This window comes from Inquilinus limosus (assembly GCF_051487185.1).
Lineage (GTDB): Bacteria > Pseudomonadota > Alphaproteobacteria > DSM-16000 > Inquilinaceae > Inquilinus > Inquilinus limosus_F.
Window position 1 is genome coordinate 1 of sequence record NZ_JAHVDK010000037.1, and the last position, 55,368, is coordinate 55,368.

At 70.6% G+C, this 55,368-nt stretch carries 53 protein-coding genes (1 of these 53 only partly in view); 28 read left to right on the forward strand and 25 right to left on the reverse strand.

Annotated features, from left to right (window positions below; genetic code table 11):
* Positions 1-419: hypothetical protein (locus KXR53_RS31365; RefSeq protein ID WP_437379547.1), on the reverse strand; the 419-nt coding region annotated here is incomplete at its 3' end.
* A 116-nt stretch (positions 420-535) separates the two neighbouring features.
* On the opposite strand from KXR53_RS31365, the gene KXR53_RS31370 reads away from it, so the two are divergent.
* Both KXR53_RS31370 and KXR53_RS31375 read left to right on the forward strand, forming a co-directional pair.
* A complete protein-coding gene (locus KXR53_RS31370; RefSeq protein WP_437379548.1) occupies positions 536-997 on the forward strand; it encodes an SRPBCC family protein in 462 nt (153 codons plus the stop codon).
* Positions 998-1,021: 24 nt separating this feature from the next.
* On the forward strand, positions 1,022-1,480 hold the full coding sequence (locus KXR53_RS31375) for an SRPBCC family protein (protein WP_437379549.1): 459 nt from the start codon (positions 1,022-1,024) through the stop codon (positions 1,478-1,480).
* Between the two features lie 59 nt (positions 1,481-1,539).
* Here the strand turns inward: KXR53_RS31375 and KXR53_RS31380 are convergent, their stop codons facing one another.
* The 4 genes from KXR53_RS31380 to KXR53_RS31395 all read right to left on the reverse strand — a co-directional run bounded on the left by KXR53_RS31380 (position 1,540) and on the right by KXR53_RS31395 (position 5,033).
* Positions 1,540-2,400 (reverse strand): LuxR C-terminal-related transcriptional regulator, encoded by an 861-nt coding sequence (locus KXR53_RS31380; RefSeq protein ID WP_437379550.1) that lies wholly within the window; start codon positions 2,398-2,400, stop codon positions 1,540-1,542.
* 458 nt (positions 2,401-2,858) lie between these two features.
* Positions 2,859-3,686, reverse strand: coding sequence for a metallophosphoesterase family protein (locus KXR53_RS31385; RefSeq protein ID WP_437379551.1), 828 nt, complete (start codon positions 3,684-3,686; stop codon positions 2,859-2,861).
* A complete protein-coding gene (locus tag KXR53_RS31390; protein WP_437379552.1) occupies positions 3,683-4,618 on the reverse strand; it encodes a diacylglycerol/lipid kinase family protein in 936 nt (311 codons plus the stop codon). The genes KXR53_RS31385 and KXR53_RS31390 overlap by 4 nt, the downstream gene beginning before the upstream one ends.
* A 10-nt stretch (positions 4,619-4,628) precedes the next feature.
* Positions 4,629-5,033 carry a hypothetical protein gene (locus KXR53_RS31395; protein ID WP_437379553.1) on the reverse strand — a complete coding sequence of 135 codons (405 nt, stop codon included), beginning with the start codon at positions 5,031-5,033 and terminating at the stop codon, positions 4,629-4,631.
* A 242-nt stretch (positions 5,034-5,275) separates the two neighbouring features.
* Between KXR53_RS31395 and KXR53_RS31400 the strand changes: the two genes are divergently transcribed.
* Positions 5,276-5,728: a (2Fe-2S)-binding protein gene (locus KXR53_RS31400; protein WP_437379554.1), complete on the forward strand. Its 453-nt coding sequence runs from the start codon at positions 5,276-5,278 to the stop codon at positions 5,726-5,728.
* 14 nt (positions 5,729-5,742) lie between these two features.
* A complete protein-coding gene (locus tag KXR53_RS31405) occupies positions 5,743-7,911 on the forward strand; it encodes a molybdopterin cofactor-binding domain-containing protein (protein ID WP_437379555.1) in 2,169 nt (722 codons plus the stop codon).
* A 54-nt stretch (positions 7,912-7,965) separates the two neighbouring features.
* On the opposite strand, the gene KXR53_RS31410 is transcribed toward KXR53_RS31405, so the two are convergent.
* From KXR53_RS31410 to KXR53_RS31425, 4 genes are all read right to left on the reverse strand, one after another.
* The gene (locus KXR53_RS31410) at positions 7,966-8,580 is read right to left on the reverse strand and encodes a LysE family translocator (RefSeq protein ID WP_437379556.1); all 615 of its coding nucleotides are present in this window, start codon (positions 8,578-8,580) and stop codon (positions 7,966-7,968) included.
* Between the two features lie 62 nt (positions 8,581-8,642).
* Entirely contained in the window at positions 8,643-9,470 is an 828-nt protein-coding gene (locus KXR53_RS31415; protein ID WP_437379557.1) for an SDR family oxidoreductase, read from the reverse strand.
* 185 nt (positions 9,471-9,655) lie between these two features.
* Positions 9,656-12,418 (reverse strand): DNA polymerase I, encoded by a 2,763-nt coding sequence (polA, locus tag KXR53_RS31420; protein WP_437379558.1) that lies wholly within the window; start codon positions 12,416-12,418, stop codon positions 9,656-9,658.
* A gap of 74 nt (positions 12,419-12,492) precedes the next feature.
* On the reverse strand, positions 12,493-12,858 hold the full coding sequence (locus KXR53_RS31425) for a VOC family protein (RefSeq protein WP_437379559.1): 366 nt from the start codon (positions 12,856-12,858) through the stop codon (positions 12,493-12,495).
* Positions 12,859-12,985: 127 nt separating this feature from the next.
* Between KXR53_RS31425 and KXR53_RS31430 the strand changes: the two genes are divergently transcribed.
* Positions 12,986-13,633, forward strand: coding sequence for a dihydrofolate reductase family protein (locus tag KXR53_RS31430; protein WP_437379560.1), 648 nt, complete (start codon positions 12,986-12,988; stop codon positions 13,631-13,633).
* 7 nt (positions 13,634-13,640) lie between these two features.
* On the opposite strand, the gene hemW is transcribed toward KXR53_RS31430, so the two are convergent.
* A complete protein-coding gene (gene hemW, locus KXR53_RS31435) occupies positions 13,641-14,795 on the reverse strand; it encodes a radical SAM family heme chaperone HemW (protein WP_437379561.1) in 1,155 nt (384 codons plus the stop codon).
* Between the two features lie 82 nt (positions 14,796-14,877).
* Positions 14,878-15,510, reverse strand: coding sequence for an RdgB/HAM1 family non-canonical purine NTP pyrophosphatase (rdgB, locus tag KXR53_RS31440; RefSeq protein WP_437379562.1), 633 nt, complete (start codon positions 15,508-15,510; stop codon positions 14,878-14,880).
* Between the two features lie 73 nt (positions 15,511-15,583).
* On the opposite strand from rdgB, the gene KXR53_RS31445 reads away from it, so the two are divergent.
* Positions 15,584-16,468: an NAD(P)-dependent oxidoreductase gene (locus tag KXR53_RS31445; protein ID WP_437379563.1), complete on the forward strand. Its 885-nt coding sequence runs from the start codon at positions 15,584-15,586 to the stop codon at positions 16,466-16,468.
* 202 nt (positions 16,469-16,670) lie between these two features.
* On the forward strand, positions 16,671-17,201 hold the full coding sequence (locus KXR53_RS31450) for a DUF962 domain-containing protein (protein ID WP_437379564.1): 531 nt from the start codon (positions 16,671-16,673) through the stop codon (positions 17,199-17,201).
* Here KXR53_RS31450 and KXR53_RS31455 read toward each other — a convergent pair.
* Positions 17,189-17,548, reverse strand: a complete 360-nt coding sequence (locus tag KXR53_RS31455; RefSeq protein ID WP_437379565.1) for a GFA family protein — start codon at positions 17,546-17,548, stop codon at positions 17,189-17,191. The two genes, KXR53_RS31450 and KXR53_RS31455, sit on opposite strands and share 13 nt — an antisense overlap.
* 204 nt (positions 17,549-17,752) lie before the next feature.
* On the opposite strand from KXR53_RS31455, the gene KXR53_RS31460 reads away from it, so the two are divergent.
* A complete protein-coding gene (locus tag KXR53_RS31460) occupies positions 17,753-18,736 on the forward strand; it encodes a hypothetical protein (RefSeq protein ID WP_437379566.1) in 984 nt (327 codons plus the stop codon).
* Between the two features lie 11 nt (positions 18,737-18,747).
* Here the strand turns inward: KXR53_RS31460 and KXR53_RS31465 are convergent, their stop codons facing one another.
* Together KXR53_RS31465 and rph are read right to left on the reverse strand one after the other, a co-directional pair.
* On the reverse strand, positions 18,748-19,320 hold the full coding sequence (locus tag KXR53_RS31465) for a hypothetical protein (protein WP_437379567.1): 573 nt from the start codon (positions 19,318-19,320) through the stop codon (positions 18,748-18,750).
* A 250-nt stretch (positions 19,321-19,570) separates the two neighbouring features.
* Positions 19,571-20,290, reverse strand: a complete 720-nt coding sequence (gene rph, locus KXR53_RS31470; protein WP_437379568.1) for a ribonuclease PH — start codon at positions 20,288-20,290, stop codon at positions 19,571-19,573.
* Positions 20,291-20,406: 116 nt separating this feature from the next.
* On the opposite strand from rph, the gene hrcA reads away from it, so the two are divergent.
* The 11 genes from hrcA (at position 20,407) to KXR53_RS31525 (ending at position 30,670) form a co-directional block, all read left to right on the forward strand.
* Positions 20,407-21,504 (forward strand): heat-inducible transcriptional repressor HrcA, encoded by a 1,098-nt coding sequence (gene hrcA / locus KXR53_RS31475; RefSeq protein WP_437379569.1) that lies wholly within the window; start codon positions 20,407-20,409, stop codon positions 21,502-21,504.
* 14 nt (positions 21,505-21,518) lie between these two features.
* Positions 21,519-22,154, forward strand: coding sequence for a nucleotide exchange factor GrpE (gene grpE / locus KXR53_RS31480; RefSeq protein ID WP_437379570.1), 636 nt, complete (start codon positions 21,519-21,521; stop codon positions 22,152-22,154).
* On the forward strand, positions 22,151-22,291 hold the full coding sequence (locus tag KXR53_RS31485) for a hypothetical protein (protein ID WP_437379571.1): 141 nt from the start codon (positions 22,151-22,153) through the stop codon (positions 22,289-22,291). Before grpE ends, KXR53_RS31485 begins: the two co-directional genes overlap by 4 nt.
* Positions 22,292-22,406: 115 nt before the next feature.
* On the forward strand, positions 22,407-23,843 hold the full coding sequence (locus KXR53_RS31490) for an ATP-binding protein (protein ID WP_437379572.1): 1,437 nt from the start codon (positions 22,407-22,409) through the stop codon (positions 23,841-23,843).
* Between the two features lie 107 nt (positions 23,844-23,950).
* Positions 23,951-24,973, forward strand: a complete 1,023-nt coding sequence (locus tag KXR53_RS31495) for a substrate-binding domain-containing protein (RefSeq protein WP_437379573.1) — start codon at positions 23,951-23,953, stop codon at positions 24,971-24,973.
* A gap of 58 nt (positions 24,974-25,031) precedes the next feature.
* Complete coding sequence (pstC, locus tag KXR53_RS31500; RefSeq protein ID WP_437379574.1) at positions 25,032-26,411, forward strand: phosphate ABC transporter permease subunit PstC; 1,380 nt, start codon at positions 25,032-25,034, stop codon at positions 26,409-26,411.
* A 10-nt stretch (positions 26,412-26,421) separates the two neighbouring features.
* Entirely contained in the window at positions 26,422-27,726 is a 1,305-nt protein-coding gene (pstA, locus tag KXR53_RS31505) for a phosphate ABC transporter permease PstA (protein ID WP_437379575.1), read from the forward strand.
* A 74-nt stretch (positions 27,727-27,800) separates the two neighbouring features.
* Positions 27,801-28,547 carry a phosphate ABC transporter ATP-binding protein PstB gene (gene pstB / locus KXR53_RS31510; protein ID WP_437379607.1) on the forward strand — a complete coding sequence of 249 codons (747 nt, stop codon included), beginning with the start codon at positions 27,801-27,803 and terminating at the stop codon, positions 28,545-28,547.
* A 46-nt stretch (positions 28,548-28,593) separates the two neighbouring features.
* Positions 28,594-29,325 (forward strand): phosphate signaling complex protein PhoU, encoded by a 732-nt coding sequence (gene phoU, locus KXR53_RS31515; protein ID WP_437379576.1) that lies wholly within the window; start codon positions 28,594-28,596, stop codon positions 29,323-29,325.
* Positions 29,322-30,029 (forward strand): phosphate regulon transcriptional regulator PhoB, encoded by a 708-nt coding sequence (phoB, locus tag KXR53_RS31520; RefSeq protein ID WP_437379577.1) that lies wholly within the window; start codon positions 29,322-29,324, stop codon positions 30,027-30,029. Before phoU ends, phoB begins: the two co-directional genes overlap by 4 nt.
* 59 nt (positions 30,030-30,088) lie before the next feature.
* Positions 30,089-30,670, forward strand: coding sequence for a class I SAM-dependent methyltransferase (locus KXR53_RS31525; RefSeq protein WP_437379578.1), 582 nt, complete (start codon positions 30,089-30,091; stop codon positions 30,668-30,670).
* An 84-nt stretch (positions 30,671-30,754) separates the two neighbouring features.
* Here the strand turns inward: KXR53_RS31525 and KXR53_RS31530 are convergent, their stop codons facing one another.
* The 6 genes from KXR53_RS31530 to KXR53_RS31555 form a co-directional block, all read right to left on the reverse strand.
* On the reverse strand, positions 30,755-31,972 hold the full coding sequence (locus KXR53_RS31530; protein WP_437379579.1) for a lytic transglycosylase domain-containing protein: 1,218 nt from the start codon (positions 31,970-31,972) through the stop codon (positions 30,755-30,757).
* Positions 31,973-32,115: 143 nt separating this feature from the next.
* Entirely contained in the window at positions 32,116-34,527 is a 2,412-nt protein-coding gene (locus KXR53_RS31535; RefSeq protein WP_437379580.1) for a bifunctional acetate--CoA ligase family protein/GNAT family N-acetyltransferase, read from the reverse strand.
* Between the two features lie 277 nt (positions 34,528-34,804).
* Positions 34,805-34,981 (reverse strand): hypothetical protein, encoded by a 177-nt coding sequence (locus KXR53_RS31540; RefSeq protein WP_437379581.1) that lies wholly within the window; start codon positions 34,979-34,981, stop codon positions 34,805-34,807.
* Positions 34,974-35,486: an O-acetyl-ADP-ribose deacetylase gene (locus KXR53_RS31545; protein WP_437379582.1), complete on the reverse strand. Its 513-nt coding sequence runs from the start codon at positions 35,484-35,486 to the stop codon at positions 34,974-34,976. The genes KXR53_RS31540 and KXR53_RS31545 overlap by 8 nt, the downstream gene beginning before the upstream one ends.
* 18 nt (positions 35,487-35,504) lie before the next feature.
* Positions 35,505-36,053: an inorganic diphosphatase gene (gene ppa / locus KXR53_RS31550; RefSeq protein ID WP_026869217.1), complete on the reverse strand. Its 549-nt coding sequence runs from the start codon at positions 36,051-36,053 to the stop codon at positions 35,505-35,507.
* Positions 36,054-36,190: 137 nt separating this feature from the next.
* Positions 36,191-38,482: an NADP-dependent malic enzyme gene (locus KXR53_RS31555; RefSeq protein WP_437379583.1), complete on the reverse strand. Its 2,292-nt coding sequence runs from the start codon at positions 38,480-38,482 to the stop codon at positions 36,191-36,193.
* 481 nt (positions 38,483-38,963) lie between these two features.
* On the opposite strand from KXR53_RS31555, the gene KXR53_RS31560 reads away from it, so the two are divergent.
* From KXR53_RS31560 to KXR53_RS31585, 6 genes are all read left to right on the forward strand, one after another.
* Entirely contained in the window at positions 38,964-39,125 is a 162-nt protein-coding gene (locus KXR53_RS31560) for a hypothetical protein (protein ID WP_155888511.1), read from the forward strand.
* 143 nt (positions 39,126-39,268) lie between these two features.
* Complete coding sequence (locus tag KXR53_RS31565; RefSeq protein WP_437379584.1) at positions 39,269-39,769, forward strand: GNAT family N-acetyltransferase; 501 nt, start codon at positions 39,269-39,271, stop codon at positions 39,767-39,769.
* 183 nt (positions 39,770-39,952) lie between these two features.
* A complete protein-coding gene (mutS, locus tag KXR53_RS31570; protein WP_437379608.1) occupies positions 39,953-42,577 on the forward strand; it encodes a DNA mismatch repair protein MutS in 2,625 nt (874 codons plus the stop codon).
* Positions 42,578-42,586: 9 nt separating this feature from the next.
* Positions 42,587-45,508 (forward strand): [protein-PII] uridylyltransferase, encoded by a 2,922-nt coding sequence (locus KXR53_RS31575; protein ID WP_437379585.1) that lies wholly within the window; start codon positions 42,587-42,589, stop codon positions 45,506-45,508.
* A gap of 220 nt (positions 45,509-45,728) precedes the next feature.
* Positions 45,729-47,018, forward strand: a complete 1,290-nt coding sequence (locus KXR53_RS31580) for a nucleotide sugar dehydrogenase (protein WP_437379586.1) — start codon at positions 45,729-45,731, stop codon at positions 47,016-47,018.
* Positions 47,019-48,050 carry an NAD-dependent epimerase gene (locus tag KXR53_RS31585; protein WP_437379587.1) on the forward strand — a complete coding sequence of 344 codons (1,032 nt, stop codon included), beginning with the start codon at positions 47,019-47,021 and terminating at the stop codon, positions 48,048-48,050. It abuts the gene before it with no gap.
* Here the strand turns inward: KXR53_RS31585 and KXR53_RS31590 are convergent, their stop codons facing one another.
* Together KXR53_RS31590 and KXR53_RS31595 are read right to left on the reverse strand one after the other, a co-directional pair.
* The gene (locus KXR53_RS31590; protein ID WP_437379588.1) at positions 48,051-49,370 is read right to left on the reverse strand and encodes a hypothetical protein; all 1,320 of its coding nucleotides are present in this window, start codon (positions 49,368-49,370) and stop codon (positions 48,051-48,053) included.
* A gap of 226 nt (positions 49,371-49,596) precedes the next feature.
* Complete coding sequence (locus tag KXR53_RS31595) at positions 49,597-50,508, reverse strand: helix-turn-helix domain-containing protein (RefSeq protein WP_437379589.1); 912 nt, start codon at positions 50,506-50,508, stop codon at positions 49,597-49,599.
* 129 nt (positions 50,509-50,637) lie between these two features.
* Here KXR53_RS31595 and KXR53_RS31600 point away from each other — a divergent pair, with 129 nt between their 5' ends.
* On the forward strand, positions 50,638-51,534 hold the full coding sequence (locus KXR53_RS31600; RefSeq protein WP_437379590.1) for a DMT family transporter: 897 nt from the start codon (positions 50,638-50,640) through the stop codon (positions 51,532-51,534).
* A gap of 3 nt (positions 51,535-51,537) precedes the next feature.
* Here the strand turns inward: KXR53_RS31600 and KXR53_RS31605 are convergent, their stop codons facing one another.
* On the reverse strand, positions 51,538-51,963 hold the full coding sequence (locus tag KXR53_RS31605; protein WP_437379591.1) for a GFA family protein: 426 nt from the start codon (positions 51,961-51,963) through the stop codon (positions 51,538-51,540).
* Positions 51,960-52,124 carry a hypothetical protein gene (locus KXR53_RS31610; RefSeq protein WP_437379592.1) on the reverse strand — a complete coding sequence of 55 codons (165 nt, stop codon included), beginning with the start codon at positions 52,122-52,124 and terminating at the stop codon, positions 51,960-51,962. Before KXR53_RS31610 ends, KXR53_RS31605 begins: the two co-directional genes overlap by 4 nt.
* A 98-nt stretch (positions 52,125-52,222) precedes the next feature.
* Between KXR53_RS31610 and gcvA the strand changes: the two genes are divergently transcribed.
* Together gcvA and KXR53_RS31620 are read left to right on the forward strand one after the other, a co-directional pair.
* Entirely contained in the window at positions 52,223-53,104 is an 882-nt protein-coding gene (gene gcvA, locus KXR53_RS31615; RefSeq protein WP_437379593.1) for a transcriptional regulator GcvA, read from the forward strand.
* 76 nt (positions 53,105-53,180) lie between these two features.
* Complete coding sequence (locus tag KXR53_RS31620; protein WP_437379594.1) at positions 53,181-53,423, forward strand: MafI family immunity protein; 243 nt, start codon at positions 53,181-53,183, stop codon at positions 53,421-53,423.
* Between the two features lie 139 nt (positions 53,424-53,562).
* On the opposite strand, the gene KXR53_RS31625 is transcribed toward KXR53_RS31620, so the two are convergent.
* Positions 53,563-55,368, reverse strand: the 3' portion of a protein-coding gene (locus KXR53_RS31625; protein WP_437379595.1) for a class I tRNA ligase family protein. Its footprint extends 207 nt past the window's final position; 1,806 of the gene's 2,013 nt are visible here — the last part of the coding sequence; its start codon lies off the right edge, out of view; its stop codon occupies positions 53,563-53,565.

Sequence of the window (55,368 nt, forward strand, 5' to 3'; positions counted from 1 at the left end):
GCCAGCGCGGCCAGCGGCGCCGCGGCGAAGCGCGCCGCCTGGCGCAGACGGTCGGCCTCGGCGGGGCCGAACGGCCGGGTGCCGGCCCAGACCAGCACCGCCGGCCCGGCGGTATATTCCCGCACCGGACCCGGCCCCAACCCCGACAGCCAGTCGCGGCCGGCGCGGCCGGGCGGGCCGGCCGCCGCCAGCGGCATGCCGGCGAAGCCCAGCGCCTCGATCACCGCCCCGGTCTCCGCCCGCCACAGCCAGGTGCGGCGCGCGACGATCGGGTGCGGCACGGCGAGCGTCAGGGCCCCGCCCGCCAGCGGCAGGCCGTCGGCCGCGAGGCGGCCGCCGAGCTCGGCCAGGAAGCGGTCCGGTCCAGACGCGGCGTCGGCATCATCCACGAGCCAGGCGAGGGGCGCGGGCAGATCCATGCCGCGATCATGCCGTCGCGGGCCGGGACCTGTCACCCCGCCGCGGCGATGGTGAAGCCTGGTCGTGCCGTGTTATTTTGGCGCCAGGAACCAGAATCGGCGGCAGGGGGAAGCCCATGGACGAACCGACCGTCTTCCGGCGCGAGATCCTGGTCCCGGCGCCGCCCGCCACCATCTTCGCCTTCCTGACCGACCCGCAGCAGATCCTGCGCTGGATGGGCATCGGCGCGACGCTGCAGCCGCAGCCCGGCGGCCTCTACCTGCTCGACGTCGACGGCGTCAACATCGTGCGCGGCGCCTTCCGCGAGGTGGTGCCGGTACACCGCCTGGTCTACAGCTTCGGCTGGGAGGGCAATGCCGACGTCCCGCCGGGTTCCAGCCAAGTCGAGATTGACCTGATCGAGCGGCCGGACGGCACCCTGATGCGGATGACCCATAGCGGCCTGCCGCCATCGGCCCTGTCCTCCCACGAGCGGGGCTGGGCCTTCTATCTCGAGCGTCTGGCGGCAGTGGTCGCCGGCCGCGATCCCGGGCCCGTCCCGTCGCCCGCTCGCCCCCCGCCGGAGGCCAGGGGCTGACCGTCGCAACCGTGGAGGAGACCGATGCAAGAGGCCCTCGTCGTCCGCCGCGAGACCCACATCCCGGCACCGCCCGCCGCGGTGTTCGCCCTTTTGACCGACCCGGAGAAGATCCTGCGCTGGATGGGCACCGAGGCGCAGATGGAGCCGCAGCCGGGCGGGCTCTATCTCGTCAACGTCACCGGCGCGCGCTTCGCCCGCGGCACCTTCCGCGAGGTGGTGCCGGTGCATCGCCTGGCCTACAGCTTCGGCTGGGACGGCAGCGAGGCGGTGCCGCCGGGGTCGAGCCTGGTCGAGATCGACCTGATCGAACAGTCGGATGGTACGCTCTTGCGCCTGACCCATACCGGCCTGCCGAACGCCGAGCAATGCGCTGGCCATGCCGAGGGCTGGGCCCATTATCTCGACCGCCTGGCCGAACTGGCCGGCGGTCGCGACCCGGGCCCGGACCCGTGGCTCGGGCGGGACGGGGGGCAGGATTAAGCCGCCCCTCCGCCGCTGCCGCGTTTTGGAGCCCCGGGCATCCGCGGCTTCCTACCGGCTCAGCGCGATCCCGCGAGGCGAGCCGGACTTCCTGCGGACGCCCAACCAGGCGTTGAGCCGACCCTGGACTGCGCGAGGTTGTGGAGCTTGAAGGCGACCTCGGTGCGGTTCCGGGCCTGCAGCTTCTTCATGATGCTGCGGATGTGCACCTTCACCGTGCTCTCGCAGAGATTCAGCTCATAGGCGATGATCTTGTTGGCCTTGCCTTTGGCGACGGCCTCGGCGACGGCTGCCTGCCGCTCGGTGAGCAGATCCTCCAGGGGCGCGACGCCCTGGGGCCGTTCCGAGGGTGCCTGCTGGAGCTGCATCAGGCTGCTGGCCGGCACGAACAGCCCGCCGGCCCGGGCCAGCGAGATGGCTTCGACCGCGACGGAGAGGCTGACGCTGGTCGGGATGTATCCGCGAGCACCGTGGCCCAGGATCGTGAGCACATGGGACGGATCCTCGATGTCCCCCATCACGATCGTCGGGATGCGGCCGAACTCCCGCGCCAGGAACTGCAGACTCTGCGCCAGATCCGGGTCGCCTGCATCCGTCGCCCCGATGCTCAGCAGGATTGCGACGGTCCCTTCTCGGATCCGCTCGCACTGCAGCCATTCCTCGATGCGAGCAAAGGTATGATTTCGGAACCGGCTTTCCGTCGCCTCGAGCGCCCGTGCCAGGCTGTCCCGGCCAAGGGTGCGGGAATCGATGATCGCGATCAGCGGCGTATCGGCACCCAGCGTGGTCGGCGGTGATGTCGCGGCCGCCGTCGTGGCGTCCGCAGAGTGGCCGTTTTCGTGAGCCGGCTGGGGGAGTGCCGTCTCCTCGCTGGCGAGGGTGCTGGCCAGGGGGGATTGAAATGCCCGGTATGCAATCATGGTATACTCCTGCAAGCCGGCCAGACCGGTGATATCCTGCGGCAATTCTCGGTGAATTGGCTGAGCCGGCGAGAATTAGCGACAAATAGAAGTAGTGGTCTGGCTATGTTTGATTGCTGCGAAAGTGGATGAAGTTCATTTAACTATTATGTTATGCAGTATCTTGGTTGAGCCGCCGGCGGTTACCGAGATGGACAGCCAACAGCTATCAGAATGAAGCATGAGCGGACCGGTGCGAGTCAAGGAAATCGGTTAAAATTTTATGGATAATTTAGATTAATCCCGCCCGCCCCAAACGGGATAGGTCGATCGCCCGAAAGGGGATGTTGACAGGCGGAGCGGTCAGTCTTCGCCTTTGCGTGCCAACCGGCCCTCCCGCGCGTCATTGGCCCTGGCGGTTCGCGCCGGCCTCCCGGCCGACCCCCGGCACCGCGGTGCCTGCGATCGTCTGAGCCCGCTCAGCCCGCCACCGGCAGCGCCTGCCAGCGGCCCTTCACCTTCTCGAAGCTCTGCGCCGGCATCGGCACGAAGCCGGCGCCGTCCCAGCGCCGCGGCTCCAGCGTCAGGCGGTTGCCGTCGATCAGGATGCGGTTGTAGGCATTCGGCTCGTTGCGCCGCCGGCTCGAGGTCGCGGTCGCCGCCTGCGCCACCAGGATCGGCCGCCGCACCCGGCCGTGATGGGTGGTGACCTCACCGTAGAAAGCCCGGTGCAGGTGGCCGGTCAGGATCAGGTCGACCCCGGCGGTGGCGAAGAAACGCAGCGCCGTCTCGGCGCGCGCGATCAGCTTCGTCTCCGGGGCGTCGGGCGGCGGCAGGAAGGGGTGGTGCGCCACCACCACCTTCAGCATGCTGCGGGGCAGGGCGCGCAGCGTATCCCGCACCCGTTCGATCTGCTCGAAGCTGATCGAGCCGTGCGACCAGTTCCAATGCGCCACCAGCCGCCGGGCGGTGTTGACGCCGATCAGCACGATCCCGTCCTCGACCAGGAGCGGGGCGGTGTCGGGAGTGATGTAGCGGCGATAGCGCGAGAACGGCTTGGTGAAGCGCGACAGCAGGTTGTGCCGCGGGATGTCGTGGTTGCCAGGGACGACAATGTAGGGGGCCGGCAGACGATCCAAGAAATCCCGCGCGGCCGCGAATTCGGCGCTGTGGGCGTCCTGGGTCAGGTCGCCGGAGACGGCGATGACCGAGGGGGCAAGCGCCTTCAGCTCGGCCAGCAGGGCCTCGACCAGAGCCGGCTCGGTGCGGCCGAAATGCAGGTCGGAGATGTGGGCGACGCTCTTCACTCTTCAAACGGGCCTGTCGGGTCGGCGCGCGGCACCAGCACGGTCAGCGCCTGCGGCAGGATGCGATAGCGCAGCGGCGTCGCCAAGAGATGGTTCTCGCCGTCATTGGCGACCCATAGCCGCGCGCGGCGTGAGATCACGATCACCCGGCGCGCCCGCAGCGCCGCCGCCGCCGGGTCCTGCTGCCAGGTGCCGGCGACGATGCGGGCGATCAGGCGCCACAGGTCGAGCCGGCGGCCGAGCCGCGCGGCATAGATGCCGAGCGTGCCGCCGTCCAGCGCGGTGCGGCTGTGGATCGCGGCGAAGCCTTCGGCCAGCGGGTTGTTGGTGACGGCGAGGGTGCGGGTGATCAGCCTCAACGGCCGCCCGTCGGCCTGCAGCACCACATGCAGCCGCGGCCCGCGGTCGTAGGCGCGGAAGAAGGCGCGCACCAGCCGCAGCCATTTCATCGGTCCCGGATCGTGCCGCATCCGCTCGCGCTGCAGCACCATGCGCGGCGCGATGCCGGGCAGCGAGCTGTTCAGGAAAATCCGATCGTTGACCAGGCCGACATCGATCCGCCGCGTCGTGCCGGCCAGAAGGGCCGTGACCGCGGCCTCCGGCGCCAGCGGGATGCCGAGATCGCGGGCCAGCAGGTTGGCGGTGCCGAACGGCACGATGCCGAGCGGCCGGGCGGCGCCGGCCCGGTTCTCCGGCAGCAGACGCTCGGCCGCGGCGATGATGGTGCCGTCGCCCCCGCCGACCAGGATCGCCTCGGCGTCGGAGGCGATGGCGGCGTCCAGCGTCCGGCACAGCTCGATGCCCTCGGCCACCGCCACCAGCGGCTCGGCCCCGGCCTCGGACAGGAGCTGTTCGAGCCGGGCCGCGATCGCCGCGGGAGGGCGGCCGAGAAGCGCGCCCGCGGCGCCGTTCAGCACCAGCGCGATGCGCATTCGGCGGTCCTCAGCGGGCAGTGCCGGTGGTGCCGCCTTCGCAGGTGCAGGCAGTGCTCGGGATGGCGCCGCCCGGAATCGGGCAGCTGCCGTACATCGTGACGCAGCGATAGGCCGCGCCGACCGACGGCGCAGGCAGCAGCGGCGTGTTCGGCACCTTGCGGCTCAGGCTCTCCGGCTGGCGGGGCGCAGGGACCGGCTGTGGCCGGAACGGCGCCAGCTGCGGCGGCCTGAGCTGCCCCGGCGGGGTGATCTGCAGCGGCGGGGGGCGGCCCCCAACGGCCGGCGGCGAACCGATGCCGCCCCTGCAGGGGCTGCCGATCTGGGTCGGATCGACGATGCATTGCGCCGTCGCCGCGGGCGCGGCCGCGACGGCGAGGCTGGCGGCCAGCGCCAGGCGGATCAGTGGGCTCATGCTGATGACATGTGCGGCGATCGGCCGTCTTCAATGGCGGCGGGACGCGATGTTTCGCTGCGCTTCCGTCGCATTTCGTCCTAAGCTCTGGACAGAATCGGGAGTCGGCCGTGACGCCGGGCCTATTGCCGGCCGGCGGACCTGCGGCCGGGCTTCGCAATGTTCGCAGATCCTATCGATGAACGCAGCCGATCGGCGCGGTCGGCCGGCGTTCCGTCAGCCCCAGCCACCGAGAGGCAGCCATGGCTTTCTCCCTGAAGATCAACGGCACGGCCCATGAGGTCGATATCGACGGCGACACCCCGCTGCTGTGGGTGCTGCGCGACGTGCTCGGCATGACCGGCACCAAGTTCGGTTGCGGCCTGGCCCTGTGCGGTGCCTGCACCGTGCATGTCGACGGCCAGGCCGTCCGCTCCTGCCAGACCCCGGTCGACAGCGTCGGCGACAGCGCGATCACCACCATCGAGGCGATCGGCGAGACACCGCAGGGCCAGGCGCTGCAGCAGGCCTGGCTGGAGCTCGAGGTGGTGCAGTGCGGCTACTGCCAGTCCGGCCAGATCATGTCGGCGGCGGCGCTGCTGGCGCAGACGCCGAAGCCGACCGATGCCGATATCGACGCCGCCATGTCCGGCAATGTCTGCCGCTGCGGCACCTATCACCGGATCCGCGCCGCGATCCACAAGGCCGCGGCCTGAGGGAGGAACAGACCATGCCTGATGGTTCGCAGACCCTCGACCGCCGCGGCTTCCTCAAGGTCGGCGCCGCCGTCGGCGGCGGCCTGGCCCTCACCGTCGCCCTGCCGCCGGCCCTGCGCCCGGCCTGGGCAGAGACCCAGGTCTCGCACCGCTTCGCCCCGAACGCCTTCATCCGCATCGACCCCCAGGGGCTGGTCACGCTGGTGATGCCGTCGGCGGAGATGGGGCAGGGCATCTACACCGCCGAGGCCATGCTGCTGGCCGAGGAGCTGGAGGTCGGCCTCGACCAGGTCCGGCTCGAGCATTCGCCGCCGGACGATGCGCTCTACGGCAACGCGCTGCTGGGCAGCCAGGCGACCGGCGGCTCGACCTCGATCCGCGCCTTCTGGCCGCCGCTGCGCCAGGCCGGCGCGGTCGCCCGCACCCTGCTGATCGCGGCCGCCGCCCAGCAGTGGAACGTCGATCCGAAGACCCTGAAGGCCGAGCGCGGCGCGGTGACCGACGGCAAGCGCAGCCTGAGCTATGGCGAGCTGGTCGATCTGGCCGCGACCCTGCCGGTGCCGGATCCGAAGACCGTGGCGCTGAAGGACCCGAAGGACTTCACCCTGCTGGGCACCCCGGCCAAGCGGATCGACTCGCCGGACAAGGTGAACGGCAAGGCCGAATTCGGCATCGACGTGAAGCTGCCGGGCATGAAGGTGGCGGCGATCGCGATCTCGCCGGTCACCGGCGGCAAGCCGAAGACCGTGGACGAGGCGGCGGCGATGGCGGTCAAGGGCGTGCGCCAGGTGGTGAAGACCGACGCGGCGGTGGCCGTGGTCGCCGACCATATGGGCGCCGCCAAGAAGGGGCTGGAGGCGGCGGCGGTGCAGTGGGACGACGGCCCGAATGCCAGCGTCAGCAGCGCCGACATCATCCGCCAGCTCGAGGAGGAGTCGAAGAAGCCAGGCGCCGTGGCCCGCAACGAGGGCGACACGGAAAAGGCGCTGGCCGGCGCGGCGCAGCGGCTGGAGGCGATCTACCAGGTGCCGTTCCTGGCCCATGCGACCATGGAGCCGATGAACTGCACGGTCCATGTGCGGAAGGACGGCTGCGAGATCTGGGTCGGCACCCAGGTGCCGACCATGGCCCAGGGCGTCGCCGCCCAGATCACCGGTCTGCCGAAGGAGAAGGTGCAGGTCCACAACCACCTGCTCGGGGGCGGCTTCGGCCGGCGGCTCGAAGTCGACGGCATCGCCCATGCGGTCAAGGTGGCGCAGCAGGTCGATGGCCCGGTGAAGGTGGTGTGGAGCCGGGAGGAGGACATCCAGCACGACATGTACCGGCCGTACTACTACGACCGGTTCGCGGCCGGGCTGGACGCGCAGGGCAAGCCGGTGGCCTGGACCCACCGCATCGCCGGCTCCTCGATCATGGCGCGATACTTCCCGCCCGGATTCCAGAACGGGATCGACCCGGACGCGGTCGATGCCGCGGCCGAGCCGCCCTACGCCTTCCCGGCGATCCGGGTCGAGTACGTCCGGGTCGAGCCGCAGGGCGTGCCGACCTCCTGGTGGCGCGGCGTCGGGCCGACCCACAACGTCTTCGTGGTCGAGAGCTTCATCGACGAGCTGGCGGCGGCGGCCAAGCAGGACCCGGTCGCCTATCGCAAGGCGCTGCTCGGCCACAACCCGCGGGCCCTCGGCGTGCTGACGCTGGCGGCGGAGAAGGCGGGCTGGGGCCAGCCGATGCCGCAGGGGCACGGCCGCGGCGTCATGGTGCAGTTCGCCTTCGGCAGCTATGTCTCGATGGTGGCGGAGGTCGAGGTGGCCGGCGACGGATCGATCAAGGTCCACCGGCTCGTCTGCGCCGTGGATTGCGGCCTGACGGTGAACCCGGACACGATCGAGGCGCAGGTCCAGGGCGGCGCGATCTTCGGCCTGACCGCGGCGCTGCATGGCGCCATCACCTTCGCCAACGGGCGGGTGGAGCAGGGCAATTTCGACACCTACCTGCCGATGCGGATCGACGAGGTGCCGGTGGTCGAGACCCATCTGGTCAAGAGCGCCGAGGCCCCCGGCGGGATCGGCGAGACCGCGACCGCCGCCGTCGCCCCGGCGGTGGCGAACGCGATCTTCGCCGCGACCGGCAAGCGCCTGCGCAGCTTGCCGTTCGATACCGACCAGTTGAAGTCGTCCTCGTGAGCGACGCGCACCGGCATGGCCGTCAGACGGCGGCCGTGCCGGTGCCGCGGTTCCTCACCGGGCCCGGGCGAAGGCGAGCCAGACCCCGCCGCCGATCAGGCAGACGCCGCCGGTGCGCGACACCAGCCGGACGTGCCGGCGCGACAGCATGGTGCCGGCACGGCCGGTCAGCAGGGCGTACATCCCGTCCGACAGCGCCGCGACGACCAGGGCGGTGGCGCCCAGCAGCAGCACCTGGCTGGACTGGTCGCCGCCGGGCTGCACGAATTGCGGGATGAAGGCGCCGAAGAACAGCAGCATCTTCGGGTTGCTCAGCGCCACCAGCAGGCCCTGCAGCACGAAGCCGCCGCGCGGCGGGCGCAGGGCGCCGGACTCGGCCAGCGCGTCCGGGGCGCGCAGCAGCTTCCAGCCGATCCACACCAGATAGGCGGCGCCGGCCAGGCGCAGCCAGTCGAACCAGTGGCCCATCGCCTCCACCACCGCGGCCAGGCCCAGGGTCAGGACACCGAGCATCACGACCAGGCCGATCTGGCCGCCGAGGATGTTGAGAAGGCCGGCGCGGGTGCCGTGGGTCAGGCTGTTGGCGACGATCAGCGTCACCGACGGCCCCGGGATGATCGCGACCAGGATGCAGGCGGCGATATAGGCGATATAGACCTCGACGGTCATGGGCGGCCTCCTCCGAACCGAAGCGCAACACGGTGTCACGCTCCGGGGCCGCGGGGAAGATCCTATCCCCTCGCCTTGGCCGCGGCGGCCATGGCCTGCTCGGCGATCAGGCCCATCGAGGCGGCGGCGCCGCCCAGCGACCAGCCGCCGTCGACCGGCAGCACCGCGCCGGTGATGAAGGCGGCCAGCGGCGAGGACAAGAGGCGGCAGGCGGCGGCGATGTCCTCGGCCGTGCCCATCCGGCCCAGCGGCACGCTGCGCTGGACCAGCGCGCGGGCCTGCGGCGTCGGCGCCAGCCGGGCCATGCCCTCGGTGTCGTCGATCGGCCCGGGGATGATCGAGTTGATGCGGATGCCGTCGCGGCCCCATTCCATCGCCAGCACCCGGGTCAGCATGTCGACGCCGGCCTTGGCGGCGCAGACATGGGCCTGCATCGCCATCGGCGCCGCCGCCTGCGGGGCGGAGATGTTGATCACCGAGGCGCCCGGCTTGCGCAGGAAGGGATGCGCCGCCCGCAGCACGTTGAAGCTGCCCAGCAGGTCGATATCGACCACCGACTTGAAGCCGTTCGCCGACATGCCCAGCGCCGTGGCCGGGAAGTTGCCGGCGGCGCCGGAGACCAGCACGTCGAAATCGCCATAGGCGTCGTGCGCCGCCTGCAGCGCCGCCTCGGTGGCGGCGTAGTCGCGCACATCGGCGGCCCGGCCCATGGCCTCGGCCCCTTCCTCGCGCAGCTGCGCCACCGCCGCCTCGACCTTCTCGGGGCTGCGGCTCATCACCGCGACGCGGGCCCCGGCCCGGGCAAAGCCGAGGGCGATGCCGAAATTGATGCCGCTGGTGCCGCCGGCGACGAACACCGTCCGGCCGGCGAAGTCGATGGTCTCGGCCATGGTCCGGCTCCTCAACCGCGAGGTGAAGATGGATGGGGCGTCATTGGAATAGAGCGCCTTCCCAAAGAAAACCCGTCATGGCGAGCCCCGCAGGGGCGTGGCCATCCAGGGGCCGGTGCCGCTGGATGGCCACGCCGGCTTCGCCGGCTCGCCATGACGATGAGGCGATGACCGTCACCGACCAATTAATGCGCCTCGGCCCAGCTGCGGCCGATGCCGGCCTCGGCGATCAGCGGCACGTCCAGGAAGGCGGCCGACTGCATCACCTGCTGCGCCACCTCGGCGGTGCGCTGGGCCTCCGCCTCCGGCGCCTCGAACAGCAGCTCGTCATGCACCTGCAGCAGCATGCGGGCGCGCAGCCCCTCCGCCGCCAGGGCGCGCGGCAGCCGGCCCATGGCGCGCTTGATGATGTCGGCGGCGGTGCCCTGGATCGGGGCGTTGATCGCCTGGCGCTCGGCGAAGGCGCGGCGGGCCGGGTTCGGGTCCTTGATCCCGGGCACGTGGCATTTGCGGCCGAACAGGGTCTCGACCCAGCCGCGCTCGCGCGCCGCGCGCTTGGTCTCGTCCATCCAGGCCTTCAGCTCCGGCAGCCGGTCGAGATAGGCGCGGATGAAGGCGGTGGCCTCGGCTTGCGGGATGCCCAGCTGCGCCGCCAGGCCGAAGCCGGAGATGCCGTAGATGATGCCGAAATTGATCGCCTTGGCCTTGCGCCGGATCTCCCCCGTCATCTCCAAGAGCGGCACGCCGAACACCTGGCTCGCGGTCATGGCGTGGATGTCGGTGCCGTCCTGGAAGGCCTGCTTCAGCAGGGACACGTTGGCGATCTGCGCCACCAGGCGCAGCTCGATCTGGCTGTAGTCGACCGAGACCAGCTTGTGCCCTTCCTCCGCCACGAAGGCGTAGCGGATCTTGCGCCCTTCCTCGGTGCGGATCGGGATGTTCTGCAGGTTCGGCTCGTTCGAGGACAGCCGCCCGGTGTTGGTCGCGGCCAGGGAGAAGGAGGTGTGGACCCGCCCGGTCCGCGGGTTGATCTGGGTCTGCAGCGCGTCGGTGTAGGTGCCCTTCAGCTTGGCCAGCTGGCGCCATTCCAGGATCTGGGTCGCGATCACATGGCCCTGCGCCGCCAGCATCTCCAGCACGCTCGAATCGGTCGAATAGGCGCCGGTCTTGCTGCTCTTCTTGCCGCCGGGGATGCCCAGCCGCTCGAACAGCACGTCGCCCAGCTGCTTCGGGCTGCCGACATTGAACGGCCCCTTGGCGGAGATGTAGATCTCCGCCTCCAGCGCCGCCATGCGCTCGGCGAACTCCATCGACAGCCGGGCCAGCGCGGCGCGGTCGACCTTGATCCCCGCCATCTCCATGTCGGAGATGACGCCGACCAGCGGCCGCTCGATGGTCTCGTAGACCGTCGTCATCCGCTCCGCCACCAGCCGCGGCTTCAGCAGCGTGTGCAGGCGCAGCGTGATGTCGGCGTCCTCGGCGGCGTAGGCCAGGGCCTTGTCCAGCGGCACCTTGTCGAAGGTGATGGCGTTCTTGCCGGTGCCGCAGACCGAGGAATAGGGAATGGTGCGATGCTGCAGATGCAGCTCCGACAGCTCGTCCATGCCGTGGCCATGCGCCCCGCCGTCGAGGGTGTAGGAAATCAGCATGGTGTCATCCCACGGCGTGATCGGCATGCCGATGTCGGGACGGCTCAGGACGTGGTCGTCGTATTTCAGGTTGTGCCCGACCTTCAGCACCGACGGGTCGGTCAGCACCGGGCCCAGGATGCGGCGGACCTCTTCGATCGGGATCTGCCTCAGCGGCTCGCCCTCGAGGTTCAGCCCGTCGCCGCCAGGGGGCACATGGCCGATCGGGATGTAGCAAGCCTTGCCGGGGGCGACCGCCAGCGAGATGCCGCACAGCATCGCCCCCTCGGCGTCCAGCGAATTGGTCTCGGTGTCGATCGCCAGCACCCCGGCCTCGACCGCCGCATCCGCCCAGCGCTGCAGCGCCGCCGCGTCCTGCACCAGCTCGTAGTCCTGGGCGATCGCCTCCGGCTTGCCCGGGGCGGTCAGGTCCGGCTCGCCGTCGGCCGTGGTGCCCAGCTTCTCGAAGGAGGCCTCGACCCGGGTGATGGTCGAGCGGAACTCCATCTCCTCCAGGAAGCCGATCAGCTTCTGCCGGTTCGGCGGCCGCACCACGATGCCGTCCAGGCCGACCGGCACCGGCGCGTCGCTGCGCAGCTTCACCAGCTCGCGGCTGATCCGCGCCTGCTCGGCGAATTCGATCAGGGCCTCGCGCCGCTTCGGCTGCTTGATCTCGCCGGCCCGGGCCAGCAGGGTGTCGAGGTCGCCGAACTCGGTGATCAGCTGCGCCGCGGTCTTGACGCCGATTCCCGGCACGCCGGGCACGTTGTCGACGCTGTCGCCGGCCAGGGCCTGCACATCGACCACCTTCTCCGGCGCGACGCCGAACTTCTCCATCACCTCGGCCGCATCGATCGGCCGGTTCTTGATCGGATCCAGCATGCTGACGCCGTCGCCGACCAGCTGCATCAGGTCCTTGTCGGAGGAGACGATGACGACGCGGGAGCCTTCCTCCTTCGCCATCCGGCAATAGGTCGCGATGATGTCGTCGGCCTCGAAGCCCTCGACCTCGATGCCCGGCAGGTTGAAGGCCTCGCTGGTGGCGCGGATCAGCGGGAACTGCGGCACCAGCTCCTCCGGCGGCTCGGAGCGGTTGGCCTTGTAGTCCGGATAGATATCGTTGCGGTAGTTGGTGCCCTTGGCGTCGTAGATCACCGCCAGATGGTCGGCGTCGAGATCGGCCAAGAGGCGGATCAGCATGTTGGTGAAGCCGTAGACGGCGTTCACCGGCAGCCCGTCCGACTTGCGCATCATCATCGGCAGCGCGTGGAAGGCGCGGAAGATGTAGCCGGAGCCGTCGATCAGGTAATAGGTCTTCATGGGCTGGCCTCGGGCGGAACAGAGCGCGACCATGCCGCGCCGGAGGGCGGGTGTCCACCCGGTCGGGTGCAGGCTCAGGCCGGCTGGAACAGCTCGACCACGTTGCCGGATGGATCCTCGCACAGGATCTGCCTGCCGCCGGGGCCGGTCACGATGTCGTTGCGGAACCGGACGCCGTTCTGCCGCAGCGAGGCGACCAGGGCCTCGAGGTCGTCGACCTGCAGCACGAATCGGTTCCAACCGCCGGGCTCGGGCACCCGGCCGTCCGGCATCGGCCGGCTGGCCGAGGCGCCGGGACCCGCGGTCCAGAGGATCAGCCCGTCCCGCTCCAGGATCGCCATGGCCGGCCCGAACTGCTGCTGCAGCCGGAAGCCCAGATGCTGTGTGTAGAACGCGACCGCCTGGCCCACGTCGTGGACGATGTAACGGACCGACGCCATGGCGCTGCCTCCCCGGTGGTTTTGACCGAGAGGATAGCCCGGGAGCCGGCCCCGCAGAAACTGATTGCAAAATATAACTAGTTAAAATATGAAATCAGAATCGACCTCATCGGGAAGGAAACGCACCATGTCCAAGCTCGTTGTCCGCGCCTTCTCCATCTCCCTGGACGGTTACGGCGCGGGGCCGGCGCAGAGCTGCGACGACCCGCTCGGCAAGGGCGGCGAGGCGCTGCACGAATGGTTCTTCCCCACCCGCACCTTCCGGGCCATGTCCGGCCAGGAGGGCGGCGAGACCGGGGTCGACGAGGATTTCGCCGCCCGCAGCTTCGAGAATGTCGGGGCGTGGATCCTGGGCCGGAACATGTTCGGGCCGGTGCGCGGCCCCTGGCCGGACCACAGCTGGAAGGGCTGGTGGGGCGACAATCCGCCCTATCACGTGCCGGTCTTCGTCCTGACCCACCATGCCCGGCCCTCGCTGGAGATGGACGGTGGCACGACCTTCCATTTCGTCACCGACGGCATCGAGGCGGCGCTGGAGCGCGCGAGGGACGCCGCGGGCGGCAAGGATGTGCGGGTCGGCGGCGGCGTCGCCACGGTCCGGCAATATCTGCGCCAGCGGCTGATCGACGAGATGCATCTGGTCGTCTCGCCGATCCTGCTGGGCAGCGGCGAGGCCCTGTTCGCCGGGATCGACCTGCCCGCCCTGGGCTATGGCATCGGCGAGCGCGTCGCCACCGCCGCCGCCACGCATTTCACCGTGACGAAGCAGGGCTGAGATCTTCTCACCCCAGCAGCGCCGCCAGCACCGCGTCCAGGCGCTGGCGGCCGCCCGGGGTGGCGACGAGGCGGGTCTCGTCCTCGGCCAGGAAGCCGCCGGCGACCAGGCGGTCCAGCTTGCGGCGGTCTATAGCTTGATCGAAGGGCAGGCCGGATTCGTCGGCGATGCGGGATTTCGCCACGCCCTCGGCCAGGCGCAGCCCCATCATCAGCATCTCGTCGCGCCGGGCCTCGGGCGGCACCGGCTCGCGCCCGTGCTCGGCGTGGCCGGCCGCCTCCACCCGCTCCAGCCACACCTCCGGCGCCCGATGGGTGCGGGTGGCCCATTTGCCGTCGTTCAGCGTCAGCCTTCCATGCGCGCCGGGGCCGATGCCGACATAGTCGCCATAGCGCCAATAGGTCAGGTTGTGCCGCGATTCCTCGCCCGGCCGGGCGTGGTTCGAGATCTCGTAGCCGGGCAGGCCGGCGGCGCCCAGCACCTCGGCCGTGGCCTCGTACAGCGCCGCCTGGGTGTCCTCGTCCGGCAGCACCAGCTCGCCGCGGGCATAGAGGGTGTGGAAACGGGTGCCCTGCTCGATCGTCAGCTGATAGGCGGAGATGTGGCCGACGGCGTGGTCCAGCGCCCGGCGCAGCTCCGCCGTCCAGCCGGCCACGGTCTGGCCCGGCCGGGCGTAGATCAGGTCGAAGGAGAAGCGGTCGAAATGCCGGGCCGCCAGGCCGACGGCGGTCAGCGCCTCCTCGACCGAATGGGTGCGGCCGAGGAAACGCAGCGACGCCTCGTCCAGCGCCTGGACGCCGAGCGACACCCGGTTCACCCCGGCAGCGCGGAAGCCGGCGAAGAGGTGGGATTCGACCGAGGTCGGGTTCGCCTCCAGCGTGACCTCCGCGTCCGGCGCCAGGCCCCAGCGCTCAGCCGCACGGTCGATCACTGCCGCTGCCGTCGCCGGCTGCATCAGGGACGGGGTGCCGCCGCCGAAGAAGATCGAGGTCAAGGTCCGCCCCGGAGTCAGGTCGGCGAAATGGTCCAGCTCCGTCACCAGCGCCCGGCGCCAGCGCTCATGCTCCACCTGCTCCCGGACATGCGAGTTGAAGTCGCAATAGGGGCATTTCGATTTGCAGAACGGCCAATGGACATAGAGGGCGAAGCCGGGGGCGGTCATGGCCGGCACCCCTTTTCACATCCCCCCTCCCCTCGCGGGGAGGGGGGACTCAAATGGGTCGGGGGGTGAGATGCTGCGCTGTTCATCCGCCCTCGAAGCACCGGGCCACCAGCTTGCGGAAGGCGTCGGCGCGGTGGCTCATGGCGTGTTTCTCGGCGGGATCCATCTCGCCGAAGGTGCGGCCGTGGCCGTCCGGCACGAAGATCGGGTCGTAGCCGAAGCCCTTGGTCCCGCGCCCCGGCCAGACCAGCGTGCCGCGGATCTCGCCCTCCACCGTCTCGCAATGGCCGTCCGGCCAGCACAGCGACAGGGCGCAGACGAAGCGGGCGGTGCGGTCCGGATTGTCGCCCAGGCGCAGGCGCACCTGCTCCATGGCATGGCCGAAGTCGCGGCCGGTCCCGTCGGGCGTCTCGGCCCAGCGGGCGGAGTAGATGCCGGGCGCGCCGCCGAGGCCGGAGACGGCGATGCCGCTGTCGTCGGCCAGCGTCGGCAGGCCGGTCGCCGCGGCGACGAAGCGGGCCTTCAGCTCGGCATTGGCGATGAAGCTGTCGCCGGTCTCCTCCGGCTCCGGCACGCCTTGCTCGGCGGCGGAGGTCAGGCGCGGCACGCGGCCCTGCAGCAGGGCCGCGATCTCGGGGATCTTGCCCTTGTTGTGGCTGGCGATGACCAGGCGGTCGCCGGCGAAGCGGCGGGCGGGAAGGTGTCGGCTCGTCATGATGGGCATCAGATACGCGCGCCGGACGCTGGAATCAAAGGCGGCGGTTGGTGCACTGTGTCGCCTCCAACGCATGACGGGTGGGGCAAGGACGATGAAGGTCGCATTCCTGGGCATGGGCGTGATGGGTGCGCCGATGGCGGGGCATCTGGTCAAGGCGGGGCACGAGGTCACCGTCTTCAACCGCACCGCGGAGAAGGCCGAGGCCTGGGCCGAGCGTCACGGCGGCCAATGGGCCCCGACCCCGGCCGAGGCGGCGAAGGACGCCGAGATCGTGTTCATGTGCGTCGGCAACGACGACGATGTCCGCGCCGTGGCCAAGGGGCCGGACGGCGCCTTCGCCGGCATGTCCGGCAGCGCCATCCTGGTCGACCACACCACCGCCTCGGCCGATCTGGCCCGGGAGCTGGAGGCAGAGGCCGACAAGCTCGGCTTCGGCTTCCTCGACGCGCCGGTCTCCGGCGGCCAGGCCGGGGCCGAGAACGGCGTGCTGACGGTGATGTGCGGCGGGCGCGAGCCGGTCTTCGCCATCGCCAAGCCGGTGATCGACGCCTATGCCCGCGCCTGCACCCTGATGGGCCCGGCCGGCGCCGGCCAGCTGACCAAGATGGTCAACCAGATCTGCATCGCCGGGCTGGTCCAGGCCCTGGCCGAGGGGCTGAACTTCGCCCAGAAGGCCGGGCTCGACGGCAACCTGGTGCTCGACGTCATCTCCAAGGGCGCGGCGCAGAGCTGGCAGATGGAGAATCGCGGCCGCACCATGCTGCAGGGCAAGTTCGACTTCGGCTTCGCCATCGACTGGATGCGCAAGGATCTCGGCATCTGCTTCCAGGAGGCGCGGCACAACGGAGCCCGGCTGCCGGTGACGGCGCTGGTCGACCAGTTCTACGCCGCGGTCCAGGCCAAGGCCGGCGGCCGGGTCGACACGTCGAGCCTGCTGCTGGCGCTGCAGGATTGAGCCGGACCTCCGGACTGCTCGACGGCACCGTCCGCATCCCCTCCCTCTCCCCGAGGAGAGGGGCGTTTCACCTCTCCTCGGGGAGAGGTCGAAATCGTGTCAGCGATTTCGGGTGAGGGGGCGGCTCCGGCCCACCCGCCGGCACCCTGCGTCTCGCGCGAATCCCGCCCTGGGCCTATCCTCCCGGCCGGGAGGATCGCGCATGTTCTCCGGTCTCTTCGATCGCCAGATGGCGATGTACACCAGCTTCCACCGCGACGGGCGCAACCGGCTGACCCATTTCTTCGGCATCCCGGCGATCATCCTGGCGGTGCTGATCGCGCTGGCCACGGTGCCGCTCGGCACTGTCGGCGGCTGGCCGGTGACGCTGGCCGAGCCCGTCGCCCTGCTGGTCTGGCTGCTGTGGATCGCGCTCGATCTCGGGCTCGGCCTGGCCATGGCGGTGGTGGTGATCCCCGGGCTGATCGTCGCCCATGCCGTGGTCGACGGCGGCTCGGCCCGGGTCACCTGGGTGGTGGCCGCCACCCTGTTCGTCGGCGGCTGGGCCCTGCAGCTGCTCGGCCATGCCTATGAGGGCAAGAAGCCGGCCTTCCTGTCGAACCTGTTCCAGCTGCTGATCGGCCCGATGTTCCTGATGGCCGAGACCGCCTTCGCCCTCGGCCTGCGCTCCGGGCTGAAGCATCGGGTCGAAGCCACGGCCGCCGCTTATGGCGCGGGGGCTCAGTCCAGATAAGTCCAGGTGTCTGCCCCGTCGAAGCGGCGCACCGGCACGTCGGCGATATCGGCCGGATCCATCAGCCGGGCGTTGACGGCGACCCGCGCGGGATCCCCGGCCGGCAGCCCTTCCCAATGGGTGGTGCAGCCGCAGGTCGGGCAGTGGTGGAGCGCCAGGGTGCGGTCGCCCTGGATATAGGGCACGGTGGTGCCGGCGCCCTGCACGATGGTCAGCTGGTCGCGCGGGTAATAGGCCCACAGCGCGCCGAGGCGGCGGCAGATCGAGCAGTTGCAGGAGGTCAGCCGCTGCGGCCGCTCCGCGACCTGCAGCCGGACCGCGCCGCAATGGCAGATGGCTTCGATCAAGATGGCCTCACGGGGACGGCTCGGATCCCGGAATGATCCGCCCACTGCACCCGGACCGCAACTGCGGACGCCGGAGTCCCGAAGGCGCGGGCATGTCCCGCGAGCGCGGCATCGCACCGGGCCGGTCCGGATTGACCCCACAGGGATTGCTGTCTATGCCCCGCTATTGATGCGGTTCGAACTCGACGATGCGGGGGGGGGGAGATGTTTCGAGGCGCGTTCAAGTATCTCGGCCGCGCGATGGCCATCGGCATGGCCGAGCATTTTGCCAAGAAGGGCTATCTGAAGGACGCTGGCGCCCGTCTCGAGCGCCTTGAAAGCGCGGTTCGGGAGTTGGCGGCAAACACTCGGGCGAGCCGGCCGGAGCAGTGGGAGGCGATGACCTCGGCCCTTTCCGATCTGACCCATGTCCTGCGTCAACATGCGATGGAGACGGTCGCATCGGTCCAGCCGACGGATCGCCTGCTGACTGGCCACGTCACCGGTGTTTTCTCGCAGAACCACGAGGACGCCATCCTGGCGGAGATTTTCGGCCGCATCGGCACCACGGATCGGCGGTTCCTTGAGATCGGCGTCGGAGACGGCAGCGAGAACACCACGCGTCTCCTTCTCGCCCTGGGCTGGAGGGGGGCCTGGATCGAATGCCATCCGCCGTCGGTGGCTGCGATCCGGCAGCGATTCTCCCGGGAGATCGCCTCCGGCGACCTGCTGCTGATTGAAGACGTGATCACCGCGGAGAATGCTGCCGACATCGCCGCCCGGATCGGGACCGGCGAAGAGGACATCGATCTTCTGTCCGTCGATATCGACATGAACACCTCCCATGTATGGCGGGCCCTGCCGATCCCCGCCCGGGTGGCGTGCGTCGAGTACAATGCGAGCTTCCCGCCCGAGGTGGAGTTCGAGGTGGCCTACGATCCGGGATCGACATGGGATGGCTCGAATTATTTCGGAGCGTCCCTGAAGTCGCTGGAGCGGATCGGGCACGCCAAGAACATGGCGCTGGTCGGATGCGATCTCATGGGCGTGAACGCGTTCTTCGTCCGGCGGGACCTGGCCGACCTGCATTTCCCCGGACCGCGTACCGCCGAGGCGCATTTCCAGCCTCCGCGCTATCATCTCTCCGGCCGTCGCGGACATCCGCCTGCATCCGGAGCATTCCGCCGCGCCGATCCCGGTCCGCGCTGACGGCGCGGCGCCTACGGCCCGACCACGCCCGGCAGCTCGGCGCCCATGGCGCAGGAGTCGAGCCCGCCGAGGCCCTCGGCCAGGCCGGTGGCGTCGATGCTCAGCGTCTCGTCCGGCACCGCCTTGCCGCCGCGGATCGCGGTGAAGCGCAGCGTCGCCTCCTCGGCGTCGAGAGCTTCCTGCAGCGCCGGCGTGTCCTCCAACGTGAAACGCCAGGTCGGCAGGCCCGGCGAGGCGACCGGAACCGCGACGGCCCGGTCCCCGAGCCGCAGCTCGGCTGTCCCGTCGGGATCGAACCGGTGGCGCGCAGACGCCAGGCCGGGGGCGGAGACGATGATCTCGATCCGGCCCTGGTCGCCGCGCCGGATCCACTCGGTCTGGCCGGCCTGCCGTCCCAGGCGCAGGAAGCAGACATTGCCGGGCAGCCGGTACAGGACCGGGCCGCCGCTATCGGGCGCGTAGTCGATCAGCTTCTCGGCGTCGGGCAGGGCGGCGAAGGTCCGGAAAGCCCCAGCCGCGCCGTCGCCGATCTGCGGCAGGCCCGGTATCAGGACGGCGGCGAGCAGCGCCAGGAGGCCGAGCATCACCCTCTCCCGCGTGGTGGCGGCGCAGGATTTCACAGCCTCCGCTTCGGCTCAAGGGTCGGGCCGCCGCATTTGTCCGGCTTGCACTGGTCGGAACTTCTATTCCTCATCGTCATGGCGAGCCCCCGAAGAGGCGTGGCCATCCGGCGGCACCGGCCCCTGGATGGCCCCTTCTAAACTCAAGGGGGCGCTGCACGCCTCGCCATGACGATTTTTTTCGAGCGGAATGAGCGCTCGAAAAGGGTCCGGCTCAGCCCTCGCCCAGCGCCGCCTTCTGGATCGCCGCCAGCTCGGCCGTGCCCTGCTCGGCCAGCACCAGCAGCGCCTCGAACTCGGCCCGGGAGAAGGGGGTCTGCTCCGCCGTCGCCTGCACCTCGACCAGACCGCCCTTGCCGGTGATGACGAAGTTGGCGTCGGCCTGGGCGGTCGAATCCTCGGCATAGTCGAGGTCCAGCACCGCCTGGCCCTGGACGAGGCCGCAGGAGATGGCGGCGACGCTGTCGGTCAGCGGCAGCGCCTTCAGCTTGCGGATCTGCACCAGATGGCGCAGCGCCAGCACCAGCGCGACATAGCCGCCGGTGATCGCGGCGGTGCGGGTGCCGCCATCGGCCTGCAGCACGTCGCAATCGACCTTGATCTGGATCTCGCCCAATGCCTTCAGGTCGGTGACGGCGCGCAGCGACCGGCCGATCAGGCGCTGGATCTCCTGGGTCCGGCCGCTCTGCTTGCCGCGGGCGGCCTCGCGGTCGGTGCGCTGGTCGGTGGCGCGCGGCAGCATGCCGTACTCCGCCGTCACCCAGCCCTTGCCGCCGCCCTTCAGCCAGGACGGCACCCGGTCCTCGACCGAGGCGGTGCACAGCACATGGGTGTCGCCGAACTTCGCCAGGCACGAGCCCTCGGCATATTTGTTGACGTCGGTCTCGAGGCGGATGGCGCGCAGGGCGTCGAAGGCGCGTCCGGACGGTCGCATGAGGGGACTTTCTGTTCTCGGCGAAAGGCCCGCACGCTATCCTCGCCGCCCCGGTCCGTAAAGCCCGGGAGACGTTGATTCGGGGCCGATGGTCCCTACATAGCGTGGCGACGGCCATGACAGTTATGAGCGATTTCACGATCCGGCCCGGCGGCCAGGCGTTCCGGGACCTCGACGAGCGGTCGCGGGAGATCTTCCGCCTGATCGTCGACGCCTATGTCCAGTCCGGAGAGCCGGTGGGCAGCCGCACCCTGTCGCGCCGGCTCGGCATGTCGCTGTCGCCGGCCACGATCCGCAACGTCATGGCGGATCTCGAGGAGGCCGGGCTGCTTTACGCGCCGCACACCTCGGCCGGGCGGCTGCCGACCGATGCGGGGCTGCGCCTGTTCGTGCACGGGCTGATGCAGCTCGGCGATGTCGGCGAGAACGAGCGCGCCTCGATCGAGGCGCTGTGCGCCCAGGCCGGGCGCGGCGTCGCCGAGATGCTGGAGGAGGCGACCTTGGCCCTGTCGGGCCTGTCCGCCTGCGCCGGCCTCGTCCTGGCGCCGAAGACCGACCGGCCGCTGAAGCACATCGAATTCGTCAACCTGGCGCCGGGCCGCGCCCTGGTCGTCCTGGTCACCGAGGACGGCATGGTCGAGAACCGCGTGGTCGAGGTGCCGCTCGGCCTGCCGGCCTCGACCTTCATCCATGTCACCAACTATCTCAACGCCCGCATCGTCGGCCGCACCATCGGCGAGGCCCGGGCGGAGGTGCTGGCCGAGATCGAGGCGCAGAAGAGCCAGCTCGACAGCCTCGCCGCCAAGGTGGTCCAGGCCGGCCTCGCCACCTGGAGCGGCGGCGGCGGCACGCTGATCGTCAAGGGCCAGTCGCGCCTCCTCAACGACGTCACGGCGCTGGAGGATCTGGAGCGCATCCGCGCCCTGTTCCAGGCGCTCGAGACCAAGGAGGCGATGCTGAGGATGCTCGACGCGGCCAATGCCGCGGAGGGCGTGCAGATCTTCATCGGCGCGGAGAACCAGCTGTTCAGCCACACCGGCTGCTCGATGATCATCGCCCCCTACAAGGGGGGCGACCAGCGCGTGGTCGGCGCCATCGGCGTGATCGGGCCGACCCGGCTGAACTATGCCCGCATCATCCCGATGGTGGACTACACCGCGAAGATGATAGGCCGTCTGCTCCGGACCCACGAGACCACGAACCAGGTAGCATGATGCACAACAAGACGATGTCCGCCGAGCCCCGCCCCGACGTGACGGAGCCGGAGACCGGGGCCGTCGGGCCCGAGGTCGAGGGTGTCGCCGAATCCGAAGCTGCGGCCGAGACCGAGGCCGCGGCCGAGGGCTGGGCCGCCGCCGAGGCGTCGCCCGAAGCCTCGGCCCTGTCGGAGGCGCGGGAGCGGGTCGCGGCACTCGAGGCCGAGAACGCCAAGCTGAAGGATCAGGCGCTGCGCGCCCTGGCCGACGCCGAGAACATCCGCCGGCGGTCGGAGCGCGAGCGCGAGGACACGGCGAAATATGCCATCTCCGGCTTCGCCAAGTCGCTGCTCGACGCCGCCGACAATCTGCGCCGCGCCATCGACGCCGTGCCGGGCGAGGCGGTGGAGACGGATGCGGCGCTGAAGACCCTGGTCGACGGCGTCGCCGCCACCGAACGCCAGCTGCTGGCCGCCTTCGAGCGCAACGGCCTGACCCGGATCGAGCCGGTCGACGAAATCTTCGACCCGAATTTCCACCAGGCCATGTTCGAGCTGCCGGGCACCGGCAAGCCGGCCGGCACCGTCGTCCAGGTGGTCCAGCCCGGCTATGTGCTGCAGGGCCGGCTGCTGCGCCCGGCCCTGGTCGGCGTGGCCAAGGGCGAATGATGCGGACGGCGCGGCGGCTCGGCCTGCTCGCGGCGCTGCTGGCGGTGGCGGTCGGCGCCGCCGCCTGCGAGCGGTCGGAGAAGCCGGCTCGGGGCCCCTATGTCGGCGTCGGCGCGGGCCTGTCCGCGCCGTCCTGACCCGCCTCGCGCCTCGCCGCAGCGGGCGACATGAAACTGTCACCGAGCACGGGTAGCGTCGCGGTCCTCCCGCGAACCGCGGTATTGTGAGGCTCGCTGCTCGAGGCGCGTGTGCATGGCCGGTCCGATCTATCGACATCTGCTCGGCATTGCGGTGATCGCCGCCCTGGCGCTCGCGCTCGTGCTGCCGGCGGCCCAGGCCGACGGCACCGGCCTCTGGCTGGCCGCAACCGGGGTGCTGGCGCTGGCCGGCATCGCCGGCGTCTTCGCCTGGCGCCTGCTGCGCGATCTCGACTTGCTGCGCCGCCACATCGAGGCCTCGACGGCCGAGGCGCCGGACCGGCCGCCGCGGCCTTCGACCGAGATCGGCCAGATCCTGTTCCTGCATCTGCAGCGGCTGCAGCGCCACGCCCGCGGCCGCGAGCGCACCCTGGCGGTCGAGCTGCAGACCGCATCCGAGATCCTGGAGGCGCAGGAGGACCCGATCCTGGTGCTGGCGGGCGACCGCAGCGTGCTGCGCGCCAACGGCGCCGCCGGGCGGCTGTTCGGCGACCGCCTCCTCGGCCGCGACCTGGCCGAGGCGATCCGCCATCCCGAGGTCATCGCCGCGGTCGACGCCGTTCTCGCCGGCGGCCCGATGCAGACCGTGCCGCTGAACCTGCCGGTGCCGATCGAGCGCGAATTCGAGGTGCGGATCCAGCGCTTCGAGCGCCGTGGCGACTCCGGAGAGCGGGACTCGGGCGACAGGCCCGAGCCGGCGCTGCTGGTCACCTTCTACGACCTCACCGCCTCCAAGCGGGTCGAGCAGATGCGCGCCGACTTCGTCGCCAATGCCAGCCACGAGCTGCGCACGCCGCTGTCCAGCCTGATGGGCTTCATCGAGACGCTGCGCGGGCCGGCGCGGGACGACGCGGCGGCCCACGAGCGCTTCCTCGGTATCATGCAGCAGCAGGCCGAGCGCATGTCGCGGCTGGTCAACGACCTTCTGTCGCTGTCGCGGATCGAGCTGGACGAGCATGTGCCGCCGACCGGCCGGGTCGCGGTCGGCCCGCTGCTGCAGTCGGTGGCCGACGCACTCGAGCTCAAGGCCCAGCGCAAGGCGCAGCGGCTCGAGCTCGACCTGGCGCCTGACCTGCCCCAGGTGGTCGGGGATTCGGACCAGCTCTATCAGGTGTTCCAGAACCTGGTGTCGAATGCGATCAATTACGGCCGGCAGGGGGGCGTCGTCGGCATCTCCGCACGGACATCCGCGGAGGGGCGGGGCGCCGGCCTCGTCGTCAGCGTCAGCGATCAGGGCGAGGGCATCGCCAAGGAGCACCTGCCGCGGCTGACCGAGCGGTTCTACCGGGTCGACCCGGCGCGCAGCCGCGCCGTCGGCGGCACCGGCCTCGGCCTCGCCATCGTCAAGCACATCGTCAGCCGCCATCGCGGCCGGCTGGAGATCGACAGCGAGGTCGGCCGCGGCAGCGTCTTCACCGTCCACCTTCCCGCCGCTCCGGCGGGCCGCGCCTCCGGACGGGGGCTTCATAAAACTGTAACGGAACTGTCTTAAAAGCGTCGGTGGCGGCGACTATAGCCTGCTTCCGAAACGGCTGACGCTGTTCGATCGCAGGCCCCCGCCTTGCGGTTTCTGCCATTCTGCGTGGAAAGGCTTCCCACATGAAAAAGACCCTCGCCCTGGCCGTCCTCGCCCTGGCGGCCACCGCCGGCGCGGCCCAGGCGCGCGACCAGATCCAGGTCGCCGGCTCCTCGACCGTCCTGCCCTTCGCCAATGTCGTGGCCGAGTCCTTCGGCCAGGCCTTCTCCGGCAAGTTCAAGGCGCCGATCGTGGAGTCGGGCGGCACCGGCGGCGGCCTGAAGTCGTTCTGCTCGGGCGTGGGCGAGAACACCATCGACATCGCCAACGCCTCGCGCGCGATCAACAAGACCGAGTTCGAGACCTGCGGCAAGAACGGCGTCAAGGACATCATCCAGGTCAAGATCGGCTATGACGGCATCGTCTTCGCCTCGATCGTCAACGGCCCGAACTTCGCCCTGACCACCAACCAGCTGTGGAAGGCGATCGCCGCCCAGGTGGTGGTCGACGGCAAGGTCGTCGACAACCCGTACAAGACCTGGAAGCAGATCGACCCGAGCCTGCCGGACCAGGCGATCCAGACCTTCATCCCGGCCGAGAACCACGGCACCCGCGAGGTCTTCGTCGAGAAGGTGCTGACCGGCGGCTGCGAGCAGGAAGCGGCTGTCAAGGCGCTGAGCAAGGACGAGCAGAAGGCCGTCTGCACCAAGGTCCGCAAGGACGGGCTGGCGGTCGACATCGCCGGCGACTACACCGAGACCCTGGCGCGGATCCAGAGCACCCAGAACGCGGTTGGCGTGTTCGGCCTGAGCTTCTACGAAGAGAACAAGGACAAGGTGAAGGTCGCGACCATCAACGGCGTCACCCCGACCGCCGAGACCATCGCCTCGGGCGAGTATCCGGTGTCGCGGCCGCTCTACTTCTACGTCAAGAAGGCGCATCTCGGCGCGATCCCGGGCCTGAAGGAATACGTGACCTTCTTCCTCAGCGACCAGATGGTCGGCGATGAGGGCGCCCTGGTCGAGAAGGGCCTGATCCCGATGCCGGAGAAGGAGCTGAAGGACCAGCGCAACGCCGCCAACGCCGGCACCACGCTGAGCATGTGATCGTCCCGGCGGGGCCGCGTGACGCGGCCCCGCCAGTCCTCTCAGGCGCGAGACAGACATGTCCCTGCCCGTGATCTTCGCCGTCATCCTGATCCTGATGGCGGCCGGCTATCAGATCGGGCTTCGCCGCTCGGTGGCGGTGGCCGACGGCCGCCCCGGCGAACTGCATTCCCGGCCGAGCGCCTACGGCGCCTATGTCGCGTTGTGGGCCGGGCTGCCGGCCCTGGCCCTGCTCGCGCTCTGGCTGATCTTCCAGCCCATCATCATCGCCGCGGTGGTCGACGGCACGCTGCCCGACAGCGTGCGCAACCTGCCGCCCGACCAGCTCGGCCTGATCAAGGGCACGATCGAGAACCTGGCGGCCGGCGGCGCCGTCGCCGGCGACGCCGAGCCCTATATGCGCGCCGCGGCGGACGAGATGGTCCGGCTGCAGTCGACCGGGCGGACGTTCATGATCTCTGCCGTCCTGGTCCTCGCCGCGATCGGGCTGTTCTTCGCGGTCAGCCGCGTCTCCAAGGATTTCCGGGCACGCAACCGGGTCGAGGCCGCCACGCTCGGCCTCCTCGTCGTCTGCTCAGCCATCGCCATCGTCACCACGATCGGCATCGTGCTGTCGATGCTATTCGAGGCGCTGCACTTCTTCGCCCTGGTGCCGCCGCAGGACTTCTTCTTCGGCCTGGTCTGGGACCCGGGCTTCGCCGGGGCGGGCAGCGAGGGCGGCGGCGGCCGCTTCGGGCTGATCCCCGTTCTGTGGGGCACCATCTTCATCTCCGCCATCGCCATGGCGGTGGCGGTGCCGATCGGCCTCCTGGCCGCGATCTACCTGTCGGAATACGCAGACCGGCGCATCCGCGCCTGGATCAAGCCGGTGCTGGAGATCCTCGCCGGCATCCCGACGGTGGTCTACGGCTTCTTCGCCCTGACCACGGTCGGCCCGTTCCTGCGCGACGCCGGCGCCGCGATCGGGCTCGATGTCTCGGCCACCAGCGCGCTCAATGCCGGGCTGGTGATGGGGATCATGATCATCCCCTTCGTCTCCTCGCTGTCCGACGACATCATCAACGCGGTGCCGCAGCGCCTGCGCGACGGGTCCTACGGCCTCGGCGCGACGAAGTCGGAGACGATCCGCCAGGTGGTCATGCCCGCGGCCCTGCCGGGCATCGTCGGCGCCGTCCTGCTGGCGGTCAGCCGTGCCATCGGCGAGACCATGATCGTGGTGATGGCCGCGGGCCTGGCCGCCAACCTGACGCTGAACCCCTTCGAATCCGTGACCACGGTCACGGTCAAGATCGTCAAGCAGCTGACCGGCGACCTGGCCTTCAACAGCCCGCAGGCACTGGTCGCCTTCGCGCTGGGGCTTACCCTCTTCGTGGTCACCCTGTGCCTCAACATTGTCGCCCTGCACATCGTGCGCAAATATCGGGAACACTATGAGTGAGGCCGATCTGATGAACGGTGCCCAGCCCCGCGCGGTGACTCACGTCACCAAGCAGGCCGCCTTCACGGCGAAGCTGAAGCGCCGGCACGCGGCGGAGACGCGCTTCCGCCTCTACGGCATCGCCGCGATCGCGGTGGCGATCTGCTTCCTGGTCGTGCTGTTCGTCTCGATCATCGGCCAGGGCTACAGCGCCTTCACGCAGTCGATGATCCGGCTGGAGGTGACCTTCGATCCGGAGGTGATCGATCCGTCCGGCCAGCGCGACCCGACCGCCCTGATGACCGCCGACTACGACCAGCTGGCGCGCGACGCCCTGCGCAAGCAGATCACCGTCACGAGCGCGGCGGAACGCCGGAAGTCCAACGCCCTGCTCAGCCGCGGCGCGCCGATCGCGCTGCGCGACATGGTGCTGGCCGACCCGTCGGTCGTCGGCACCACCCGCACCGTCTGGGTCCCGGCGCATGGCGACGTCGACGCGCTGATCAAGGGCCAGATCTCCCGCGACCTGCCGCAGGAGCAGCGCCGCCTGGACGACCAGCAGACCGCCTGGGTCGACCAGCTCTCCGCCTCCGGCGCGCTGGAGCGCCGCTTCAACTGGGCGCTGTTCACCGCCGGCGCCTCGAGCAACCCGGAACTGGCCGGCATCGGCGTCGCCATCGTCGGCTCGGCCTATATGATGCTGATCGTGCTGCTGCTGGCGCTGCCGATCGGCGTGCTGGCGGCGGTCTATCTCGAGGAATTCGCCAAGAAGAACCGCTGGACCGATCTGATCGAGGTCAACATCAACAACCTGGCCGCGGTCCCGTCGATCGTGTTCGGCCTGCTCGGCCTGGCGGTGTTCATCAACTTCTTCGGCCTGCCGCGGTCGGCGCCGCTGGTCGGCGGCCTGGTGCTGACGCTCTTGACCCTGCCGACCATCATCATCGCCACGCGCGCTTCGATCCGGGCGGTGCCGCCCTCGATCAAGCAGGCGGCGCTCGGCCTCGGCGCCTCGCGCATGCAGGCGATGTTCCACCACACCCTGCCGCTCGCGGCGCCCGGCATCCTGACCGGCACGATCCTCGGCCTGGCCCATGCGCTGGGCGAGACCGCGCCGCTGCTGATGATCGGCATGGTCGCCTTCGTGGTCGGCTACCCGGCCACGCCGGTCGACCCGGCCACGGCCCTGCCGGTGCAGATCTACATGTGGTCCGGCGCGGCGGAGCGCGGCTTCGTCGAGCGGACCTCGGCCGGAATCATCGTCCTGCTCGTCTTCCTGATCATCATGAACAGCTTCGCGGTTTGGCTGCGTCGCAAATTCGAACGCCGGTGGTGAACCCCATGACCGTGATCCAGACAATCGTCCCGCATGCCGCGACCCCGGCGGCCGCGGCCGAAAGGCCCTCGAAGATGGTGGCGCGCGGCGTCAAGGTCTTCTACGGCCAGAAGGAGGCGCTGCACGGCGTCGATGTCGACCTGCTGGAGAACGAGGTGCTGGCCCTGATCGGCCCCTCGGGCTGCGGCAAGTCGACCTTCCTGCGCTGCCTCAACCGCATGAACGACACCATCGAGGGCGCCCGGGTCGAGGGCACCATCAGCCTCGACGGCGAGGACATCTACGACAAGCGGCTGGATGTGGTGCAGCTGCGCGCCCGGGTCGGCATGGTGTTCCAGAAGCCGAACCCGTTCCCGAAGTCGATCTTCGACAACGTCGCCTACGGCCCGCGGATCCACGGCTTCGCCAGCCGCCGCGACGAGCTGGAGGCGATCGTCGAGAAGAGCCTGATCGGCGCCGGGCTGTGGAAGGAGGTCCGCGACCGGCTGAACGAGGCCGGCACCGGCCTGTCCGGCGGCCAGCAGCAGCGCCTGTGCATCGCCCGGGCCATCGCCTGCAGCCCGGAGGTGATCCTGATGGACGAGCCCTGCTCGGCCCTGGACCCGATCGCGACCGCGCATATCGAGGAGCTGATCGACGAGCTGCGGCGCGAATACACGATCGCAATCGTCACCCACAACATGCAGCAGGCGGCCCGCGTCAGCCAGCGCACCGCCTTCTTCCATCTCGGCGACCTGGTCGAGGTCGGGCACACCGAAGAGATCTTCACCAATCCGAGGGACGAGCGGACCCAGGGCTACATCACCGGCCGCTTCGGCTGAGCCCCGCCCCGATCGACCGCCACCCCAGACACCGGAACCACCGCCCATGTCCAGCGAGCACATCGTCAAATCCTTCGACCAGGAACTGGAGACGCTGCGCCGCACCATCGTGCAGATGGGCGGGCTGGCCGAAAGCCAGCTCGAGCTCGCGATCCAGGCCGTGGTCCGGCGCGACGCCGACCTCGCCGACCGGGTGATGCGCAGCGATCAGCAGATGGACGCCTACGAGGCCTCCATCGATAGCGTGGCGATCCGGTCTCTGGCGTTGCGCCAGCCGATGGCGGTCGATCTGCGCGAGGTGGTGTCGGCGCTCCGCATCGCCTCGGATCTGGAGCGGATCGGCGACTACGCCGCCAACATCGCCAAGCGGTCCCTGGCCCTGGTCCAGGTGCCGGTGGTCCGCCCGGTGGCGACGCTGCCGCGCATGGGCCGGATGGTACAGCAGATCATCAAGGACGTGCTCGACGCCTATACCGAGCGCGACCTTGAGAAGGCGCTGTCGGCCTGGCGCCAGGACGAATCGGTCGACGACCTTTACACCAGCCTGTTCCGCGAGACCCTCACCTACATGATGGAGGATCCGCGCAACATCACCCCCTGCACCCATCTCCTGTTCATCGCCAAGAACATCGAGCGGATCGGCGACCACGCGACCAACATCGCCGAGCTGATCCACTTCCTGCTGACAGGCAAGCCGGTGACGGATGTGCGGCCGAAGGGCGACGCCACCTCCTTCACCGTCGTCACCCCCGAGGCAAAGCCGGAGGAGAATCAATGAGGGCCGGCATCCAGCCGCTGGTTCTGGTGGTCGAGGACGAGGTCGATCTCGTCACGCTCTTGACCTACAACCTGGAGCGCGAGGGCTTCCGCGTCCTCGCCGCCTATGACGGCGAGGAAGCCTTGCTCCTGGCCAGCGAGCAGCGCCCGGATCTGGTGCTGCTCGACTGGATGCTGCCGCATCTCTCGGGCATCGAGGTCTGCCGCCAGCTGCGCCGCGGCGCCAAGACCCGGGACATCCCGGTGATCATGCTGACCGCGCGGGGCGAGGAAGGGGACCGCGTCCGCGGCCTCGATTCCGGCGCCGACGACTATGTCGCCAAACCGTTCTCGACGCCGGAGCTGATGGCCCGGATCAAGGCGGTGCTGCGCCGCACCTCGCCCTCCAGCGCCGGCGACATCCTCAGCTACGCCGATCTCAGCATGGATCTCGGCGGCCACCGCGTGCGCCGCGGCAACCGCGACGTGCATCTCGGCCCGACCGAATTCCGCCTGCTGCGGCACTTCATGCAGCATCCCGGCCGGGTGTTCAGCCGCGAGCAGCTGCTCGACATCGTCTGGGGCCACGACGTCTATGTCGAGCCGCGGACGGTCGACGTGCATATCCGCCGCCTGCGCAAGGCGCTGAACGACGACAGCGACGTCGACCTGATCCGCACCGTGCGGTCCGCCGGCTATTCGCTGGACGTCCAGGCGCAGGCCTGACGCCGGGAACCATCTGCCATAGCTGTCGGTTGTCTGGGCAAACGGCACGGAGATGTCGCGTGAACAAGGATTCGTGGCTGTTCCTCCGGGTCTGGGCCCGGTCACCGCTGAAGGTCGCGGCCTGGGCGCCCTCCAGCCCGGCCGTGGCGCGCGCCTTCGCCCGGCATATCGATCCCCGCTGCAGCGATCCGGTTCTGGAGCTCGGCGCCGGCACCGGCAGCCTGACCGAGGGGCTGCTGGCGACGGGGTTGCCGCCGGAAAAGCTGGTCGTCCTCGAGAAGATGCCTGAATTCTGCGCCGTGCTGCGCCAGCGCTTCCCCGGCGTGACGGTGCTGGAGGGCGACGTGGCCGAGATCGGCCGGATGCTGGATGACATCGGGATCAAGCGGCTGTCCGTGGTGGTGTCCAGCCTGCCGATCATCTGGTTCCCGCTCGACCTGCAGCGACGCATCATCGACGCCGCCTTCGCCCGCATGGGCCGGTCCGGGCGGTTCCTGCAGCTCACCAACCAGATCCTGTCGCCGCTGCCGCGGCGCAAGCTGGGGCTGCAGGGCCGGATGGTCGACTTCGTCTGGCGCAACCTGCCGCCGCTCGGCGCCTGGAGCTACCGGCGCCCCGTGGGCGTGCCTGACGCCGCCTGATCGGCACCGCTCGACGCAAAGGAAAAGCCCGCGCCGCCGGTCAGGCAGCGCGGGCTTTTTCGTTGTGAGCGAGAGCGGTGCCGATTACTTGACCGGCGCGCTCGGCACGAACCAGCCGGCCGGCAGACCATTGGCCTGGCGGCGTGGCTCGCTGGCGTCGGCGACCTGCTGGAGGGGCTGGGCCCGTCCGGTCTTGGCCGAGGCGACGCGGGCCGGCAGGGCGTCGGGGATCGGCGCCATCCGGGTCGGCGCCACGGCCGCGCGGGCGGCGGGAACCGGGGCCGGCGTGACGGCGGCGACCTGGGTCTCCGCGGCCTGGGCCCGCGCCGCGGGCGCATCCGGGATCGGGGCCATCCGCACCGGCGCCGGCGCGGCCGGACGGGCGGCCGGGGCGGCGTCGGCGACCTGGGTGCTGCCGTCGGGGATCGGGGCCATCCGCACCGGCGCCGGCACGGCCGGCCGCGCCGCCGGGGCTGCCGCGGCCACCTGGGTGGTTCCGCCGTCCGGGATCGGGCGCATCTGCACCGGGCCGGGCTGCACCACGCGGACCGGCGGCAGCGCCGATGCCGTGCTCGACCCGTCCGGGATCGGCTTCATCGCCGCGACCACGGTGGCGCCGCGGGTCGAGGAGCCATCCGGGATCGGCTTCATCGCGGCGACGACGGTCGTGTTCCGGGTCGAGGAGCCGTCGGGGATCGGCGCCATGCGGATCGCCGCCGGCACCTTCTGCTGGATCTGGTTGGCGGCGTACTGGGTCATCCGGTCGCTGCCGCCGTCCGGCAGGATGCCGGCGATCTGCGGCGCGATGATGTCCATGTAGCGCCGCGTCTCGCGCGGCAGCGGCCGGCCTTCCTCGACATACTGGCGGTACCGCTCCGGCCCGGCATTGTAGGCGCCGAGGAAGCCGGGATAGCCGTACAGATCGTACATCTCGCGGATATAGGCGGCGCCCGCCATGATGTTGTCGCGCGGCTCGTAGGGGTCGCCGCCCAGCCCATGGGACCAGCGCAGCTCCTCATAGGTGTCGGGCATGACCTGCATCAGCCCCATGGCGCCGGCGTGGCTGGTGATCGGCTGGCCGCCCTTCCAATGGGTCTGGCCGCCGCTCTCCACCTGCATCACCGCGCGGATCCATTCCTCCGGGATGTTGAAGCGACGCGAGGCCTCATGGATCTCGGCGCCCCATTCGCCCCGGTAGGCGACCTGGGGTTTCGGCTTCGGCGTCTCGGCGCAGGCGGCGAGCAGGCCCGCGAGCAAGGCCGTGGCCGCAACCGTCCTGGTCCAGCGGTTCGTCCCTGGCATGTTCCCCTCCACCCCAAATACGAAAGGCCAGCGGCGTCCCTGCCGCGGACCCTATAAATTCATGCAGACCCTCAACTTATACGGACAAGTGCTTCATTCAAAGAAGAAAAGCACCAGTCGCCCATCCCCCTGGGCGGCTTCATCTACAAGGAATGCTGACCCATATCGGACAAATCGTCGAGCGAAATCGTCACATGAATGATGCCCGGCTCGTCCGGCACGTCCTCGCGGGCGAATCCGAGCTCCTCGGCCATGCGCAGCATGGTGACGTTCTCCCGCAGCACCTCGCCGAAGATCCGCTTCAGCCCGCGGCTGCGGGCATAGACGATGATCTCGGTCATCAGCCGGTGCCCGAGGCCCTGGCCCTTGAGGTCGGAGCGCACCATGATGCCGTATTCCGCGGCCTCGCCGTCCGGGTCGGCGATGATGCGCACGGCGCCCAGCAGCACGCGCCGGCTGTCCTCCGCGCCTTCGGCGACCAGCGCCATCTCGCGGTCGTAGTCGATCTGGGTCAGCCGGGCGGCGAATTCGTGGCTGAAGCTGCGCATGGCGCTGAAGAAGCGCAGCCGCACATCCTCCGGGCTCGACCGCTGCAGCATCTCGCGGATCGCCGGCTCGTCCTCCGGCCGGATTGGCCGCAGCGTGATCTCCCGCCCGTCGCGCAGCGTCAGGCGCTGCACCAGCCGCTGCGGATAGGGCCGGATGGCGAAGCGCGGCGTGCCGGGCGGCAGCGGCGGCTGCACCCGGATGCGGGCGCCGGGCGCCAGCACGCCCCCGGCGCCGGCGTAGAGCGGATTGATCCGCAGCGCCGTGACCTCCGACAGGTCGGCGGCGAGCTGCGACAGCTTCACCAGCGTCAGGGCGACGGCGTCCAGATCGGCCTTCGGCCGGCCGCTATAGCCCTGCAGCAGCTGCCAGACACGGGCGCGCATCATCAGCTCGTGCGCCAGCACCGCGTTCAGCGGCGGCAGGGCGGCGGCGCCGTCGCGCAGCACCTCGGCCGCGGCGCCGCCCCGGCCGAGCAGAAGGATCGGGCCGAACACCGGATCCTCGTCGATGCCCAGCACCAGCGGATGCGTCTCGGGTGGGGCGGCGTCGCCCTCGGGCACCAGCGGGATGCGATAGGCGTCCAGCACCGACCGGGACTCGGCTTCGGTCAGCTCGGCCCGGCCCTCCGCCAGCACGGCCGCGATCACCGCCCGGGCGGCGTCGGCATCCGGCTGGAAATCCTCCGGCAGGGCCGGCGGCGTCTGCATCAGCATCGTCTGGTTGCGCCGGTGCCGGGCCAGATGCATGAAGGCGCGCGCCGCCTGGCCGGGCGTGGCATAGGCGGGGATGCGGGCCTCGGCGAACAGGCGCCGGGCCTCGCCGGCGGCGCCCAGCCAGCTCGCCAGCACCGGCGGGCGCCTTCCGTCGCGCAGCGCCGCCTCGGCGACGGTGCGGGCCACCGCCCGCGCGGCCTCGACCGGGTCGGCGATCGCGCTCGGGCCGTTCACCACCAGCACCGCATCCTTGCCGGGGTCGGGAAGCAGCGTTTCGAGCGCGTGGGCGAAGCGGTCGCCCGGCGCCGCGTCGCCCAGGTCGACCAGGCCGGCGGCTCCGCCGACATCGGTCAGCGCCTCCGCCGCCAGCAGGCCGAGCCCGGCGCCGTTGGTCAGGATCGCGAGGCGCTCGCCCTCGACCCGCAGGCCGCTGGCCAGGGTCTCGACCGCATCGAACAGCTCGGCCAGGTCGAACACCCGCAGCATGCCGGCGCGGCGGAAGGCGGCGTCGTACACCGCATCCGGGCCGACCAGGCCGTCGGCGCCGCCCGCCCGGCTGTCACCGAGGCCGGGCCGGATCACCACCACCGGCTTGGTGCGGGCGGCGATGCGGGCCGCCGACATGAATTTGCGGGCATGGCTGATCGTCTCGATATGCAGCAGCACGCCGCGGGTGCGGCCGTCGGCGGCCAGCCAGTCCAGCATGTCGCCGAAATCGACGTCGGCCATGCCGCCCAGCGACACGATGTGGCTGAAGCCGATGCCGTGCTGGGTGGCCCAGTCCAGCACCGCGGCGGCGACGGTGCCGGACTGGCTGACGAAGGCCAGGTCGCCGGGCCTGGGCGCGACATGGCCCAGGCTGGCGTTGACACCGTGATGCGGCGCCAGCAGGCCGAAGCCGTCGGGGCCGAGGATGCGCAGCAGATGCGGCCGGGCCGCGTCCAGCATCGCCTGGCGCAGCCGGGCGCTCTCCGTCCCGTCCACCGCCGCCGGCCGGTCGGTGCCGACGATCGCGGCGGCGCGGGTGCCGCGGCGGCCCAGCTCGGCGATCAGGCCGGGCAGGGTCTCGGGCGGCGCCGCGATCACCGCCAGGTCCGGCACCATCGGCAGCGCCGCGACCGAGGGGTAGGCGAGGGCGCTGCCGACCGACCGCGCCGCGGCGGCGACCGGCATCACCGGGCCGTCGAAGCCGCCGGCGAACAGGTTGCGGGCCAGCACCGCGCCGATCGGGCCGTCGGCGATCAGGGCGATCGAGGCCGGGCGGAACAGGGCGTCCAGGTTGCGGACCGACATCGCAGGCTCCCGCCGGAAACCGTCGCCCCAGGGTGGCCGACCGGACCGTCGGGCTCAAGCGGGGATGTTCGTCGTCAGCGGTCGGCCCGCCACCGTACGTGTGCGGCCATTCTTGATCCCGGTACGAAATACTTACTCGTCATGGCGAGCCCCGCCCCACACGCCTATTGGGGGGCGTGGCCATCCAGCGGCACCGGCCCCCTGGATGGCCACGGCGCTGCGCGCCTCGCCATGACGGTTTTACAAAGCGGACAGATCGATATTTCCAACGTAGGTATCAGTCGTGGCACTCGGGAGGCTCGGCGTCCTCTCCGGCCTCCAGCTTCTTCAGCCAAGCGTCGGCTTCGCCGGCCGCGACATGCAGACGATCGGACTGATACGACAGCCATGCGGCCTCCGCATCTCGGCGAAATTGTTCGCGCCGCTTCTCGCGTTCGGCGGTCACGTCATGCATCGCCCAGCACCGCCCGGTAGCGCTCGGCCGTCGCCTCGTCGAAGCAGCAGAAGATCACGCGCCGCACTGCCGGCGTGTCCGGCAGCATCGCCCGGACCGTGGCGACGGCGATGCCGGCGGCGCGGTCGGGCGGGAAGCGGTAGACGCCGGTGCTGATGGCGGGGAAGGCGATGCTGGCGCAGCCGTTCTCCTGCGCCAGTCGCAGCGCGGCGCGGTAGCAACCGGCCAGGAGCTCGTCCTCGCCCTGGTCACCACCCTGCCAGACCGGGCCAACGGCATGGATCACATGTCTGGCCGGCAGCCGATACCCCCGGGTGATGCGGGCCTGGCCTGTGGGGCAACGGCCCAGGGTCCGGCACTCGGCCAGGAGCTCGGGTCCGGCGGCGCGGTGGATGGCGCCATCAACGCCACCGCCGCCCGACAGGGCAGAATTGGCCGCGTTGACGATCGCATCGACCTCGAGCCGGGTGATGTCCCCGACGATGATCTCCAGCGATGCCGTCATGGCGCGGCCTCCATGGTTCTACTCGGCGGCGCTCTTCTTGTCGGTCTTGGCGCGCTCGATGCCGTCGACGATCATCTCGGCCGCCCGCTGCGGGCCTTCCCAGCCGAGGATGCGGACCCACTTGCCCTTTTCCAGATCCTTGTAGTGGGCGAAGAAATGGGCGATCTGGTCGCGCAGGATCTCCTGCAGGTCCTCGTAGCTCTGCACCTTGTTGTAGTAGGGGTGCAGCTTCGATACCGGCACCGCCAGGATCTTCTCGTCCTGGCCGGCCTCGTCCTCCATCAGCAGCACGCCGACCGGGCGGGCGCGCAGCACGGCGCCGGGCATCACCGGCTCGCGGCCGACGACGATGACATCGACCGGGTCGCCGTCGCCCGACAGGGTGTGCGGGATGAAGCCGTAATTGCCCGGGTAGGCCATCGCGGTGTGCAGGAAACGGTCGACGAACATCGCCCCCGACTCCTTGTCGAGCTCGTACTTCACCGGAACCCCGCCCATCGGGTTCTCGATGATCACGTTGACGTCGAAGGGCGGGTTCACCCCGACCGCGATCTTGCTGATATCCATGACGGCCCTTGGTCAGTTCCTGAGGGTTCCGGGCGCGGACCATAATGCGGACCGCGCCTGTCGGCTAGTGCCGAGCCATTCCCTCCCCGCGGGTCGCCCTGTCTTTTTTGTGCGGCGCAGCGAACCGGTCGGGCCGGTCAACGCCGCTGCGCCAGGGCGTCGTAGGCGGCCAGTGCCGCCGCGGTCACGATCTCGTTCACGGTCGCGCCCATCTGCACCACCTGCGCCGGCTTCTCCAGGCCGCAGAGCAGGGGGCCGATCAGCGAGGCGCCCGCCAGCTTCTGCAGCATCTTGGCGCCGATATTGGCCGCGTTCAATGCCGGCATGATCAGCAGATTGGCCGGGCCGGACAGGCGGGCGAAGGGGTACAGCCGCTTCATCAGCGCGTAGTCCAGCGCGACCTCGGCGGTCATCTCGCCGTCATACTCGAAATCCACCTCGCCGGCCTTGGCGCGGGCATCCATGATGGTGACCGCGTCGCGGATGCGCTGGGTGAACTCGCGCATCGGCTGGCCGAAATTGGAGGAGGAGACGAAGGCCAGGCGCGGCTCGTGCCCCAGCTCCCGGGCCTTGGCCGCGGCCTGGAACGCGATGTCGACCAGCAGCTCCGGATCCGGCCGCTCATGCACCGTGGTGTCGGCGATCAGCACGGTGCCGCCGCGCACGGTCAGCATCGACAGGCCGAAGGGCACGTGATCCGGCGCCGGGTCGAGGACCCGGGTGATCTCCTCGAAGCAGGTGGTGAAGTTGCGGGTCAGGCCGGTGACCATGGCGTCGGCGTCGCCATTCGCCACCATGCAGGCGGCGAAGATGTTGCGGCCCTGATTGACCATGCGGGCGACGTCCCGTTGCAGCAGTCCTTGGCGCTGCAGCCGGCCGTAGACGAAATCGATATAACGTTCGTTGTGCTTCGACAGCCGGGCGTTGTGGATCTCGAGCTCGGCCGCGGTCGCCTCCGGCAGGCCGATCCGGGCCATGGTCTCGCGCACCCGCTCCTCGCGGCCGATCAGGATCGGCGTGCCGTATCCCTGGGCGCGGAAGGCAATGGCGGCGCGGATCGTGCGCTCTTCCTCGCCCTCGGCGAAGACAACGCGGGTGCCGTTCTCCGCCACCTTATCGAAGATCAGCTGCAGCTTGTCCGCGGTCGGATCCAGGCGGCGGCGCAGGCTCTGGCGGTAGGCGGCGATGTCGGTGATCGGCTTGCGGGCGACGCCCGATTCCATCGCCGCCTGGGCCACCGCCAGCGGCACCTCCTCGATCAGCCGCGGATCGAACGGCACCGGGATAATGTAGTCGGGGCCGTAGCGCAGCCGGCGGCCGGAATAGGCGCTGTCGACCTCGTCCGGCACATCCTGCCGCGCCAGCCGGGCCAGGGCATGGGCCGCGGCCAGCTTCATCGCGTCGTTGATGGTGCGGGCGCGGACGTCGAGTGCGCCGCGGAAGATGTAGGGGAAGCCGAGGACGTTGTTGATCTGGTTCGGATAGTCCGACCGCCCGGTGGCGATGATCGCGTCCGGCCGCACCGACCGCACCTCGTCCGGCGTGATCTCGGGGTCGGGGTTGGCGAGGGCGAAGACGATCGGCCTGTCGGCCATCGACTTCACCATGTCCTTGGTCATCGCGCCCTTGACCGACAGGCCGATGAACACATCGGCGCCCTCGACCGCCTCGGCCAGGGTCCGGTGCGGCGTGTCGACGGCATGCGCCGCCTTCCACTGGTTCATGCCCTCGGTGCGGCCCTGCCAGACCACGCCCTTGCTGTCGCACAGGATGATGTTCTGCGCCGGCACGCCCAGCGACTTGAACAGCTCGACGCAGGCGATGGCGGCGGCGCCGGCGCCGTTCAGCACCATGCGGACGTCGCCGATGGCGCGGCCGGTCAGCTCCAGCGCGTTGATCAGCCCGGCCGCGGCGATGATCGCGGTGCCGTGCTGGTCGTCGTGGAACACCGGGATGTCCAGCAGCTCGCGCAGCCGGGCCTCGATCACGAAGCAGTCCGGCGCCTTGATGTCCTCGAGATTGATGCCGCCGAAGGAGGGGCCGAGGAAGCGCACGCAGTTGACGAATTCGTCGACGTCGCGGGTGTCGACCTCGAGATCGAAGCCGTCGACATCGGCGAAGCGCTTGAACAGGACGGCCTTGCCCTCCATCACCGGCTTGCTGGCCAGCGCGCCGAGATCGCCCAGGCCCAGCACCGCGGTGCCGTTCGAGATCACGGCGACGACGTTGCCCTTGGCCGTGTAGTCGTAGGCGGTGGCGGGATCGGCATGGATCCTGAGGCAGGGCGCGGCCACGCCGGGGGAATAGGCCAGCGCCAGGTCGCGCTGGGTGGTCAGCGGCTTGGTGGCGCTGATCTCCAGCTTGCCGGGACGGCCTTGGGCGTGCAAGGCGAGGGCATCGTCGTCGAGCGAGGTCTTGGTCACGGTCATGATGTCCAGCGGCGCAGCGTGGCGGGCCGAGTAATGGACCCCCCGCCGGCGGGGAGCGTCAAGCCCCGCATTGCGGGCCGGCCGTTCTGAGTGTGGCTTCGATGCAACGCTGCGCCATCTTCGCGCGGCCTCTTGAAAAGGCACTTGCGGACCGCAGCGGCGATCCCGTATCTCTCCTTCCCACTCCGAATTCCAGGGAGGATCGTGCAATGACCATCGTTCTCGCTTACCGCGGCCCGGCCGCCTGAACGTCTGCACGATCAGTTCTCGTCGCCTCACCGACCTGACACTTTCCCTGCGCTGACCTGATCGCTGCCGACACCGCCGGACGACCCTCACGGGCCGTTTCCGACGACTCCGCATCCGATCGTCCACCCCAAACCGTCACCCCATTCCGCCCGGCATCCCGCCGTGCGGATTCGCCCCGTCCGACCCCTTCGGTCGGACGGTTTTCCCACCTCCAGATCCGTTGGAGATCATCATGCATATCTCGACCGAGAAGCGTGCCTTCCGTCCGTCCCTGTCGCTCGTCGTCGTCGCCTTTGCGGAGCTGGGCCGCGTCCTCGTGACGCCGCGCCGAAAACCCCGCGATACCGACTCGCTGAGCGAGCATCTGAAACGCGACGTCGGGTTAAGATCTTGATACGGCAGCGGGGCGGGGTCTTCGGACGCCGTCCCGCCGCTCCCCGTCCATAGATCGACCGCCGTCCCCGGCCTCGAGCCGGGCGCGCGACCGCACGTCGCCGCCCGGACCGCAGGCATTCGACGTTGGATAGGACTATAGTCATGTACGCATATCGTGCGCCGCCGCAGCCGGCCGCGCCGGCGGTGCGGCTCGTTCCCCTGGTCACGGCGCAGGACCGGGCGGTGTTCGCCTCGCTTCGGGTGGCGCCGGGGCAGGAGGGCTTCGTTGCCAGCAATGCGGAATCGATCGCCGAGGCCGATGCCTCGCCATGGTGCGCGCCTCTCGGGGTCTGCGACGCCAGCCATGGCGGCCCGGTCGGCTTCGTCATGCACGCGCTGGACCCCGAGGACGGCCATCGCTGGATCTACCGGCTGATGATCGACGCCCGGTTCCAGGGCCGCGGCTTCGGCCGCGCCGCCCTGCGGGCGACGCTCGCCATCCTGGGCCGCCTACCCCACGGCGAGCAGGTGCTGCTGGGCGTGGTGCCCGGCAACGCCACGGCCCGCCGGCTCTATATCTCCGAAGGTTTCGTCGAGACCGGCGAGATCCTCGGTGACGAGCTGGTGCTGCAGCGCGTCCTGCACCGAGTCGAGGCCGCCTGAGCGGCGGCCTCGATTTCCTTTCCTTGCCTCACGCGGGGTGAATCGGGGCCTCGGCGCAACCGCGTTCCGGCCCCCGCATGCACGTGCTACGGTCCGCGCTTCGCCGATCCCGTCCCGTATTTCGTGCCGATAGCCTTGCCCGACAGCAGTATCCCCGCGACGACCGATCCGTCCGTCACGCCGATGATGGCGCAGTATCTGGAAGCCAAGGCGGCCCATCCGGACTGCCTGCTGTTCTTCCGGATGGGCGATTTCTACGAGATGTTCTTCGACGACGCGGTCACGGCCGCGGCGGCGCTCGATATCGCCCTGACCAAGCGCGGCCAGCACCAGGGCGAGGACATCCCGATGGCCGGGGTGCCCGCCCACAGCCACGAAGCCTATCTGGCCCGGCTGATCCGCCAGGGCTTCCGCGTCGCGCTGTGCGACCAGACCGAGAGCCCGGAGGAGGCGAAGAAGCGCTCCGGCAAGACCCTGGTGCGGCGCGAGGTGGTGCGCATCGTCACCCCCGGCACGGTGACCGAGGACGGCCTCCTCGAACCCCGCGCCGCGAATCATCTGGTGGCGCTGGCCGACGTCGCCGGCACCCTCGCCATCGCCGCGGTCGACATCTCCTCCGGCGACCTCGTGACCGAGCCGACCGCGCCCGACCGGCTGGGCGCGGCGCTGGCGCGTTTCGACCCGAGCGAGATCCTGCTGCCCGAACGGGTGCTGCAGAATCCGGACCTCTTCGAGCTGCTCGGCGAATGGAAGATGCGGCTGACGCCGCAGCCGGGCGCCCGCTTCGACAGCGAGAACGGGCGGCGGCGCCTGCAGGAGCTGTTCCGGGTCGGCACGCTCGACGCCTTCGGCAGCTTCGAGCGGGCCGAGGTCGCGGCGGCCGGCGCGCTGGTCGACTACATCCAGCTGACCCAGAAGGCGCTGCCGCGGCTGTCGCCGCCGCGCCGCCTGCCGCGCGGCGCGGTGATGGAGATCGACGTCGCCACCCGCCGCAACCTGGAGCTGACGCGGACGCTGTCGGGCGAGCGCAAGGGCAGCCTCCTGGCCGCGATCGACCGCACCGTCACCGGCCCGGGCGCCCGGATGCTGGCGACCCATCTCGCGGCGCCGCTGACCGAGCCCAATGCCATCGCCGAGCGGCTCGATGCCGTCCAGGCTCTGGTCGAGGACAGCAGGCTGCGCGAGGATCTGCGCGCCCTGCTGCGCGCCTGCCCGGACGCGGAGCGGGCGCTGACCCGGCTCGGCCTCGGCCGCGGCGGCCCGCGCGATCTGGCCGCGATCCGCGACGCGCTGCGCCAGGGCGGGCGCTTACGCGAACGGCTGGGCGCGCCGCGCTTCCTCGACCTGCCGCTGCTGCTGTCCCGCGCCGCGGCCGAGCTCGGCGAGCATGACGGGCTGGTCGATCGGCTGACCCGGGCGCTGGCGGAGGACCTGCCGTTGCTGATCCGCGACGGCGGCTTCATCGCCCCCGGCTACCTGCCGGAGCTGGACGAGGTCCGCACCCTGCGCGACGAATCGCGCCGGCTGATCGCGGCGCTGCAGCAGCGCTATGCCGACGAGACGAAGATCCAGAACCTGCGGATCCGCCACAACAACGTCATCGGCTACCACATCGAGGTCTCGGCCAACCAGGCGGAGAAGCTGCTGCAGCCGCCGCATGCCGGCACCTTCATCCATCGCCAGACCATGGCCTCGGCGATGCGCTTCACCACGGTCGAGCTCAGCACGCTGGAACGGTCGATCGCCGAGGCGGCGGACAAGGCGCTGGCGATCGAGCTGCGGCTGTTCGCCGATCTGGTGGCCGAGGTCACCGGCCGGGCCGAGGCGATCTCCGGCGCCATCCGCGCTTTGGCCGCCTTCGACGTCGCCGCCTCGCAGGCCGAGCTGGCGGTCGAGCGGCGCTATTGCCGGCCGAAGGTGACCGACGGCACCGCGTTCCGGATCAAGGGCGGCCGCCACCCGGTGGTCGAGATCGCCCTGGCCGAGGCCCAGGCCGGGCCCTTCGTCGGCAATGACTGCGACCTGTCGGAGGAGCGGCGGCTGTGGCTGCTGACCGGCCCGAACATGGCCGGTAAGTCGACTTTCCTGCGCCAGAACGCGCTGATCGCGGTGCTGGCCCAGATGGGCGGCTTCGTGCCGGCGGAGGAGGCGGAGATCGGCGTGGTCGACCGGCTGTTCAGCCGGGTCGGCGCGGCCGACGACCTGGCGCGCGGCCATTCCACCTTCATGGTCGAGATGGTGGAGACAGCGGCGATCCTGAACCAGGCGGGGCCGAGGGCGCTGGTCATCCTCGACGAGATCGGCCGCGGCACCGCCACATTCGACGGCCTGTCGATCGCCTGGGCCTGCGTCGAGCATCTGCACGAGACGACGCGCTGCCGGGCCCTGTTCGCCACGCATTACCACGAGCTGACGGCGCTGCAGGCGCGGCTGCCGCGCCTGGCCTGCCACACCATGCGGGTGAAGGAATGGCAGGGCGACATCGTCTTCCTGCACGAGGTGGCTCCCGGCACCGCCGACCGGTCCTACGGCATCCATGTCGCCCGCCTGGCCGGGCTGCCGGCCGCCGTGGTCGGCCGGGCGCAGGAGGTGCTGGAGGCGCTGGAGCAGGGCAAGGAAGGCCGCAGCGTCGCCAAGCTGGTCGACGACCTGCCGCTGTTCTCGGCCGCGGCGGCGCGCCCGGCCGCCCCGGCGGCGCCGAGCGGCCCGTCCGAGCTCGAGACGGCGGTCGCGGCGCTCGACCCCGATGCGATGACGCCGCGCGAAGCGCTGGAACGGTTGTATGCTCTGAAGGCGCTGCTCACCTAAGACCTGATCATGCCCGACGAGACCGCAATCCGCCCTGGCGCCCGTCCCGGCCTTCGGGGCCGCCTTCGACGCTTCCTGCCGCGCGGCGCCGCGACCGCCGCCGCCCCGGCCGTCATGTCCCCCGCCTCGGCCAAGGGGCGCGGCGAGCGGATCGACGCGCCGCACGAGATCGTCGACCCGGCGGCGCTGGAGCGGCGGCTGCACGAGGCGCTGACGGCGGGCGACGCGCAGGCCCAGCGCGGCGCGATCCTGGCGGCGCTGCGCGAGACGCTGGCGGCCGGCCGCGCGGCGATCCGCCGCCGCTTCGTCGAGGAGGCGGGGACGGCCGATGCCTGCGTCGCCGAATCCGCCTATCTCATGGATGAGCTGATCGGGGCGCTGGCCTCGCTGACCGTGTCGCGGCTGTTCCCGGTGTCGAACCCGACGGTGGGCGAGCGCTTCGCCATCGCCGCTGTCGGCGGCTATGGCCGCGGCGAGCTGGCGCCCTTCTCCGACATCGACCTGCTGTTCCTCCTGCCCTACAAGCGCAACCCGCGGGTCGAGCAGGTGGTGGAGTACATGCTCTACCTGCTGTGGGACCTCGGGCTGAAGGTCGGCCATTCCGTGCGCTCGGTCGACGACAGCCTGCGCCTGGCCCGCAGCGACGTCACCATCTGCACCAGCCTGATGGAGACGCGCCTGCTGTGGGGCGAGCCGTCGCTCTACGACACGCTGCGCCGCCGCTTCGTCGAGGAGGTCGCGGCCGGCACCGGTGCCGCCTTCACCGAGGCCAAGCTGGCCGAGCGCGACACCCGCCACCGCCGCATGGGCGACAGCCGCTACGTGCTGGAGCCGAATGTGAAGGAGGGCAAGGGCGGCCTGCGCGACCTGCAGACCCTGTTCTGGATCGGCAAGTACCTGTACCAGGTCGACGACGTCGACGGCCTGGTCGCCAAGGGCGTGCTGACGACGGAGGAGGCGCGGCGCTTCCGCCGCTCGGAAAGCTTCCTCCTGGCGGTGCGCTGCCATCTGCACTACCTGACCAACCGGGCCGAGGACCGGCTGACCTTCGACCTGCAGCCGGAGCTGGCGCGCGTCGCCGGCTACACCGACCATGCCGGCGCCAAGGGCGTCGAACGGCTGATGAAGCACTACTTCCTGGTCGCCAAGGAGGTCGGCAACCTGACCCGCATCTTCTGCGCGGCGCTGGAGGCGGAAAGCCAGCGCCGGCCGAAGCGCGGCCTCGCCTTCCTCGGCTTTGCCGCGCCGATGGTGGACGGGCTGCCGCTCGACGGCGACCGCATCAGCCTGGCCGGCGAGAAGCAGCTGCGCGACCATCCGGTCGACATCATCCGGCTGTTCCGGGTGGCCCAGGCGCGCGATCTCGACATCCACCCGGCGGCGCTGAAGCTGATCACCCGCAACATCGACCTGATCAATGGTCTGCGCGAGGATCCGGCGGCGAACCGCATCTTCCTCGAGATCCTGACCGCGGAGCAGGACCCCGAGATCCCGCTGCGGCGGATGAACGAGGCCGGCGTGCTGGGCCGCTTCATCCCGGATTTCGGCCGGGTGGTGGCGCAGATGCAGTACGACATGTACCACACCTACACGGTGGACGAGCACACGCTGTTCGCGCTCGGCATCCTGCACCGGATCGAGACCGGCGAGGCGGCGGAGACGCTGCCGCTCGCCACCCAGGTGATGCGCAAGACCGGGTCGCGCCGGGCGCTCTACGTCGCGCTCCTGTGTCATGACATCGCCAAGGGCCGCGGCGGCGACCATTCGATCCTGGGCGCGCGGGTGGCGCGCAAGCTCGGTCCCCGTTTCGGCCTGACGCCGGAGGAGGTCGAGACCGCGCAGTGGCTGGTGCGCTGGCACCTCCTGCTCAGCGACACCGCCTTCAAGCGCGACATCGAGGACGACAAGACGGTGCAGGACTTCGTCGCCGCGGTGGAGAGCCCGGAGCGGCTGCGCCTGCTGCTGGTCCTGACCGCGGCCGACATCAGCGCCGTCGGCCCCGGCCGCTGGACCGCCTGGAAGGCGACGCTGATGGCCGAGCTGTACCACCGGGCCGAGGAGCGGCTGTCCGGCGCCGACGAGGCGGTCGGCGTGGAGCACCGTGTCGACCAGGCCAAGGAGCAGCTGCGCCAGGCGCTGGCGGACTGGCCGCGGGAGGCGGTCGAGGCCTATCTCGGCAAGGTCAGCCGCGCCTATTGGCTGGCCTTCGACGGCGCCACCCAGGCCCGCCACGCCCGGCTGGTGCGCGCCGCCGAGGAGGAGGGCGAGCCGCTGGCGATCGACATCCGGGTCGACCAGGAGCGCACGGTGGCCGAGCTGACCATCCACACCGCCGACCATCCCGGCCTGTTCTCGCGCCTGGCCGGCGCCATCGCCGTCTCCGGCGGCACCATCGTCGAGGCCAAGATCTTCACCTTCGCCGACGGCATGGCGCTCGACACCTTCCTGGTGCAGGACGCGGTCGAGGGCGGCGCCTTCGACGCGCCGGAGAAGCTGGCCCGGGTCCGGGTGTCGATCGAGCGCAGCCTGTCCGGCGAGATGAAGATGTCGGCGGAGCTGGAGCGGCGGCACCGCAGCTATCCGCGCCTCCATTCGGTCTCGATCGCGCCGCGCGTGCTGATCGACAACGAGGCCAGCCGCACCCATACGGTGATCGAGCTGAACGGCCGCGATCGGCCGGGCCTGCTGCACGCGGTCGGGCGGGCGCTGACCGGGCTCGGCCTGCAGATCTCCTCGGCCAAGATCTCCACCTTCGGCGCCCGCGCCGTCGACGTGTTCTACGTCAAGGACGTGTTCGGGCTGAAGGTCGAGCACGAGGCGAAGCTGGCGCAGATCCGCAGCACCCTGGGCGAGGTGCTGGCCGACCCGGTGGCCAGGCCGCTGCCCGCCGCGCCGAAGCGCCGCCCCCGCGCCCGCCGGTCGGCGGTATGAGCGTCTCATTCATGATGGCCCATGACTTTTGTCCTCCCCCTCCCCCCGCGGGAGGGGGTAGGGGGAGGGGGTGTCGATCGAAGAGGGCTGGCGCGAGGTCATTCGAGAACACATCGGTGCCGTGCCGATCCGTCGGCATTGATCTGACGGCACCAAACCCCTCCCCCTACCCCCTCCCGCAAGGGGAGGGGGAGGATGAATTTGGGCGCGAGGATATCCGATGACCCCTCCCGCCGAACGCATCGCCGTGATCGGGCTCGGCTATGTCGGGCTGCCGGTGGCGCTGGCCTTCGCCCGGCGCTTTCCCGGCACGATCGGCTTCGACATCGATCCGGCCCGCGTCGCCGCCCTGCGCGACGGCCATGACATGACCGGCGAGGTCGAGCCGGAGGAGTTGGCCGGCGCCGACTTCACCGTTACCGCCGACCCGGCCGACCTGGCCGGCGCCAGCTTCTTCGTCGCCACCGTGCCGACCCCGATCGATGCCGAGCGCCGGCCGGATTTCGGGCCGCTGCTGCGCGCCTGCGAGACCATCGGCCGGGCGCTCAGGCCCGGCGCCGTGGTGGTGTTCGAATCCACGGTCTATCCCGGCGCCACCGAGGAGGTGTGCGGCCCGGCGCTGGCCCGCGCCTCCGGCCTCAGCGCCGGCACCGACTTCGCCCTGGCCTATTCGCCGGAGCGGATCAACCCCGGCGACCGCGAGCACCGGCTGGAGCGGATCGTCAAGGTCGTCGCCGGCCAGGACGCGGCGGCGTTGGAGCGGGTGGCGGCGGCCTATGGCGCGATCGTCCCGGCCGGCATCCACCGGGCGCCGTCGATCCGCGTGGCCGAGGCGGCGAAGGTGATCGAGAACACCCAGCGCGACCTCAACATCGCGCTGATGAACGAGCTGGCGATGATCTTCGACCGGCTCGGCCTGCGCACGGCGGAGGTGCTGCAAGCCGCCGGCACCAAATGGAATTTCCTGCGCTTCCAGCCCGGCCTGGTCGGCGGCCATTGCATCGGCGTCGATCCGTACTACCTCACCGCCAAGGCGGAGGCGGTGGGCTACCGGCCGGAGATGATCCTGGCCGGCCGCCGCATCAATGACGGGATGGGCGCCTTCCTGGCCGGCAAGCTGGTCAAGGTGCTGGCGCGGCAGGGCCGCACCATCCTCGGGGCCCGGGTCGGCATCCTCGGCCTGACGTTCAAGGAGAACGTCTCCGACCTGCGCAACAGCCGGGTGCCGGACATCGTGGCCGAGCTGCGCTCCTACGGCGTCGAGCCACTGGTGCACGATCCGCTGGCCGATCCCGAACGGGCGCGGCGGGAATACGGGCTGGAGCTCGCCGGCCTCGACGCGTTCCGCGACCTCGACGCGCTGGTGCTGGCGGTGCCGCACCGGGCCTATCTCGACCGGCCGCGCGACGAATTCTGGGCTTGCCTCAAGGATGGCGGCCTGGTGATGGATGTGAAATCTGCGCTGGATCCGGCGAGCGTGCCGCCCCGCCTGGCCTATTGGAGTCTCTAGATGTCCGCCCCGGTCGCTGCCGCTGAACCCGTCCTGGTCACCGGGGCCGCCGGCTTCATCGGCTTCGCTTTGGCGCGGCGGCTGCTCGACTCCGGGCGGCGGGTGGTCGGGGTCGACAATCTCAGCCCCTATTACGACGTCCGGCTGAAGGAGGCGCGGCTGGCGCAGCTGGCGGACCGGCCGGGCTTCGCCTTCCACCGGCTCGATATCGCCGACCGGTCGGGCATGGCCGGGCTGTTCGCCGAGGTGAAGCCGGCGCTGGTCGCGCATCTCGCGGCCCAGGCCGGGGTGCGGCATTCGCTGAGCCACCCCGAGACCTATGTCGACGCCAATGTCGTCGGTTTCCTCAACGTGCTGGAGGGCTGCCGCCACCACGGGGTGCGCCACCTGGTCTTCGCCTCCTCCAGCTCGGTCTACGGCGCCAACACGGCGATGCCGTTCTCGGTGCGCCAGAATGTCGACCATCCGCTCAGCCTCTACGCCGCGACCAAGAAGGCGAACGAGCTGATGGCGCATTCCTACAGCCATCTCTACCGCCTGCCGGTCACGGGGCTGCGCTTCTTCACCGCCTACGGCCCCTGGGGCCGGCCGGACATGGCGATGTTCCTGTTCACCCGCGCCATCCTGGAAGGCCGGCCGATCGAGGTGTTCAACCACGGCCGGATGCTGCGCGACTTCACCTATATCGACGACTTGGTCGAAGGCGTGGCCCGGGTGCTGGACCGGGTGCCGCAGCCCGACCCCGCCTGGACCGGCGACCGGCCGGACCCGGCCTCCAGCACCGCGCCCTATCGGCTCTACAACATCGGCAACACCCAACCGGTGGCGCTCTTGGACATGATCGCGGTGCTGGAGCGGGCGCTGGGCCGCGAGGCGCAGAAGATCTTCCGCGGCCTGCAGCCCGGCGACGTGCCCGAGACCTATGCCGATGTGGCGGAGCTGGAGGCGGCCGTCGGCTTCCACCCGACGACGCCGATCGAGGTCGGCATCCCGCGCTTCGTCGAGTGGTACCGCGGCTTCTACGGCGTGTGATCAGAGCGGCTTCGGCACCAGCGACTGGACATCGGCGCCGTTGACCAGGACCTTCCCCGACGGGTCGATCACGATGTCGTAGTCGCGGGCCGACCGGCCGTCGGGCAGCGTCGTCTGCCGGCCCAGCACCTGCAGCACGCTCAAGCCCGCTGCGGCCTGGCTGGCCTGCGGATCGGCCTGCAGCGCCTTGACCAGCCCGTCGATGCCGGTCAGGCGCAGCTGGAGGTCGCCCGTCTGCCCCCGCACGGCATCGCGCGCCGACGCGATCGTGCCGCGGAGATCGAGCGAGGCCTCCGGCGCCGCCAGATGGACGGCATCGATGCGAACGCGCATCGAGGATTCCGAGACGAGGCGCGTCACCTCGGCCGGATCGCGCTCGCCGGGCAGCATCTCATCCGCGATCATCGTCCAAAGCGGCATCCCATCGATCGTGATCTGGATCGTTCCCTCGGTCGGGAGCCAAGCGGTGTAGGGGGTGGGTGGTTCGATCGAGAGGTCCCGGCTGTCCAGCCGCAGGGCGACGCGCGCACCATCCCGGTCGAAGCTGCTCATAGCGCCGCCGATGGCGAGAATCCCGATCTTGGCCGTTCGTCCCGGCACCTTGGTGGTCAGCCCTTCGACTCTTATCTCCTCTCGACTGGCCCGGCCGACGCTGGCGAGGAAGCTCTCCTGCAGGTCGCGGATGGCAGGGTCGTCGCCCGCGACCTGCGCGGCGTCGCCCGTCAGGCCGGCGAGGCGTCTGACCAATGCGATGGCACTGTCGCTCAGCCCCACGACATCCACGCCTTCTGCGCCGACATCGAAGACGATCCGGCTGGCGGTGATCGTGCCGGTGCCGCTGGGCGACGGCGAGACGAAGCCCTCGATCGTGTAGCGCGAGGTCAGGTCCGAGCGCTTGTCCCCCAACGCCTTGCCGCCGTTCGAGATGGTCAGGCGATCGATCTTGGCCGGATTGCCGGCATCCTGGCGACCCACAGTCAGTCGATGCAGGATTGTATCGACCGAAACGACAGCCGGCTCGTTCAGGTCGATAAAGCCTTCCGTGCGGCGGCTTTCGGCGGTGACCATCCACACCACGCCGTCCGCCCGCTCCAGGCGGCACGTCACCGGAGCTTCGCTGCTGAGAGCATAGCGTCCGGCTGTCGTCGGGGTTGCGCGCATCTGGCCCGGATCGCATGCGAGGATCGTGCGGCCGAGAAAGGACCAGAGCCCGTCGGACAGCATCTTCTGCCTGCCGCCCGGCGTCTGAATTCTGTACCCGTCACCATCGGGCTCAACGTTCCAATGGCCGATCATCTGGAGGGTCGGCAGCTTGGTCACGAGATAGTCGGCCTCCGCCGACGTCAGGTCCACGCCGGAGGGCATCCAGGCTTCCAGGGCTGACTTCAGCTTCGCCGCTTCCTCGGCCGTCGCCTGGGCCGAGGCCGGACCGGCCGCAGTCGTCAGCAACCCGAGGCCGAAGGCCAGGCACAGAATCCGCCGCATCGTGTTTTACTCCCCCGTTTCCGCCACTATGGCTCCGGCCCGGGGACGGGTGAAGCCGGATTCAGCCGCGCACCGCGGCCCTCCACGCGCCGGGCGGGCCGCCGAAGGCGGCGCGGAAATGCCGGGTCAGGTGGCTCGGATGGGTGAAGCCGCAGGCGGCGGCGATCTCGGCCAGCGGCTGGTCGCTCTCGGCCAGCAGCCGGCGGGCGCGGTCGAGCCGCCGGGCCAGCACATAGGCGTGCGGCGGCAGCCCGACGGAGGCGCGGAACATCCGGGCGAAGTGGTACTCCGACTGCCCGGCCACCGCCGCGAGCCGGCCGAGCGTCAGCGGCTCGTCCAGCGCCGCCTCGACGAAGTCCAGCACCCGGCGGCGGATATGCGGGGCCAGGCCGCCGTCGAGGGCGGGGGAGGGGCGGCGGCGCAGCCGGCGGCCGGCGAGATGGGCCAGCAGCTCGTGCCCGGTCTGGGTCGCCGCCAGCCGGGCGCCGGTGTCGCCCCAGTCCAGCCGGATCAGCCCGGCCATCAGCCGCGCTGCCTCCGGGTCGTCGAAGAAGGTGTCGTCCGGCAGCGTGGTCTCGCGGATGTCGGCATCGTGGGCGGCGGCGCCGGCCGCGGCCAGGGCGCCGGCGTCGAAGTAGAAGTGCAGGAAGCGCATCGGCCGGCTGAGGATCCAGTGCGATTCATGCTCGGCCGGCAGCAGGCAGAACCGGCCGGGGCCGCCGTATCGGCCGGGGAAGCCGATGCGCTGGGTGCCTTCGCCGCCCTCCAGGTACAGGCTCAGCGTGTGGTGGCCAGGGGAGCGGTAGCCGGTGGTGTCGTGGGCGTTCCACCACTCCGCCAGGGTGAAGCCGTCGCCGATCTCGACCGTCCGCTCCAGCACCGCGCGCGACGAGGCCAGCGCCGCGACCACGCCGTAGCGCGCCGCCAGCCGCTGCAGCTGGGCGTCCTCGATCCTCTGTCCGGGCCGGTTCATGGTGCGGTCAGGTTAGACCCGCGCCGGGCCGCGGGCCAGGGGCGGCGCCGAAACTGCGCAAGGATGTGCAATCACGGGCGGAGCCGGCGGGCGCAGGGTAGGGGCGAGACCCGGAACCCCGATGCCGTCATGACCGCCGCCCTGTACCTGCTCGTCGTCCTGATCTGGGGCACCACCTGGATCGCCATCCACTACCAGATCGGCCCGGTGCCGGTGGAGCTGTCGATCCTCTACCGCTTCGCGCTCGCCGCCCTGGTGATGTTCGCGCTGCTGCTGGTGACGCGCCGGCGCGAGCGGCTGCAGGCCCGCGACCATCTGGTCTGCCTCGGCCAGGGGCTGGCGCTGTTCAGCGGCAATTTCCTCTTGGTCTATCACGCCTCGGCCTATGTCCCGAGCGGCCTCGTCGCCGTCGCCTTCTCCACCGGCAGCGTCTGGACCGCGCTGTTCAGCCGGGTCGCGCTCGGCCAGCCGCTGAAGCCGCGCGTCCTCGCTGGCGGCGCGGTCGGGCTGGCTGGGCTGTGGCTGCTGTTCGGCATCGACCCGGCGCAGCTCGATCTCGAGATGCTCTGGGGCCTCGCCCTGGCGCTGGCCGGCACCATGGGCTTCGGCGTCGGCAACGTCCTCGCCGTGGTGCACCGGCGCCGCGGCCTGACGCCCTGGACCACCACCGCCTGGGGCATGCTGTACGGCGCGCTGATCCTCCTGGCCGTGGCGCTGGTCCAGGGCCTCCCCTGGCGCTTCGACCCGTCGCCCGCCTATGTCGGGGCCCTGCTCTACCTCGCGATTCCGGGCTCGGTGATCGCCTTCCTGGCCTATCTGACCCTGGTCGGCCGCATCGGCGCCGACAGGGCGGCCTATTCGACCGTGCTGTTCCCGCTGGTGGCGCTGAACGTTTCGGCGCTGCTGGAAGGCTATGTCTGGACCGCGACAGCGGTGGCCGGGGTGGCGCTGGTGCTGCTGGGCAATGTGCTGGTCTTCGCGAAGCTGCCCGGGCGCCGCAACGGCGCGGCACCGGCACGGGCCTGACGGTCAGATCCCGCTCGGCGGCCCGTCATCCTCGAAGGCCGGCAGGGTCTCGTCGATCGCGTGCCAGGGCAGGCGGGTGCCGATCCAGGCGTGCTGGCGCGGCCGCAGCGCCGTCGGGTCGTCCAGCGTCGCCAGGGTGACGCCCATGGTCTTGCCCTCCGGCTCGAAGCCCTCGAAGGCCAGAGGCGAGCCGCAGCCCGGGCAGAACCAGCGCCGGCCCTTGGACGAGGAGCGGAAGCCGCGCGGCTCGCCCTTCGTCCAGCGGAAGCCCTCATAGGCGCCGGTGGCCCAGGCCACGGCCGGGCTGCCGGCGGCCTTCTGGCACATCCGGCAGTGGCAGTAGTCGACCGAATGGATCGGCCCGTCATGGCGATAGCGCACGGCGCCGCACAGGCAGCCGCCTTCGAGCGGCAGCGGGGCGGCGCTCACGGCCGGCCGATCACCATCGGCCGCCGCGACGGGCGGCTGCGGCGCCGGCCGATCGGCAGCGGCGGCAGGATCTCCGCGCGGCACTCCGCCGGCCGCACCGGGGCGCGGCGCGGGGCCGGGGCGAAGACGGTGAGATAGGCGTCGAGCAGATGGTGGAACATCGGGGCCTCCTGGGCTCACCAAGACTCTGCCGCTTCGCCCGCCTCGGCACAAACGCCGTTCCCTTGCAGCATCTGTAAGGAAAAGTTACAGATGAGCGATGCGCCCGCTGCCGCCGCTGAACGCCGTCCGCGCCTTCGAGGCCGCCGCCCGCCGCGGCAGCTTCACCGCGGCCGCGGCCGAGCTCGGCGTCAGCCATGCCGCGATCAGCCGCCATGTCCGCGGGCTGGAGGCACGGCTGGGCGTGCCGCTCTTGCTGCGCGACGGCCGCGGCCTGGCGCCGACCGAGGCGGGGCGGGCCTTCGCCGCGGTGGTCGCCGACGCCTTCGACCGGCTGTCCCAGGGCATGGTCGCGATCGCGGCCGAGGCCGGGCGCGGCCGGCTGCGCCTGTCGGTCGAGCCCGCCTTCGCCGGGCGCTGGCTGGTGCCGCGGCTCGGGTCGTTCCGCAAGCTCCACCCCGGCATCGACATCGAGCTCGACCCGACCCAGCGCCTGGCCGATTTCCGCGGCGACCGGACCGACCTGGCGATCCGCTACGGCCGCGGCGGCTGGCCCGGCCTGGCCGCCGAGAAGCTGGTGCAGGTGATGGACTACCCGGTCTGCGCCCCGGCCCTGGCGGCGCAGCTGACGACGCCGGCGGACCTGCGCGGCCAGACCCTGCTGCATGACGAAAGCGCCCAGACCTGGGCGCTGTGGCTGGCCGCGGCGGGGGTCGAGGGCATCGACGCCACCCGCGGCCCGCGCTTCCTCGACGTGGCGCTGGCGCTCGACGCCGCCATCGCCGGCCAGGGCGTGGCGATGGGCGACGACGTGCTCTGCGCCCGCGACATCGCCGCCGGCCGGCTGGTGCGGCTGTTCGACGTCACGGTGCCGCGCAGCTGGTACTGGCTGGCGATGCCGGAGGACCGCCGCCTCTCCCCCGCCGCCGGCGCCTTCCGGGCGTGGCTTCTGGACTGCCTGCCGCCGGTGGAGGAGGGGTGAGCGGTGGAGGGCGGAGATCGGGTCTTTGTCGTCATTGATGGGCGCCGGTATTCTCCCTGTGGGATGGGAGGTTTTCATGGACCATCGACAAAATTGGGAACGACTGGAGAACCTGCTCCAAACAGCGCTCGATCATGAGCAGTCCCGCCTTCCTTCGGAGGACGTGAGCAATATTCGGCGCTTCATCGATCATGGTGAATATGGACTGGCATGGGAGGAGTTAACGGCCGCCCTCTCGGAGCTGAATTTGGTGCCGAATGAGCGTACCAAGAAGACCATGCAGGAAGCCGCCAGCCTCATGTACCCAGACGGCCGCTAGCCGCCCTTTGCGGCCAGGCGCCAGTTTCGTGGATGCCGTCCTCATCGTCATCGCGAGGCGCGAAGCGCCGTGGCGATCCAGAGGTCGGTGTCGCTGGATGGCCACGCCCCTTCGGGGCTCGCCATGACGACGACGCTGGTCAATTCCCCGACCCGGCCGGCCGTGTCACAAAATTCACCAGCCGTCCAGGCACCGCGATCTCCCGCACCACCTCGCGGCCCTGCAGCAGTGCCGCAACCCGTGGGTCGGACCGGGCGGCGGCGATCAGGGCCGGGGCGTCCAGGCCGGCCGGAGCGCGGATGTGGTGCCGTACGCGTCCGTCCAGCTGCACCGCGTAGTCGCGGCTCTCCTCCGCGGCCAGAGCCGGGTCGAAGCCGGGCCAGGGGGCGTGGGCCAGCGAGTCCCGGTGGCCCAGCTTCTGCCACAGCTCCTCGGCGATATGCGGGGCGAAGGGCGCCAGCAGCAGCGCGAAATCCTGCACCACCGTGCGCGGGCGCGGGTCGGCGGCCGCCAGCGCCCTGGCCAGCCGCATCAGCCGGGCAATCGCGGTGTTGCAGCGCAGCGCCTCGATGTCGGCGGTGACCGCCGCGACCGTGGCGTGGCGCAGCCGCAGCAGATCGGCCGGCGGCTCCACCTCCCGCACCGCCGGGCTCAGCGCGTCGTCCGGGCCGCAGACGACGCGCCAGGCGCGGTCCAGGAAGCGGCGGATCCCGGCCACGCCGTCGGTCTGCCAGGGCTTGGCCGCCTCCAGCGGGCCCAGGAACATCTCGTACAGGCGCAGCGCGTCGGCGCCGTGCTCGGCCACCACCGCGTCCGGGTTGATGACGTTGAAGCGGGACTTCGACATCTTCTCGGCCTGCCGCACCACCGGCACCGCGCCGGCATAGTAGCCGCCGTCGCGCTCCTCCACTGCCGTCGCCTCGTAATAGCGGCCGGAGGCGTCGCGGTAGGAGGGGGCCAGGATCATCCCCTGGTTGAACAGCCGCTGGAACGGCTCCGGCGTCGAGACCACGCCGATGTCGTACAGCACCTTGTGCCAGAACCGGGCGTACAGCAGGTGCAGCACGCCGTGCTCCGCCCCGCCGACATACAGGTCGACCGGCAGCCAATAGCGCTCGGCCTCGCGGCTGACGATCTCGCGGTCGTTGCGCGGGTCCAGGAAGCGCAGATAGTACCAGCAGCTGCCGGCCCATTGCGGCATGGTGTTGGTCTCGCGCCGGGCCGGGATGTCCGTGCCGGGCACGGTGGTCTCGACCCATCCGGCGGCGCGGGCCAAAGGCGGCTCGCCGCCCGGCGCCGGCGCATAGTCGTCCAGCTCCGGCGGCAGCAGCGGCAGGCTGTCCTCCGGCAGCGGCACCACCGAGCCGTCGGCCAGGTGCAGCATCGGGATCGGCTCGCCCCAATAGCGTTGGCGCGAGAACAGCCAGTCGCGCAGGCGGTAGGTCACCCGGCGCGTGCCGTCGGGGCCCACCTCCTCCGACCGGCCGATCCAGTGGCGTTGCCGGGCCTTGATGCTCTCCGGCCAGTCCAGCCCGTCCAGGTCCGCCAGCAGCCGGTCGGCATAGGCGGTGATGCGCAGCATCCATTGCCGCATCGGCCGCTGGACCACCGGGTCGCCGGTCTCGACATAGCGGCCGTCCTTGACCTCCTCATTCGCCAGGACGGTGTTCTGGGCCGGGCACCAGTTGACCGCGACCTCGGCCTGATAGGCCAGGCCGCGCTCGACCAGCTTCAGGAAGATCCATTGCGTCCAGCGGACGAAGCCGGGATCAGTGGTCGCCAGCTCGCGGTCCCAGTCGTAGGAGAAGCCCAGGCGACGCACCTGGCGGCGGAAGGTCTCGATGTTGCGCCGGGTGGTGACCGCGGGGTGGATGCCGGTGCGCATGGCGTAGCGCTCCGCCGGCAGGCCGAAGGCGTCCCAGCCGATCGGGTGCAGCACGTTCCA

Bases quoted from the DNA above. Each gene is read 5' to 3' on its own strand.
- KXR53_RS31370 (WP_437379548.1), top strand. From the start codon at position 536: ATGGACGAACCGACCGTCTTCCGGCGCGAGATCCTGGTCCCGGCGCCG.
- KXR53_RS31375 (WP_437379549.1), top strand. From the start codon at position 1,022: ATGCAAGAGGCCCTCGTCGTCCGCCGCGAGACCCACATCCCGGCACCG.
- KXR53_RS31380 (WP_437379550.1), bottom strand. From the start codon at position 2,400: ATGATTGCATACCGGGCATTTCAATCCCCCCTGGCCAGCACCCTCGCC.
- KXR53_RS31390 (WP_437379552.1), bottom strand. From the start codon at position 4,618: ATGCGCATCGCGCTGGTGCTGAACGGCGCCGCGGGCGCGCTTCTCGGC.
- KXR53_RS31395 (WP_437379553.1), bottom strand. From the start codon at position 5,033: ATGAGCCCACTGATCCGCCTGGCGCTGGCCGCCAGCCTCGCCGTCGCG.
- KXR53_RS31400 (WP_437379554.1), top strand. From the start codon at position 5,276: ATGGCTTTCTCCCTGAAGATCAACGGCACGGCCCATGAGGTCGATATC.
- KXR53_RS31405 (WP_437379555.1), top strand. From the start codon at position 5,743: ATGCCTGATGGTTCGCAGACCCTCGACCGCCGCGGCTTCCTCAAGGTC.
- KXR53_RS31410 (WP_437379556.1), bottom strand. From the start codon at position 8,580: ATGACCGTCGAGGTCTATATCGCCTATATCGCCGCCTGCATCCTGGTC.
- KXR53_RS31415 (WP_437379557.1), bottom strand. From the start codon at position 9,470: ATGGCCGAGACCATCGACTTCGCCGGCCGGACGGTGTTCGTCGCCGGC.
- polA (WP_437379558.1), bottom strand. From the start codon at position 12,418: ATGAAGACCTATTACCTGATCGACGGCTCCGGCTACATCTTCCGCGCC.
- KXR53_RS31425 (WP_437379559.1), bottom strand. From the start codon at position 12,858: ATGGCGTCGGTCCGTTACATCGTCCACGACGTGGGCCAGGCGGTCGCG.
- KXR53_RS31430 (WP_437379560.1), top strand. From the start codon at position 12,986: ATGTCCAAGCTCGTTGTCCGCGCCTTCTCCATCTCCCTGGACGGTTAC.
- hemW (WP_437379561.1), bottom strand. From the start codon at position 14,795: ATGACCGCCCCCGGCTTCGCCCTCTATGTCCATTGGCCGTTCTGCAAA.
- rdgB (WP_437379562.1), bottom strand. From the start codon at position 15,510: ATGACGAGCCGACACCTTCCCGCCCGCCGCTTCGCCGGCGACCGCCTG.
- KXR53_RS31445 (WP_437379563.1), top strand. From the start codon at position 15,584: ATGACGGGTGGGGCAAGGACGATGAAGGTCGCATTCCTGGGCATGGGC.
- KXR53_RS31450 (WP_437379564.1), top strand. From the start codon at position 16,671: ATGTTCTCCGGTCTCTTCGATCGCCAGATGGCGATGTACACCAGCTTC.
- KXR53_RS31460 (WP_437379566.1), top strand. From the start codon at position 17,753: ATGTTTCGAGGCGCGTTCAAGTATCTCGGCCGCGCGATGGCCATCGGC.
- KXR53_RS31465 (WP_437379567.1), bottom strand. From the start codon at position 19,320: ATGCTCGGCCTCCTGGCGCTGCTCGCCGCCGTCCTGATACCGGGCCTG.
- rph (WP_437379568.1), bottom strand. From the start codon at position 20,290: ATGCGACCGTCCGGACGCGCCTTCGACGCCCTGCGCGCCATCCGCCTC.
- hrcA (WP_437379569.1), top strand. From the start codon at position 20,407: ATGACAGTTATGAGCGATTTCACGATCCGGCCCGGCGGCCAGGCGTTC.
- grpE (WP_437379570.1), top strand. From the start codon at position 21,519: ATGTCCGCCGAGCCCCGCCCCGACGTGACGGAGCCGGAGACCGGGGCC.
- KXR53_RS31485 (WP_437379571.1), top strand. From the start codon at position 22,151: ATGATGCGGACGGCGCGGCGGCTCGGCCTGCTCGCGGCGCTGCTGGCG.
- KXR53_RS31490 (WP_437379572.1), top strand. From the start codon at position 22,407: ATGGCCGGTCCGATCTATCGACATCTGCTCGGCATTGCGGTGATCGCC.
- KXR53_RS31495 (WP_437379573.1), top strand. From the start codon at position 23,951: ATGAAAAAGACCCTCGCCCTGGCCGTCCTCGCCCTGGCGGCCACCGCC.
- pstC (WP_437379574.1), top strand. From the start codon at position 25,032: ATGTCCCTGCCCGTGATCTTCGCCGTCATCCTGATCCTGATGGCGGCC.
- pstA (WP_437379575.1), top strand. From the start codon at position 26,422: ATGAACGGTGCCCAGCCCCGCGCGGTGACTCACGTCACCAAGCAGGCC.
- pstB (WP_437379607.1), top strand. From the start codon at position 27,801: ATGGTGGCGCGCGGCGTCAAGGTCTTCTACGGCCAGAAGGAGGCGCTG.
- phoU (WP_437379576.1), top strand. From the start codon at position 28,594: ATGTCCAGCGAGCACATCGTCAAATCCTTCGACCAGGAACTGGAGACG.
- phoB (WP_437379577.1), top strand. From the start codon at position 29,322: ATGAGGGCCGGCATCCAGCCGCTGGTTCTGGTGGTCGAGGACGAGGTC.
- KXR53_RS31530 (WP_437379579.1), bottom strand. From the start codon at position 31,972: ATGCCAGGGACGAACCGCTGGACCAGGACGGTTGCGGCCACGGCCTTG.
- KXR53_RS31535 (WP_437379580.1), bottom strand. From the start codon at position 34,527: ATGTCGGTCCGCAACCTGGACGCCCTGTTCCGCCCGGCCTCGATCGCC.
- KXR53_RS31540 (WP_437379581.1), bottom strand. From the start codon at position 34,981: ATGCATGACGTGACCGCCGAACGCGAGAAGCGGCGCGAACAATTTCGC.
- KXR53_RS31545 (WP_437379582.1), bottom strand. From the start codon at position 35,486: ATGACGGCATCGCTGGAGATCATCGTCGGGGACATCACCCGGCTCGAG.
- ppa (WP_026869217.1), bottom strand. From the start codon at position 36,053: ATGGATATCAGCAAGATCGCGGTCGGGGTGAACCCGCCCTTCGACGTC.
- KXR53_RS31555 (WP_437379583.1), bottom strand. From the start codon at position 38,482: ATGACCGTGACCAAGACCTCGCTCGACGACGATGCCCTCGCCTTGCAC.
- KXR53_RS31560 (WP_155888511.1), top strand. From the start codon at position 38,964: ATGCATATCTCGACCGAGAAGCGTGCCTTCCGTCCGTCCCTGTCGCTC.
- KXR53_RS31565 (WP_437379584.1), top strand. From the start codon at position 39,269: ATGTACGCATATCGTGCGCCGCCGCAGCCGGCCGCGCCGGCGGTGCGG.
- mutS (WP_437379608.1), top strand. From the start codon at position 39,953: ATGATGGCGCAGTATCTGGAAGCCAAGGCGGCCCATCCGGACTGCCTG.
- KXR53_RS31575 (WP_437379585.1), top strand. From the start codon at position 42,587: ATGCCCGACGAGACCGCAATCCGCCCTGGCGCCCGTCCCGGCCTTCGG.
- KXR53_RS31580 (WP_437379586.1), top strand. From the start codon at position 45,729: ATGACCCCTCCCGCCGAACGCATCGCCGTGATCGGGCTCGGCTATGTC.
- KXR53_RS31585 (WP_437379587.1), top strand. From the start codon at position 47,019: ATGTCCGCCCCGGTCGCTGCCGCTGAACCCGTCCTGGTCACCGGGGCC.
- KXR53_RS31595 (WP_437379589.1), bottom strand. From the start codon at position 50,508: ATGAACCGGCCCGGACAGAGGATCGAGGACGCCCAGCTGCAGCGGCTG.
- KXR53_RS31600 (WP_437379590.1), top strand. From the start codon at position 50,638: ATGACCGCCGCCCTGTACCTGCTCGTCGTCCTGATCTGGGGCACCACC.
- KXR53_RS31610 (WP_437379592.1), bottom strand. From the start codon at position 52,124: ATGTTCCACCATCTGCTCGACGCCTATCTCACCGTCTTCGCCCCGGCC.
- gcvA (WP_437379593.1), top strand. From the start codon at position 52,223: ATGCGCCCGCTGCCGCCGCTGAACGCCGTCCGCGCCTTCGAGGCCGCC.
- KXR53_RS31620 (WP_437379594.1), top strand. From the start codon at position 53,181: ATGGACCATCGACAAAATTGGGAACGACTGGAGAACCTGCTCCAAACA.